This window comes from Pseudomonas sp. XP2, assembly GCF_053557975.1.
In genome coordinates this window covers 1-47,849 of the sequence record NZ_JBNRIK010000003.1, presented here as the reverse complement: position 1 = coordinate 47,849, position 47,849 = coordinate 1, and the positions used below count along the sequence as shown (strand labels likewise).

General features: G+C 60.3%; 42 protein-coding genes, 2 pseudogenes and 1 riboswitch. Of the genes and pseudogenes, 28 read left to right on the top strand and 16 right to left on the bottom strand.

Translation table 11 applies throughout. The features are described from left to right. The first annotated feature begins 139 nt into the window (after window positions 1–139). The 6 genes from ACK1VC_RS04870 (at window position 140) to ACK1VC_RS04845 (ending at window position 6,058) form a co-directional block, all read left to right on the top strand. Window positions 140–1,339: a benzoate/H(+) symporter BenE family transporter gene (locus ACK1VC_RS04870; protein ID WP_016487223.1), complete on the top strand. Its 1,200-nt coding sequence runs from the start codon at window positions 140–142 to the stop codon at window positions 1,337–1,339. A 54-nt stretch (window positions 1,340–1,393) separates the two neighbouring features. Next, entirely contained in the window at window positions 1,394–2,644 is a 1,251-nt protein-coding gene (locus tag ACK1VC_RS04865) for an OprD family porin (protein WP_191086610.1), read from the top strand. A gap of 212 nt (window positions 2,645–2,856) precedes the next feature. Next, window positions 2,857–3,933, top strand: coding sequence for a metal-dependent hydrolase (locus ACK1VC_RS04860; protein ID WP_016487221.1), 1,077 nt, complete (start codon window positions 2,857–2,859; stop codon window positions 3,931–3,933). A 3-nt stretch (window positions 3,934–3,936) separates the two neighbouring features. Continuing rightward, the gene (locus tag ACK1VC_RS04855) at window positions 3,937–4,629 is read left to right on the top strand and encodes a TraX family protein (RefSeq protein ID WP_023047414.1); all 693 of its coding nucleotides are present in this window, start codon (window positions 3,937–3,939) and stop codon (window positions 4,627–4,629) included. 135 nt (window positions 4,630–4,764) lie between these two features. After that, entirely contained in the window at window positions 4,765–5,676 is a 912-nt protein-coding gene (locus tag ACK1VC_RS04850) for a LysR family transcriptional regulator (protein ID WP_023047413.1), read from the top strand. A 169-nt stretch (window positions 5,677–5,845) separates the two neighbouring features. Beyond that, complete coding sequence (locus ACK1VC_RS04845) at window positions 5,846–6,058, top strand: cold-shock protein (RefSeq protein ID WP_023047412.1); 213 nt, start codon at window positions 5,846–5,848, stop codon at window positions 6,056–6,058. Window positions 6,059–6,135: 77 nt separating this feature from the next. On the opposite strand, the gene nemA is transcribed toward ACK1VC_RS04845, so the two are convergent. From nemA to ACK1VC_RS04825, 4 genes are all read right to left on the bottom strand, one after another. Beyond that, a complete protein-coding gene (gene nemA, locus ACK1VC_RS04840) occupies window positions 6,136–7,263 on the bottom strand; it encodes an alkene reductase (RefSeq protein WP_060517837.1) in 1,128 nt (375 codons plus the stop codon). 133 nt (window positions 7,264–7,396) lie between these two features. Further along, the gene (locus ACK1VC_RS04835) at window positions 7,397–8,407 is read right to left on the bottom strand and encodes an aldo/keto reductase (protein WP_016487217.1); all 1,011 of its coding nucleotides are present in this window, start codon (window positions 8,405–8,407) and stop codon (window positions 7,397–7,399) included. Window positions 8,408–8,479: 72 nt separating this feature from the next. Further along, entirely contained in the window at window positions 8,480–10,000 is a 1,521-nt protein-coding gene (locus ACK1VC_RS04830; RefSeq protein WP_095115358.1) for an FAD-dependent oxidoreductase, read from the bottom strand. Between the two features lie 189 nt (window positions 10,001–10,189). Next, window positions 10,190–11,518, bottom strand: coding sequence for an MFS transporter (locus ACK1VC_RS04825; RefSeq protein ID WP_060517828.1), 1,329 nt, complete (start codon window positions 11,516–11,518; stop codon window positions 10,190–10,192). A gap of 163 nt (window positions 11,519–11,681) precedes the next feature. Between ACK1VC_RS04825 and ACK1VC_RS04820 the strand changes: the two genes are divergently transcribed. Continuing rightward, window positions 11,682–12,779 carry a sugar diacid recognition domain-containing protein gene (locus ACK1VC_RS04820; RefSeq protein ID WP_016487215.1) on the top strand — a complete coding sequence of 366 codons (1,098 nt, stop codon included), beginning with the start codon at window positions 11,682–11,684 and terminating at the stop codon, window positions 12,777–12,779. A gap of 225 nt (window positions 12,780–13,004) precedes the next feature. Next, window positions 13,005–14,144 (top strand): glycerate kinase, encoded by a 1,140-nt coding sequence (locus ACK1VC_RS04815; RefSeq protein ID WP_191086608.1) that lies wholly within the window; start codon window positions 13,005–13,007, stop codon window positions 14,142–14,144. 41 nt (window positions 14,145–14,185) lie between these two features. Here the strand turns inward: ACK1VC_RS04815 and ACK1VC_RS04810 are convergent, their stop codons facing one another. Then, window positions 14,186–15,085 (bottom strand): LysR family transcriptional regulator, encoded by a 900-nt coding sequence (locus ACK1VC_RS04810; RefSeq protein ID WP_197884215.1) that lies wholly within the window; start codon window positions 15,083–15,085, stop codon window positions 14,186–14,188. A gap of 126 nt (window positions 15,086–15,211) precedes the next feature. Here ACK1VC_RS04810 and ACK1VC_RS04805 point away from each other — a divergent pair. Both ACK1VC_RS04805 and ACK1VC_RS04800 read left to right on the top strand, forming a co-directional pair. Then, a pseudogene (locus ACK1VC_RS04805) lies at window positions 15,212–15,781 on the top strand (SDR family NAD(P)-dependent oxidoreductase); the annotation flags it as partial. Window positions 15,782–15,826: 45 nt separating this feature from the next. Then, a complete protein-coding gene (locus ACK1VC_RS04800; RefSeq protein WP_224372564.1) occupies window positions 15,827–16,936 on the top strand; it encodes an SMP-30/gluconolactonase/LRE family protein in 1,110 nt (369 codons plus the stop codon). Here the strand turns inward: ACK1VC_RS04800 and ACK1VC_RS04795 are convergent. From ACK1VC_RS04795 to ACK1VC_RS04780, 4 genes are all read right to left on the bottom strand, one after another. Then, window positions 16,926–17,933 (bottom strand): site-specific integrase, encoded by a 1,008-nt coding sequence (locus ACK1VC_RS04795; RefSeq protein ID WP_080683618.1) that lies wholly within the window; start codon window positions 17,931–17,933, stop codon window positions 16,926–16,928. The genes ACK1VC_RS04800 and ACK1VC_RS04795 overlap by 11 nt on opposite strands. Before the next feature lie 97 nt (window positions 17,934–18,030). After that, the gene (locus ACK1VC_RS04790; RefSeq protein ID WP_096426087.1) at window positions 18,031–20,355 is read right to left on the bottom strand and encodes a putative bifunctional diguanylate cyclase/phosphodiesterase; all 2,325 of its coding nucleotides are present in this window, start codon (window positions 20,353–20,355) and stop codon (window positions 18,031–18,033) included. A gap of 81 nt (window positions 20,356–20,436) precedes the next feature. Then, complete coding sequence (locus tag ACK1VC_RS04785) at window positions 20,437–21,420, bottom strand: SCO family protein (RefSeq protein WP_191086606.1); 984 nt, start codon at window positions 21,418–21,420, stop codon at window positions 20,437–20,439. Window positions 21,421–21,475: 55 nt separating this feature from the next. Next, window positions 21,476–24,877: an Ig-like domain-containing protein gene (locus ACK1VC_RS04780; RefSeq protein WP_095115366.1), complete on the bottom strand. Its 3,402-nt coding sequence runs from the start codon at window positions 24,875–24,877 to the stop codon at window positions 21,476–21,478. 250 nt (window positions 24,878–25,127) lie between these two features. Next, a riboswitch (TPP riboswitch) is annotated at window positions 25,128–25,242 on the top strand. A gap of 78 nt (window positions 25,243–25,320) precedes the next feature. On the opposite strand from ACK1VC_RS04780, the gene ACK1VC_RS04775 reads away from it, so the two are divergent. The 5 genes from ACK1VC_RS04775 to codA all read left to right on the top strand — a co-directional run bounded on the left by ACK1VC_RS04775 (window position 25,321) and on the right by codA (window position 30,716). Then, entirely contained in the window at window positions 25,321–25,968 is a 648-nt protein-coding gene (locus ACK1VC_RS04775; RefSeq protein ID WP_016487207.1) for a TenA family protein, read from the top strand. After that, the gene (gene tenA, locus ACK1VC_RS04770; RefSeq protein ID WP_033734335.1) at window positions 25,965–26,630 is read left to right on the top strand and encodes a thiaminase II; all 666 of its coding nucleotides are present in this window, start codon (window positions 25,965–25,967) and stop codon (window positions 26,628–26,630) included. The genes ACK1VC_RS04775 and tenA overlap by 4 nt, the downstream gene beginning before the upstream one ends. A 360-nt stretch (window positions 26,631–26,990) precedes the next feature. Then, window positions 26,991–28,256: a cytosine permease gene (codB, locus tag ACK1VC_RS04765; RefSeq protein ID WP_023047406.1), complete on the top strand. Its 1,266-nt coding sequence runs from the start codon at window positions 26,991–26,993 to the stop codon at window positions 28,254–28,256. Then, complete coding sequence (locus ACK1VC_RS04760) at window positions 28,253–29,470, top strand: PucR family transcriptional regulator (protein WP_191086605.1); 1,218 nt, start codon at window positions 28,253–28,255, stop codon at window positions 29,468–29,470. The genes codB and ACK1VC_RS04760 overlap by 4 nt, the downstream gene beginning before the upstream one ends. Window positions 29,471–29,474: 4 nt before the next feature. After that, the gene (codA, locus tag ACK1VC_RS04755; protein ID WP_449117866.1) at window positions 29,475–30,716 is read left to right on the top strand and encodes a cytosine deaminase; all 1,242 of its coding nucleotides are present in this window, start codon (window positions 29,475–29,477) and stop codon (window positions 30,714–30,716) included. A 13-nt stretch (window positions 30,717–30,729) separates the two neighbouring features. Here codA and ACK1VC_RS04750 read toward each other — a convergent pair whose 3' ends face one another. From ACK1VC_RS04750 to ACK1VC_RS04735, 4 genes and pseudogenes are all read right to left on the bottom strand, one after another. Next, window positions 30,730–31,677, bottom strand: coding sequence for an ornithine cyclodeaminase family protein (locus tag ACK1VC_RS04750; protein WP_191086603.1), 948 nt, complete (start codon window positions 31,675–31,677; stop codon window positions 30,730–30,732). Beyond that, window positions 31,674–32,675, bottom strand: a complete 1,002-nt coding sequence (locus tag ACK1VC_RS04745) for a threonine/serine dehydratase (RefSeq protein ID WP_060517808.1) — start codon at window positions 32,673–32,675, stop codon at window positions 31,674–31,676. The genes ACK1VC_RS04750 and ACK1VC_RS04745 overlap by 4 nt, the downstream gene beginning before the upstream one ends. Window positions 32,676–32,779: 104 nt before the next feature. Then, complete coding sequence (locus tag ACK1VC_RS04740; protein WP_016487200.1) at window positions 32,780–33,385, bottom strand: helix-turn-helix transcriptional regulator; 606 nt, start codon at window positions 33,383–33,385, stop codon at window positions 32,780–32,782. A 450-nt stretch (window positions 33,386–33,835) separates the two neighbouring features. Then, window positions 33,836–34,366 (bottom strand): annotated as a pseudogene (locus ACK1VC_RS04735) (alpha/beta hydrolase family protein); the annotation flags it as partial. 25 nt (window positions 34,367–34,391) lie between these two features. On the opposite strand from ACK1VC_RS04735, the gene ACK1VC_RS04730 reads away from it, so the two are divergent. From ACK1VC_RS04730 to ACK1VC_RS04710, 5 genes are all read left to right on the top strand, one after another. Further along, window positions 34,392–34,577: a hypothetical protein gene (locus tag ACK1VC_RS04730; protein ID WP_016487198.1), complete on the top strand. Its 186-nt coding sequence runs from the start codon at window positions 34,392–34,394 to the stop codon at window positions 34,575–34,577. A 10-nt stretch (window positions 34,578–34,587) separates the two neighbouring features. After that, window positions 34,588–34,947, top strand: a complete 360-nt coding sequence (locus ACK1VC_RS04725; protein WP_016487197.1) for a hypothetical protein — start codon at window positions 34,588–34,590, stop codon at window positions 34,945–34,947. Window positions 34,948–35,090: 143 nt separating this feature from the next. After that, window positions 35,091–35,408, top strand: coding sequence for an alpha/beta fold hydrolase (locus ACK1VC_RS04720; RefSeq protein ID WP_197708363.1), 318 nt, complete (start codon window positions 35,091–35,093; stop codon window positions 35,406–35,408). Between the two features lie 19 nt (window positions 35,409–35,427). After that, on the top strand, window positions 35,428–35,787 hold the full coding sequence (locus tag ACK1VC_RS04715; protein WP_197884213.1) for an alpha/beta fold hydrolase: 360 nt from the start codon (window positions 35,428–35,430) through the stop codon (window positions 35,785–35,787). Between the two features lie 90 nt (window positions 35,788–35,877). After that, the gene (locus ACK1VC_RS04710; protein ID WP_016487196.1) at window positions 35,878–36,129 is read left to right on the top strand and encodes a hypothetical protein; all 252 of its coding nucleotides are present in this window, start codon (window positions 35,878–35,880) and stop codon (window positions 36,127–36,129) included. Between the two features lie 117 nt (window positions 36,130–36,246). Here the strand turns inward: ACK1VC_RS04710 and ACK1VC_RS04705 are convergent, their stop codons facing one another. After that, on the bottom strand, window positions 36,247–36,705 hold the full coding sequence (locus ACK1VC_RS04705) for a 2Fe-2S iron-sulfur cluster-binding protein (RefSeq protein WP_449117865.1): 459 nt from the start codon (window positions 36,703–36,705) through the stop codon (window positions 36,247–36,249). A gap of 577 nt (window positions 36,706–37,282) precedes the next feature. Between ACK1VC_RS04705 and ACK1VC_RS04700 the strand changes: the two genes are divergently transcribed. Genes ACK1VC_RS04700 through ACK1VC_RS04685 form a run of 4 tightly spaced genes read left to right on the top strand, consistent with a single transcriptional unit; the run spans window position 37,283 to window position 42,110 of the window. Continuing rightward, on the top strand, window positions 37,283–37,933 hold the full coding sequence (locus ACK1VC_RS04700) for a hypothetical protein (RefSeq protein ID WP_232858426.1): 651 nt from the start codon (window positions 37,283–37,285) through the stop codon (window positions 37,931–37,933). Continuing rightward, window positions 37,930–39,816 carry a Mu transposase C-terminal domain-containing protein gene (locus tag ACK1VC_RS04695; RefSeq protein ID WP_232896172.1) on the top strand — a complete coding sequence of 629 codons (1,887 nt, stop codon included), beginning with the start codon at window positions 37,930–37,932 and terminating at the stop codon, window positions 39,814–39,816. The genes ACK1VC_RS04700 and ACK1VC_RS04695 overlap by 4 nt, the downstream gene beginning before the upstream one ends. Continuing rightward, window positions 39,809–40,789 (top strand): AAA family ATPase, encoded by a 981-nt coding sequence (locus ACK1VC_RS04690; RefSeq protein ID WP_232858827.1) that lies wholly within the window; start codon window positions 39,809–39,811, stop codon window positions 40,787–40,789. Before ACK1VC_RS04695 ends, ACK1VC_RS04690 begins: the two co-directional genes overlap by 8 nt. Next, window positions 40,776–42,110 (top strand): hypothetical protein, encoded by a 1,335-nt coding sequence (locus tag ACK1VC_RS04685; protein ID WP_449117864.1) that lies wholly within the window; start codon window positions 40,776–40,778, stop codon window positions 42,108–42,110. Before ACK1VC_RS04690 ends, ACK1VC_RS04685 begins: the two co-directional genes overlap by 14 nt. A gap of 10 nt (window positions 42,111–42,120) precedes the next feature. Here ACK1VC_RS04685 and ACK1VC_RS04680 read toward each other — a convergent pair whose 3' ends face one another. Continuing rightward, the gene (locus ACK1VC_RS04680) at window positions 42,121–43,167 is read right to left on the bottom strand and encodes a hypothetical protein (RefSeq protein WP_232858831.1); all 1,047 of its coding nucleotides are present in this window, start codon (window positions 43,165–43,167) and stop codon (window positions 42,121–42,123) included. A gap of 154 nt (window positions 43,168–43,321) precedes the next feature. Continuing rightward, window positions 43,322–43,771 carry an antitoxin Xre/MbcA/ParS toxin-binding domain-containing protein gene (locus ACK1VC_RS04675; protein WP_449117863.1) on the bottom strand — a complete coding sequence of 150 codons (450 nt, stop codon included), beginning with the start codon at window positions 43,769–43,771 and terminating at the stop codon, window positions 43,322–43,324. A 370-nt stretch (window positions 43,772–44,141) separates the two neighbouring features. On the opposite strand from ACK1VC_RS04675, the gene ACK1VC_RS04670 reads away from it, so the two are divergent. The 4 genes from ACK1VC_RS04670 to ACK1VC_RS04655 form a co-directional block, all read left to right on the top strand. Beyond that, window positions 44,142–44,948, top strand: coding sequence for a hypothetical protein (locus tag ACK1VC_RS04670; RefSeq protein WP_232858835.1), 807 nt, complete (start codon window positions 44,142–44,144; stop codon window positions 44,946–44,948). A gap of 369 nt (window positions 44,949–45,317) precedes the next feature. Next, window positions 45,318–47,090 carry a hypothetical protein gene (locus ACK1VC_RS04665; RefSeq protein WP_449117862.1) on the top strand — a complete coding sequence of 591 codons (1,773 nt, stop codon included), beginning with the start codon at window positions 45,318–45,320 and terminating at the stop codon, window positions 47,088–47,090. Further along, complete coding sequence (locus tag ACK1VC_RS04660) at window positions 47,053–47,367, top strand: hypothetical protein (protein ID WP_449117861.1); 315 nt, start codon at window positions 47,053–47,055, stop codon at window positions 47,365–47,367. The genes ACK1VC_RS04665 and ACK1VC_RS04660 overlap by 38 nt, the downstream gene beginning before the upstream one ends. A gap of 310 nt (window positions 47,368–47,677) precedes the next feature. Further along, window positions 47,678–47,849: transposase (locus ACK1VC_RS04655; protein ID WP_449117878.1), on the top strand; the 172-nt coding region annotated here is incomplete at its 3' end.

Below are 47,849 nucleotides of genomic sequence, written 5' to 3'. Positions count from 1 at the left end.
CGGGCTTGCCCGCTCCCACAGGGGGCGCGGGAACCCGGGGCAGTGCGCTGAACCTGTGGGAGCGGGCAAGCCCGCGAAGAAGCCAACACCAGAACAAGAGCCAGCCACAAAGGCCGGCCACTGCCTTGCGAGATGCTTCATGAAAACCCTGATCAAGGACAGTTCGCTGTCCGCCATCGTCGCGGGCTGCATCGCCACGATGATCTCTTACGCCGGCCCGCTGGTGATCATTTTCCACGCCGCCGAAGCTGCCGGGCTGTCCCACAAGCAGTTGTCATCCTGGGTCTGGGCCGTGTCCATGGGCAGTGCTGTGCTCGGTGCGCTGCTCAGCCTGCGCTACCGCGTGCCGGTAGTGATCGCCTGGTCGATCCCGGGCTCAGCGCTGCTGGTCACCGCGTTGCCGCAACTCGGTCTGGAACAGGCCGTAGGTGCCTACCTGGTGGCCAACCTGGTGCTGCTGCTGATCGGCCTCAGCGGTACCTTCGATCGCATCATCGCGCGCCTGCCGGGGTCCATCGCGGCGGGTATGCAGGCCGGCATCCTGTTCAGTTTCGGTATCGAAGTGTTCCGCGCCTTGCCCGTGCAGCCGTTGCTGGTAATGGCGATGTTCGTCACTTATGTGCTGATGCGCCGGCTACAGCCCCGTTATGCGGTGGCTGCGGTGCTGTGCGTGGGCACCCTGGTGACGGTGGCCAGCGGTGCGTTTCGCAGCGAGGCGCTGGTGCTGGAGCTGGCTTCACCGCAGTGGATCACACCGCAGTTCAGCCTGCCGGCGGTGTTCAGCCTGGCGTTGCCGATGGTGCTGGTGGCGCTGACCGGGCAGTTCATGCCGGGCATGGCGGTGCTTCGCAATGCGGGTTACCCCACACCGGCCAGCCCGTTGATCAGTGCCAGTGCCCTGGCCGGTATCGTGCTGGCGCCATTCGGCTGCCACGGGCTGAACCTGGCGGCGGTTACCGCCAGCCTGTGCACAGGCCATGAAGCCCATGAAAACCCACGGCGGCGCTATGTGGCGGCTGTTGCTGGCAGCACCCTGTACCTGCTGCTGGGCATCGCCGGCGCCACGTTGATGTCGCTGTTCACAGCCTTTCCCTCGGCGCTGATCGCTGCGCTGGCCGGGCTGGCCCTGTATGGCGCCATCAGCGAAGCCCTGGCCCGCAGCCTGGCAGAGCCGGCCGAGCGGGATGCGGGATTGTTCACTTTCCTGGTCACGGCTTCGGGGGTGGCATTCCTTGGCCTGTCGGCGGCGTTCTGGGGGCTGCTGTTTGGCCTGCTGGCCCACGCGCTGCTCAGGCTGCGCCAGCCACGTGCACGGGAGGTGCTGCGCCGCACCCCATGAGCTGCCGTGTTCCCAACGCTTTATCCATAAAAACAAGATCAAGAGAGCTTCGGAATGAATCACACCCCTTGCGTTGCCTTGGGCCTGACTTTGCTCAGCCAACCATTGCTGGCTGCCGACGGCGGTTTCTTCGAAGATTCGAAGGCTACCCTGAGTGCCCGCAACTACTACTTCAGCCGCGATTTCTCCGATATTGTCGGGGCCAACAAGCAGTCCAAGGCCGAGGAGTGGGCCCAGGGCTTCATCCTCGACTTCAAAAGCGGCTACACACCGGGTACGGTCGGCTTTGGCGTCGATGCACTGGGCCTGCTGGGCATCAAGCTGGACAGCAGCCCGGACCGCGCCAATACCGGCCTGCTGCCGGTGCATGGCGACGGCCGTGCTGCCGACGAGTACAGCCGCCTGGCGCCCACCTTCAAGGCCCGCCTGTCGAAGACCGAGCTGCGCGTGGGCGAACTGCAACCCAACCTTCCGGTACTGACCTTCAGCGACATCCGCCTGCTGCCGCCGACCTATCAGGGCGCCAGCTTGAGTTCGTCGGACATCGACGGGCTGACCGTGCAGGCCGGGCACCTGAAAAGCACCCACCTGCGCAACGAAGGTGGCGACGGCAAGATGAACGCGATGCTTGGCCATGTGCCGATGCGTCAGGCCCAGAGCGATGCCTTCAACTATGTGGGCGGGGATTATGCGTTCAATGCCAACCAGAGCAGCGTCAGCCTGTGGTACGGGCAATTGGAGGACATCTACGAACAGGGATTTGTCGGCCTCAAGCACAGCAAGCCTGTGGGCGACTGGGTGCTCAGTGCCAATCTGGGCTACTTCACCGCGCGTGAGGATGGCGATGCCTTGCTGGGCAACATCGACAACCAGGCGTTCTTCTCGATGTTCACCGCCCGACATGGTGGGCACAGTTTCCATGCAGGCTACCAGGGCATCTATGGCGACAGCCCGTTCCCACGGGTGTTCGCCAACATTTCGCCGCTGGGTAACGAGGTGCCGACCTATGAATTCGCTTACACCGACGAGCGTTCGTACCAGGTGCGTTACGACTACAACTTCGTCGCCATGGGGGTGCCGGGGCTGACAGCGACCGTACGCTACATCACCGGTAACAATGTTGATACCGGGCTGGGCTATGAAGGCCGTGATCGTGAGCGCGATCTGGATATCGGTTATGCAGTGCAGAGCGGGATGCTGAAGGGGCTGGGGATTCGGGTGCGCAATGCCATGGCACGCTCCAACTACCGCAGTGATATCGATGAAAATCGTTTGACGCTGGTGTACACCTGGCAGCTGTTCTGACAGGCGTACACAAAATGTCGAGCATTTCGCAGATCGCTATAGGAGCGGCCTTGTGTCGCGATGGCTGCACAGCAGCCCCATATCCCTTGTGGTTCGAGACAGCCGGGGCTGCTGCGCAGCCCATCGCGACACAAGGCCGCCCCTACACGGGAATTGCGTATCGGCATAGGTTGAGGGTAGCTTTCAGAAACCACTTTTCAGGGATGCTACCCTTGGACTCCATCACCCAAGCTGTACTCGGCGCGGCGCTGCAAGGTACCCTCCTGGGGCGCATCCAGGGCCGTCGCTCGCTGCTGTATGGCGCAGCACTGGGTACGCTGCCGGACCTGGATGTGATCATCCGCTACGCCGACCCGGTGTCGCAGATGACTTACCATCGCGGCTTCTCGCACTCGTTGTTCGTGCTCACCGGGCTGGCCCTGCTGCTGGCCTGGTTAGTCAACAAATGCTGGCCCGGCAAGGGGTACACGTTACCCAGGCTGTTCCTCGCCTTCTGGCTGGTACTTGTCACCCACCCGTTGCTGGATGCCTTCACGGTATATGGCACGCAACTGTTCTGGCCACTGCAGCCTATCCCCCAAAGCTGGGCCGCCGTGTTCATCATCGATCCAGTCTATACCTTGCCGCTGCTGGCGGCGGTCATCTACGCAAGCTTCAAGGGCGTTACCGGCAGGGCTACACGCTTGCTGACCCTGTCACTGGTGTTCAGTACCGCCTACCTGGGCTTCGGCCTTGCCGGGCGCATGGCAGCCGAGCAACGCTTCCAGGCGGCACTGGACCAGCAAGGTATCGTCGTGAGCGAGGTACGCGCCGTGCCCATCGCATTCAACAGCCTGGTCTGGCGCGTAATGGCCAAGACCCAGGATGGCGATTACTACGAAGGCATCAGCAGCAGCTTCGACCGGCAAGCGCCAGAAATGCAGCGCTTGCCGCGCAACCTGGAACTGGCAAAAGCGCTGGCAGGCGACCCTTTGCATCAACGCTTGCGCTGGTTCACCGGCGACTGGCTGCGGTACGACCAGATAGGCAATGCGTTGGTGGTCACCGACCTGCGCATGGGCATCCCGGGCAACTACACCTTCCGTTTCAACATGGCCCACCGCGACAACCAGGGCAACTGGATTGCCGATGTGCCTTCGGTGTGGGAGGGTGCCGGGCCTGGGTCAATGTTCAACAGCCACGACCTGGCGCTGATCTGGCGTCGTATCGTCGACCAGCAGCCGCCTTTGCCGCTGGAGGCCTGGACCGACCGGTACCTGGGGGCAGGTGCGGTCGAACGCGGGCGCTGAGGCATGCGTTCGGCCGGGCTGGACCTGGTCAAATGGACAGCGATGCTGACCATGGTCACCGACCACCTGCGCTTCATATGGCCTGAGGCCGATGGCTTGTTCGTGATTGGCCGGCTGGCGTTTCCGCTGTTTTGCCTGGCCATTGCGGTGAATGTGGGGCGTGCCAGGGCAAAGGTGCTCCATACCCGCGCCAACCTACGCTACCTGTCGCTGATGCTGCTGTTCGCGGTGCTCTCGGAGCCCGCCTATCGCTGGCTGGACAGTGGTTCACAGACGTTCAGTGTAATGCCGACACTGGTACTGGGGTTGTTGGTTGCCTGGGGTGTCCAGCACCCACTGTGGCCGGCGCGCGTACTTGGCCTTGCGGGCCTGCTGGCAGGGTGGTTGTTCAGCGAGCAATTGATGTACGGGCTGCCGGGGGTGTTACTACCTGGCGCCTGGCTGATGGCACGCAGGCAGGGTGGGGTTGCCTGGTTGCTGCCTTGCCTGATGGCCATTGGCGGCAACCTGACCAACACCTGGTTGCGCGAGCATCTTCTGGCGCCCATTACCCTGCTGACGCTGGCTGCCGCTGCGCTGGCAGTTCCTGTCGGGTGGCTGTTGTTGCGTCATGATGCCTGGCGGATACCTGCCGTAGGGCGTTGGGGCTACCTGTTCTATCCCGTGCACCTGCTGGTGATCAAAAGCTTGTCTTGAGGCTTAGCGTTCCTGGCGGATAACACCTGCGCTGTACCTGGGGCGCGGCCGCTCGCCAAACGCTGCAGCGTCGCCGCTTGCAATTCCCAGATCCATACCCATCTAAACCGGCCGCACCACACTCAGGAACCTGTCATGGAACCCAACCGCTTCGGCGATATTGCCGCCTTCGTCAGCGCCGCGAAGGCCGGCAGCTTCACTGCCGCCGCTGCCAGCCTGGGCCTGACCCGGTCAGCGGTAGGCAAGAGCATTGCTCGCCTGGAGGCCCGCATGGCGGTGCGTTTGCTCAATCGCACCACGCGCAAGCTGAGCCTGACCGACGAGGGCCTGGTGGCATTCGAACGCTGGCGGCAGATACTGGATGACCTGGACGAGGTGGAAAGCGCCATGGCCCAGCGCCGCGGTAAGCCTACAGGCACCTTGCGCCTGACTGCGCCGCTGTCGCTCGGCCAGCGCCATGTGCTGCCGGTGCTGGACCAGTACCTCAAGCAATGGCCGGAACTGCGCGCAGACATCCGCTTCACAGACCGCTTCGTCGACCTGGTCGAGGAGGGCGTAGACGTTGCGGTGCGCATTGGCGCACCCAAGGAAGACTCGCAGCTGTTGACCCGCACGGTGGCCTGGCAGCAGTTCGTCACCTGCGCTTCGCCCGCGTACCTCGAAGCGCGAGGCGTTCCCTTGGTGCCTGCCGACCTTTATGGCCACGACAAGATCGCCTTCCTCGCGGGCGAGAAAGCCATGCCTTGGCGCTTTGACACTGAAGCAGGCCTGCACCTGTGCGAAGACCCTGGGCGGTTGAACATCGACAGCTCGGAGGCGATGCTCGACGGCGCCCGGGCCGGCTTCGGGCTGATTCACCTGCCCACCTACATCACCGGTGACGACCTGCGCGCCGGCACCCTGGTCGAAGTCCTGCACGCCTACCGGCCACCGGCGGACCCGATTCGTATCGTGTACCCGAGCAAGCGCCACCTGTCCCCTCGGGTACGCGGTTTCATTGACTTGTTGGTCGCCAGCTGGGAATCGGGCGGGCCCTGGGAGCACTGACCTGGTGTAGTGTGCGTGTGTTTTCAGCGACTATTTTTGCGTACTGATAAAAGTGTGAGTGGCCAGTTGGCTTCAGATCGCCCAAGATGGAGCGTGAAGATGCCAGTCGATCGACTGGCGGCTCAACCATCCCGGTAAACGCACCAGCCAGCATTCGAGGGTTTAGAGTATGTCTAACAGACAAAACGGAACGGTCAAGTGGTTCAACGATGAGAAGGGGTTTGGCTTCATCACTCCCGAGGGCGGTGGCGACGACCTTTTCGTCCACTTCAAAGCCATTGAATCGGAGGGCTTCAAGTCGCTGAAAGAGGGCCAGAAGGTGTCTTTTGTTGCCGAGAAGGGACAGAAGGGCATGCAGGCTGCGCAAGTGCGCGCCGAGTAAGTTGCCCGAGTGTCCGGTACGCCCAGGCGTGCCCGGCCGCAGGAAGACGGAGCCCGTGGAGGGCTCCGTTTTTCGTATTATCGGTAAGCGCAACCTTCGCCAGCGCCCATGGCCTGGTGCAGAAACGGATAATCTGTATAACCTTCGGGCCCATTGGCATAGTCGAACTGTGCCCGATGTTCGTTCAGAGGCGCTTGCGCCCGCAGCCGCTCTACCAGGTCCGGGTTGGCAATGTAGCTGCGCCCGAACGCTACGGCATCGATCAAACCACGCCCAATCAAGTCTTCGCCTTTCTCAGCAGTGTAGGCACCCGCAGCAATGATAACGCCCGGATAGGCAGCGCGGATCGCCTGGCGGAACTCGTCACGCAGCGGCTTGCCACCGGCCCAGTCCGGCTCGGAGAGGTGCAGGTAGGCGAGGTTGCGCTTGGCCAGTTCCCGGATCAGGTATAGCCCTGCGGCCTCTTGGTCTTCGCCATTGTCCACGCCATTGAACCCGCCCAGCGGGAACACGCGGATACCCACGCGCTCGGCGCTCCAGTTGGCAATCGCCGCGTCCACCGCTTCAAGCACGATGCGCGCCCTGTTTTCGATGCTACCGCCGTAGCGGTCCTCGCGCTGGTTGGCGCTCGGGGTAAGGAACTGGTGTAGCAAGTAGCCGTGGGCAGCGTGCAGTTCGATGAAGTCGAAGCCGGCTTCGCGGGCGTTGACCGCTGCCTGGCCGAAGTCGGCCACGATGCCAGCGATTTCGTTCTCGCTCAGTGCACGCGGTGCGGAGGTTTCAACGCGTACCAGGTTGCCTTGCTCGTCGCGCAGGGTGGTGCGGGCGTCGGCCGGTAGCGCCGAGGGTGCAACAGGCGCTTCGCCACCGGGTTGCAACGAGGTATGCGATACCCGGCCGGTGTGCCACACCTGCACGGCGCTGTGCCCGCCTTCGGCGTGAATGCCTGCGTTGATGTGCCTCCAGGCGGCGATCTGCTCGGCACTGTGAATGCCGGGCGAGCCGGAATAGCCTTTGGCCTGGAAGGAGATCTGGGTGGCTTCGGTGATGATCAGCCCGGCGCTGGCACGCTGGCGATAATACTCAGCCATCATGGTGGTTGGCACATCACCCGGCTCAAGGCTGCGCAAACGGGTGAGGGGTGCCATGAACACACGATTGGCCAAGGTGAGCGGGCCGACTTGCAGGGGTTGGAAGAGTCTCATTGCAGCTCCAGAGGTGAAAACCAATGGTGCGCACGATACCGGGATGATTGGGGAAAGGGGGGACCGGAAGCCCGGCGCAGGGCTCCCCAATGGTGTTGTCAGTACCGGCCTCTTCGCGGGTACAAGCGGGCGATCAGCTACGGGCCAGCCGCCCGCTTACATAGTGCGCCACATCATTGAACCCCGGCGTGGACGCATGCCCCGGCGTCACCAGCGAATCGATGAACGCTTCGTCCTCTGCCGTGATCTTCACCGCCAACGCACCACCATAGGTATCCCACTGCTCCTCGGTACGCGGCCCGACAATCGCCGAGCTCACCGATTGGTTGTTCAGCACCCAGGCGATGGCAAATTCGACAATCCCCACGCCCTTGGCCGCTACATAAGCCTGAAGCTGCCGAGCGATGGCCAGCGACTCCTGGCGCCACTCCACCTCCATGATGCGTTTGTCCTGGCGGCCGGCGCGGCTGCCGGCATCGGGCACAGCACCCGGTGCATACTTGCCACTGAGTACGCCCCGGGCCAAGGGGCTGAATGGCACCACGCCCAGCCCGTGTGCGGCGGCTGCAGCCAGCTGCTCTGGCTCGGCCTGGCGGTTGACGATGTTGTACAGCGGCTGGCTTACCACGGGCTTCGGCACACCCAGTCGCTCGGCAATGTGGCAGACCTCGGCAATGCGCCAGCCACGGAAGTTGGACACTCCCCAGTAGCGGATCTTGCCTTGGCGCAGCAGGTCGCCCATCGCCTGTACGGTCTCTTCCAGTGGCACCTTGTGGTCTTCGCGGTGCAGGTAGTAGATGTCCAGATAGTCCATGCCCATGCGCGTCAGCGTGGCTTCCAGCGCGTTGAAGATGTGCTTGCGTGACAGGCCGCTGCGGTTTGGCAGGCCCTCGGCCGGGCCGAAACCGACCTTGCTGGCGACGATCCAGTCATGGCGATGGCGCGCCACTGCTTCACCGACGATCTCTTCCGAACGCCCGGCGTTGTACACGTCGGCGGTGTCGATGAAGTTGATGCCCTGGCCCCAGGCCTTGTCGATGATGCGCAGGGCGTCTTCGGTGCTGGTTTGCTCGCCGAACATCATGCTGCCCAGGGTAAGGGCGGAAACCTGCAGGCCACTGTGGCCGAGGGGGCGGTAGATCATGCGCGTGAGTCCTTTTGCAGTCGGCTGATCCCGCTGTTTTACACACATCCGCCAGGCATTGAAAGGCAGCATTCAGCCGATCAGCGCTAACGCCTCCTGCAGGCTCAACGGGCGCTTCAGGCGCTGCGAAAGCGTCGCCATGGCATCGGAATACCCTTGGGCGATAACCGCCTCGACCCTGTCATCCACACACTGCAAGGCAATGAAATCGCCTTGTTCCGGCCCACCGACGAACTCGATCCGGTTCCACTCCCGCGCATGGCCGAGCACTTCATAGGTACGACCGTGCTGGTAGGTCCAGAAGAAGGGTACATCGGCGTAGCGGCGCTGCTCGCCGAGCATGTTGGCGGCGGCGATCACCCCGTGTTGCTGGGCCAGGCGCCAGTGTTCGATGCGCACCGGGCGCCCCGAGAGCGGGAACGTGGCGATGTCACCGGCGGCCCACAAACCGTCGGCGGCGCGCAGTTCGGCATCGACCCGCAACGACTTGTCCTCGCTCAGCGGCACGCCCTGAAGGAAGGCGGTGGCCGGTTGCACGCCGGTGCCAAGCAATACCACTGGCGTTTGCAAGCGTTCACCGTTGGCCAACAGCACCGCCTCGATTTTGTCCCGGCCTTCGAACCGCTGGACCTGCGTGGGGCCATGGAAGGTGACGCCTCTGCGCTCATGCAGTTCGCGGATGCTGCGCCCGATGCGATCGCCTAGCTGCTTGGCAAGCGGGACCTCGTGGCGAGTCACTACATGCACCTGCACGCCGTACTCGTGCAGGGCCGAGGCCGCCTCCAGGCCGATGAAGCCATCCCCTACGATCACCGCCGGCTGGCCGGGCTCAGCTGCATCGAGCACCTGTGCGGCATCCTCCCGCGAGCGCAAGGTAAACACGCCCGGCAAGTCGACGCCGGGGATGTCGGGGCGCAGTGCCTTGCCGCCGCTGGCCAGCAGGCAGGCGTCGTAAGTGATTTGCTGGCCGTCGGCCATCATCAGTTGGCGTTTCTGGCTGTTCAAGCTGCGCACCTTACCGTGCTTACGCTCCAGCTGGCCCTTGCGCAGGGCGTCAGCTTCGAGCAACGCTGGCACTTCATCGGGCGCCATCTGCCCGGCGATCACGAATTTGCTCAGCGCGGTACGGTCGTAGGCCGGCTGGCGTTCCTGATCGATCCACAGCAACCGGCCAGCGAAGCCATGGGCCAGCAGAGTGGCAACTGCGGCGCTGCCGGCGGCACCGGCACCTATCACAACGAAGCAGCGGGCGTCGCTGTGCCTGGGTGGGTCGATGATGGGCAGCGGTTGGTCATCGACCCAGACTGCATCGTCCTTCACCCAAGCCTTGTAGCGGCGCAGGTCAGCCAGCGCAGGGGGTTCGCAGACCACCCCGTCATCGACGGCGAATGCAGCCTTGTGCCAAGGGCAGACCAGCAGGCCGCCGCAGACCACGCCTTCGTCCAGCGGGGCACCTGCGTGGGGGCAGTTGCCCTGGTAGGCATGAACCTGATTGCCCTGGCGGATGAGGATGAGCTCTTCATTGCCGGCCTGGACGCGCAGGGGGCGGTGTTCGTCGAGTTGGGCCAGGCTGGCCACGGCGTGCTGGGTCATGGAGTTCTCCAAAGGGGCCTTTGGAACCATTTGACGCTTGGGTTGGGGAGGGGATGCGTTGATCTGACGACCGGCAGAGCCGGGCTTGGGGCGCTACGCGCCCCATCGCCGGCAAGGCCAGCTTCCACAAGAAGACAGTTGCTCCCACAAGTTGACGCCAAATCACTACGTTGTTCTATGAGAGCAGGTTCAACTGGCCCGTGCAGAACTCAGCGCACCTGCCCGTGTGACACGCAGGGCCACCAGGCTACCCAGCACGATCAGCGCTGCCAGCGAGTACAGTGCGGCGTCGGTGGAGCCGGTCTGATCCTTGATAAACCCCACCAGGTACGGGCTGAGGAAGCCTGCCATCTGGCCCACGGAGTTGATGATCGCCAGGCCAGCGACTGCTGTGCCGGCGCTGAGCAGCGTGGTAGGCATGGGCCAGAACATCGGCAGGCCGGTCAGCGCGCCCATGGTGGCGATGGACAGGCCTAGAATGGCAACGGCCGGGTTGCCGGCGAAGTTCACCGCAATCAGCAGGCCAACGGCACCCATCAGCATCGGCACCACCAGGTGCCAGCGGCGCTCGTTGCGCAGGTCCGCCGAGCGGCCGCAAAGGATCATGAACACACCGGCCAACAGGTACGGGATCGCGCTGAGCCAGCCGATCAGCAGCGGGTTGTCGAAGCCCATGCTCTTGATGATCGACGGCAGCCAGAAGTTGATCGCGTAGACACCACTCTGGATACAGAAGTAGATAAAACCAAAGGTCCAGATCAGTGGGTGGGTCAGCACCGCGAGCACACCCTCGCCGGTGGTGGCGGGCTTGCTTGCTGCGTCGGCCTCCAGGTCGGTGGCGATCATCTGGCGTTCGGCCGGGCTTAGCCAGGCAGCTTTCTGGTAGCTATCGCTGAGCAGGAACACGGCCAGCACCCCGAGGGCAACAGTGGGCAGGCCCTGGATCAGGAACATCCATTGCCAGCCGGCCAAGCCATGCTGGCCGGCGGCGAAGTGCTGGAGGATCCAGCCGGAAAACGGCCCGCCGAGCAGGCCCGACACCGGGATCGCCGACATGAACAGGGCCATGATGCGTCCGCGACGGGCGGCCGGGAACCAGCGCGAAAGGTACAGCACCACGCCCGGGAAGAAGCCTGCTTCGGCAGCGCCGGTCAGTAGCCGCAGGGCGTAGAATTCGGTCGGGGTAGTGACGAACAGCAGGCAGGTAGACAGGCTGCCCCAGGCAATCATCATCAGCGCAATCCAGCGCCGCGGGCCAAAGCGGTTGAGTGCCAGGTTGCTTGGCAGGCCGCAGAGCACATAACCAATGAAGAAGATGCCGGCGCCAAGGCCGTACACTGTTTCGCTGAATTTCAGGGCGTCGAGCATTTGCAGCTTGGCAAAGCCGACGTTGACGCGGTCCAGGTAGTTGAACAGGTAGCAGATGAAAATGAACGGAATCAGCCGCAGGGTGATGCGCCGGTACAGCGCGTTGCGGGTGATGTCCGTGCCTTGGTCAGGGGCTGGGCTGTGTGCCATGATCGGGTTCTCTGTTGTTATGGTTTTTGCCGCGTCGCCTGTTCCGGCGCTCGCTCTGACGAGTCTCGGGGACTGCGGCTAGCCTGTCTTTGTGCTTTTGCACAGTGCCTGGTTCAGGCTGCTGTGCCCGAGCCCAAAAGCCTAACCCCTAAAGGACCACGCAATGTTCGAACTCGACCATGACCTGGCGCAGGATATCGTTGACCGGGCGATGGCCATCTTGCCGTGCAACGTCAATGTCATGGACAGCCAGGGCTTGATCCTGGGCAGCGGCGAACCGGAGCGCATCAACACCCGCCACGAAGGGGCGCAACTGGTTTTGGCGAACGGCCGAATTGTCGAGCTGGATACCGACGCTGCCAAATGCCTGAAGGGCGTGCAGCCCGGGGTGAACTTGCCACTGATGCTCGATGGCCGGCTGATGGGCGTACTGGGCCTGACCGGTGACCCGCAGCAGGTGCGCACCTATGGGGAGCTGGTACGCATGACCGCCGAGATGCTGTTGGCCCAGCGCCACTTACAGGCTGACCAGCAATGGCGACGGCAGCGCTGCGATGATCTGCTGGCGTTGTTGCTGGGTGGTAGCGGTGATTCACCTCGGCTGCTCGACGAAGCCCGGCAGTTGGGCCTGAAGCCTCAACTGCCACGGGTGCCGGGCCTGTTCGAGCTGGCCTCGGGGCCCCCTGCCGAGGCGTTGTCGGCGTGGTTGATGAGCCGGTACCCGGACAGCTGGTGTGTCAGCCCGGCCCGCCAGTCATTGCTATGGTGCCGGCCAGCCGGTGTGGCACTGGATGAGTCGCGCCTGCTGGAGCGCCTGCAACGCCATGGCTGGGACGTGGAGCGGCTGGCCTTGGGCAGTGCCGCGCAAAGCCTGGAGCAGCTGCGCCGGGGCTACCGCCGGGTACGTGACTTGCTGGCCTATGGCCGCGAGGTGTTGCCCACCGAGCGCTTGCTCAGCCTGCAGCGCTACAGGCTGCCGGCGCTGTTGTGGCGCCACCGCAACGATGACGCGCTGGATGAGCTGCTGGAGCCGCTGCAGCGCATTCGCGCCAGGGACAACAGCGGGCAGTTGCTCACCACCCTGCGTGCCTGGTGTGCCCACGACGGTCAGAGCCAGGCCTGTGCCGATGCCCTGGGTATCCATCGCAACAGCCTGCGCTACCGCCTGGAGCGGATTGCCGAGCTGGGCGAGGTCGACCCGCTACGCATGGAAGGGATGCTTAGTTTGTATCTGGGGTTGCAGCTGTTGCCAGCAGATTGACGCGATTCCCGTAGGCGCAGCCTTGTGCTGCGAAAGGGCGGCTCAGGGCGAAAAACCCGCTCCGACCATGCGGGCCTCTTCGCAGCACAAGGCTGCTCCTACAAGGCCGGAAAGCAGTTACGAAGGCATCCGCCCAAACAACCCGTCCGGCGTTTTGTGCATTTGACCGAGGCCCCCTTGCCGAACAGCTGTCAGCATGCCGCTCATCAGGATAGGAGAATCCCCATGAAGATCGTCATCGCCCCCGACTCGTTCAAGGACAGCCTCGACGCTGCCGGTGTCGCCCGCGCCATCGCCGCAGGCCTGCGTGCAGCATGGCCGGGCGCTGAACTGGTTGAGTGCCCGATGGCCGACGGCGGCGAGGGCACCATGGAGGCAATCCTGGCCGCCAGCCACGGCGAACTGCGCCGCCAGGCCGTGCGCGGGCCACTGGGGCAAACCGTGGAGGCCGGCTGGGGATGGTTGCCAGAAAGCCGCACGGCAATCATTGAAATGGCCCAGGCCAGTGGCCTGCAACTGGTACCAACCGGCCAGCGCGATGCTTGCCGCAGCAGCACCTGGGGCACCGGCGAGCTGATTGCCGCAGCCCTTGCCGCCGGTGCGCAACGGGTAGTGCTGGCCATCGGCGGCAGTGCCACCAACGATGCCGGCAGCGGTATGTTGCGTGCACTCGGCCTGCGCCTGCTGGACGCGGATGGGCAAGCGCTGGAAGAGGGCGGCCTGGCCCTGGCCAAGCTGGCCCGCATCGACGCCAGCGACCTCGACCCACGGCTCGCCGAAGTGCAATTTGAAGTGGCGGCCGACGTCGACAACCCGCTGTGCGGCGTCAACGGCGCTTCGGCGATCTTCGGCCCGCAGAAGGGGGCCAACCCGCAGCAGGTGCAGGCGCTGGACCAGGCGCTGGGCCATTTTGCCGACCATTGCGCACAGCTACTGGGTGAGGACGTGCGCGATTACCCAGGGTGTGGCGCCGCCGGTGGCATGGGCTTCGCGGCGCGGGCCTTCATGGGCGCACAGTTCCGCCCTGGGGTGGAGGTAGTGGCCGAGCTGGCCGGCCTCGATGCATTGGTGCAGGGGGCAGATCTGGTGGTGACTGGTGAAGGCCGTTTCGATGCCCAGACACTGCGAGGCAAGACGCCGATGGGGGTGGCCCGGGTAGCCAAGCGTCATGGCGTGCCGGTGGTGGTGCTGGCCGGGACTTTGGGTGAGGGTTATCAGCAGTTGTATGACCATGGGGTCGATGCTGCATTTGCGTTGGCCAGCGGGCCGATGAGCCTGGAGCAGGCGTGTGCCGATGCTGCGCAGCTGCTGCAGGCGCGGGCTTGTGACATTGGTCGGCTGTGGCACGTTGCAAAGCGAACATGAACATCGTGTAGGAGCGACACTAGGCCGCTCCTGCAAAAGCTTCACTCCTGCGTCTCGAACATGGCAATGAAGTTGGCCAGTGCTGGCGAAGCGTTCTGGGCGTTCCATTTCATGTACAGGCCGATCCCGGGGGCGGGTTGCTCATCGATAGGGCGGATCGGGCAAAACTGCACGCGTTCGCGCGGGGTTGAGCCAACGAACGAGGCCGGTACAAGGGCCACGCCAAAACCGCATGCCACCAGGCCCAGCAGTGTATGGATCTGCGCCGCCTCCTGCACGACCTTGGGATGAAAACCCGCCGCCTCGCACAGCGCGATCAACTGCGCGTGATAGCCACCGCCCAAGGCTGGCGGGGTGAATACGAAATCCTCATCGGCAAACTCGCGCAGGTCGACTTCCCGCTGTTGCGCCTTGGCGTGGCTGGCGGGCATGGCCATGACGATCTGCTCATCAAGCAACAACCGTGCTTCAAGGGTGCCAGCCGGCAGCGGCAGCCTGCGCATGAAGCCGATATCCGCCTCACCGGCCAGCAAAGCCTTGGCCTGCGACGCGGATGGCATCTCGCGAATGGTCAACTGCACGTTCGGGTAAGTCTCGCGAAAACGGCGCAAGCTGCCAAGTAGCGAGTCGTAATAGGCGATGGAAATGGCCGTGATGGTCAGCTTGCCGCTGACCCCTGCAGATACATTACGGGCGTACTCGATCCCCTTTTCCAGCTCAGCCAGCGTGCGGTAAGACGCGTCGAGAAACGCTGCACCCGCGGCGGTCAGGCGCACCCCGCGCTTGTTACGCAGCAGCAGGCTGAAACCCAGTTTTTCTTCAAGGCGGTTGATGGCCTGGCTCAGCGGCGGTTGCGCCATGTGCAGGCGCTCGGCGGCCTTGTGAAAGTGCAATTCTTCGGCCACAGCGATGAACTGCCTGAGCAAACGTGTTTCGATCATTCAGCATTCCTGCAGCATGGCCAGTTGGCGGTGATATCCAGGAGATATCAAACGTGCATGCTTTTAATATTAAGTCATAGATTTGATTGTTGATATCGTAAAAAGGAGAATTGAAGGTAGTCTGAAATGCCCGTCACAAAGCCTTTCCATAACAAAGTTGCGGTCATCACCGGTGCCGCACAAGGCCTTGGCCTTGCCTATGCCATGGCGTTGGCCGAGCGCGGCGCGCGTGTAGTCATCAGCGATTTGGGCACCGACAGATCCGGGCAAGGCCAGGACGCCTCGGCGCTCGAACATGCACTGACGGCCATGCGAGGCAAAGGTTTTGCTGTGGTTGGACACGCCGGCCAACTGGAGAACGAGGGCACCTGCAAGCAACTGATCGCGCTGGCTATCGAGCATTTCGGTGCGCTGGATATCCTCATTCACAATGCCGGCTGGGTCGACTACCAGCGTATCGAGGATCAGGAAGCCGCCTTTCTGCAACGAGCGCTGGGCATCAATGTGCAGGCGCCCGTGTGGCTGGCCAAGCATGCCTGGCCGCACCTCAAGCGCTCCGCAGCGCCGCGGGTAGTGCTGACGACCTCGGACCGGGCCATGTACCAGCGCTATGCGCAGCCTGGCCTGGTGGCCTATGCCGCCGGCAAGATGGCCCAGGTCGGCATCATGAACGCCCTGAGCATGGAGGGCCAGGAGCACGGCATCCTGGTCAATGCCATTTCACCGGTCGCGAAAACCCGCATGTGGGGCATCAGCCAACCGCCAGAAGAACTGAAACCCGAGTGGGTCACGCCCGGCGTGCTGTACCTGGCCAGTGCGCTGTGCCATGACACCGGCTACATCTTGCGCGCCAGCAACGGCCAGTTCACCGCCACCCGCTTCAACGAAAACAGCGGCGTCAGCTACCCCCGGGACCTGGGCCGTGTGCAGGCCGCTGACCTCGCGCAAGTGGCCGAACGCTGGAACCGCATCAAGGAATGCAACTACGTGCCGGTCAAAGTCGCCAACACGTGCGCGGACCTGGGCGAAAGCCTGGTCTGGGATGAGCGCACCGGCGCGTTGTACTTCGTCGATATTTCTGGCGGGCGCATCAACTGCCTGACAGCCGATGGCGACGTCCACACCCTTTACGCGTCAGCCGCGCGCATTGGCGCGCTGGCGTTGACCGACCGGGGTAACCTGATTTTTACCGAAGACGCCAGTGTGGCTATCTTCGACGTGCCGGCGCGCAAGGTGAGCCAGCATTCGGCATCAGTCCATCCGCGCTCGACCTACCGTTTCAACGACGGTGCTTGCGACCCGCAAGGCCGCTTCGTAACTGGCCTGATGGACGAAGTACCCAGCGGCAATACCGGGGCACTGTTCCGCTTCGACGGGCAGTTGAGCGACCAGGTGATCCATGACGACATGGCGTTGCCCACTGGCCTGGCCTGGTCGCAGGACGGCCATACGGTGTACTTCGTCGATTCGGCGGCGCGTGCCATCTACCGCGCCGAGTACCTCGTCGAAGGCCGGCTTGGCGCGGTCACGCTGTTTGCCGAAACCCCGGCCGAACTGGGGCGGCCGGATGGTCTGGCCCTGGACCGCGAAGGCGGGCTGTGGGTGTGCCAGTACCATGGCAGCTGCCTGCTGCGTTATGACCGCCACGGCCACCTGACCGACCAGGTGTTGATGCCGGTGCCATGCCCCACCAGTTGCTGCTTTGGCGGGCCCGGTTTGAACACCTTGTACATCAGTACCGCGCGATTCGACATGAACCCCGAAGAACTGCACCATTATCCCGATGCGGGCGACCTGTATGCCATTCGCCCGGAAACTGGCGGCGTTGCCCGGCACAGCTTCAAGGAATAAGCCGTGGCGTCTGGCTGGCCGGTAAAACGGCCAATTCGCCAAAGCGCTGGGCCGAGTCGATATAGCGCAAGGCCGACTTGGCGTCTTTCCAACCCACATAGCTCATCAGCGACTTCAGTTCCCAGCCATTGGCGGTTGCCCAGGTGGCGAAGCCACGCCGTAACGAGTGGCCGGTATACAACGCCGCCGGAACCCCGGCACGCTCCAGCATGCGCCGCAGCAGGCCGACCAGGCTGTTGCTGTTGAGCGCGCTGTCACCGAGGTTGCCCCAGCGGTCGAGCTTGCGGAACACCGGCCCATGGGCAATGCCGGCGACCTCCAGCCATTGCAGGTAGGCCGTGACCGGGCACAAGGCTTTCAGGGCAGGGGTGCGATGTTGCACGCCCAGGGCTTCTCGGTCGCCCTTGCTGCGCGGCAGGAACAACGTGATACCGACACCGGCTTCAGCCTGGATATGCTCGATGCGCAGGCGCGCCAGTTCATCACCGCGAAAGCCACGCCAGAAACCCAGCAACAGCAGCGCACTGTCACGGCGGGCCCGGCGCAGGGCGGCCAGGTCGTGATGTTCACGTGCCTGGCGGGCCTCCTCTTCGAAACAGGTCACCGCAGTTTGCAGGTGCTGCAACAACAGCGGGGCTGCCTGCTTGGGCGGCGTCGGGTGCAGGGTGCGGATACCGCGGAGCACCTGGCGCACCAGCGGCGCCTTGGTCGGGTCGGGGAAGCCTTGGGCGACGTGCCATTGGCTGAGCGCAGCCAGGCGCTGGCGCAGGGTGCTGACAGCATGCTGGTCGGCGTGGTCGACCAGGTAGCGGGCAATACTCTCGGCGGTGGCCGGCAGAAAACCGCCCCAGTGGGATTCAAAGTGTTCGATGGCAGCCTGGTAGCTGCGCCGGGTGTTGTCACGGGTGGCGGCGCGAAGGTAGCGCTCGATATCGGTCATGGTGCGGGTGTCGGTGGGTGATGGGTACACGATAAACCGAATCAAGGGATATTGCATGCCAGCGCGGTTTCTGTAGGCGCAACGCGTCAGCTGGGGTCAGTGGGGCAACCATAGTCGGCCTGGCCAGCACCGCGGGTCAGCGCCGGTGTGCGCATTACACGCATGCTTTCTCCTCGACGCCATTGAAAGGCGGATATTCGTGCAACTGCGCCGGCGACAGTGGCCGACTGAAGTGGTAACCCTGGGCGATATCACAACCGGCGAGCTTGAGGCACACCACCTGTTCGCGGGTTTCTACGCCTTCGGCGACCACTTCCAGGCCCAGGCGCTTGGCCAGGATGATGGTGGAGGACACGATCGGGCTGTCATCAGGGCTGTTGGACAGTGGCGCGATCAGCGATCGATCGATCTTCAGCTTGCTCAATGGCAGCGAATGCAGATGGGCGAAGCCGGCGTAGCCGCGGCCGAAGTCATCCAGGCTGATGCCCAGGCCCGCGCCGCGCAGTCTGTGAAGGTGCGCCACGGCCGTACCTTCGGGGTCGAGGATGGTGGTTTCGGTAATTTCCAGCTCCAGCCGCTGCGGGGCAATGGCATACCGTTGCAGTTCGCTCAGCAGCCGCGAAGCGAAATCGCCTTGGCGCAGTTGCAGGGCAGATACATTGACGGCCAGTCGTGTTCCCCGGCCTTGGGCGTCCCAGCCCGCCAAAGCCTCACAGGCCAGGCGCAACACCTCCCAGCCCAGCTCGACAATAAAGCCGCTGCGCTCTGCCAGGTCGATGAAGCGGTCCGGGTACAGCAGGCCAAATTCGGGGTGGTCCCAACGCACCAGCGCTTCATAGCCCAGTACCTGTTGGGTGTCGAGGCGGATTTGCGGCTGGTAGTGCAGCACGAATCGGCGCTCGGCCAAGGCGCTGCCGAACGCCTGTTCGAGGGTGAAGGCCTGGATGTCGGCCAGGTTCAGCGAGGCGTCGAAGAAGCGGTACTGGGCCCGACCGGCCTGTTTGGCTGAATACATCGCGGCGTCGGCACTGCGGATCAAGCTGTCGATGTCCTGGCCATCGCGCGGGCAGATGCTCACGCCCACGCTTGGGCTGGTGTTGACCTCCTGGCCGTCAAGGGCATAGGTGGCCGACAACCGCTGGACCAGCTCACGGACCCAGGCATTGATCTGGTCTTCGCTGCGTTCGCCCGCCAGCAACACCACAAATTCGTCGCCGCCAAAGCGCGAAGCCTCGTCGCCGGGCTCCAGCAATCGCTGGATGCGCCCGGCCACGGCCTGTAGCAGGAGGTCGCCGATCTTGTGCCCGAGCGAATCGTTGATCGACTTGAAGCGGTCCATGTCGATGAACAGGATCGCCATCAACTGGCGCTTGCCACGCTGGCGGGTCAGCGCCTGGCCGGCCACCTCGACGAACTGGCGGCGGTTGTGCAGCCCGCTGAGGTGGTCGGTGGCGGCGGCATGGCTGCTGCGCCGGTGTTCGTCCTCAAGACGGCCGATAAGTTGCTGGTTTACCTGCTGGGCATGCTCCAGTGCGCTGAAGGCCTCCTGGCGCTTGCGCAAAAGACGCAAGGTCCATAGCAGGCTGGCGATGATCATCAGCGTCATGCTCAGGTTCAACCAGAATTGTCGGGAATAGGCCAGGGCCGAAGGTGCGAGGATGTCCTCCTGGCGCTGGCTGACCACTACGCTGAACCCGCGCTCTGGCACATGTCGGTAGAGGCTCTGGTACGCACCGCCGGCCGCGTATTGGGTGAGCAGGCCAGTGTTGCTACCGGTATCTGGCAGTTCTGGCAGCAACACATCGCCGGCGCCCACCACGCCGCTGGTGTCTATGCGCAGCCGCTCCAGGCCGTCATCCTGCAGCAGGCGCACCAGCCCGCTGCTACCCAGATCGATATGCTGAAACAGCACCGCCAGGTAGCCGATGTCCAGTTGGACAACCAGGATGTTTTCGATTTCGCGGCCGGGCAGGTCGGTCAACGGCAGCAGAAAGGGCAGCCGCCAGTCGGGCAGGCCGGCCTGCTGGCCCGGCGGCTGCACGTTGGGTAGAAAGGGCTTGAATCCATAACGGGCTACGTGCCTTTGCAGCTGGCGTAACCAATCCTCGGGCAGCGCGGTGGCTTCGTCGGTATGGCTGGCTGACAACAGCCGGCCTTGCCGGTCGTAAAGGCTCATGCGCTTGAACACCGGGTCTTCGGCCAGTATCCGCGCCAGGCTGAAATTGCCCTGGCGCAGCACTTTCATGTCGTCCTGGGTGACCCGGCCAACGGCCTGGGCGCGGTCGACCAACTGGCGCAGGCTTTCGCCCACGATACTGGCCAGGTTCAAGTGCTCGGCGGCCTTGGCCGACAACGCGTCCTGGCGGGCAGCGGCTTTCTGCGTCATGTGCAGCCCCCACAGAAAGGCGAGGGTGGCGGCACACAGCATCAAGATCAGCAGTCGCAGGAGGCTGGCGGAGGAAAGCGAACGGCGTATCACTGCTGATAGTTCCCGACCCTGGGTGATGCTCCAAAAATACGACAAGGAGGTGACAGGTTGATGACTAATGGCTAATTGCCTTTAAGGGTTTCCTGTATGTGCCAGGGGCGCCTGCAGGCGTGCGGTTTCTTCCTCGATGTAGCTCATCAGTGCGCTGATTTCGGCATCGCCCAGGCGCATGTTGGGCATGGGCAGCCGGTTGTACTGCTCGTACAGCAGCATGGCCAAGGGGTCTTTCTCTGCGAGCATCTGGTCGGGCGCCTTCAACCAGCGGGTCAGCCAGCTGGCGTCACGCTGTCGGGTCACCCCCAGCAGGTCCGGGCCAATACCGGGCTGCCCTGGCTCGGTGTTACCCAGGGTGTGGCAGGAGGAGCAGCGGGTGCGGAAGATTTGCTCACCACTGCTGGGTGGCCGTATCTCGGGGGCCTGGGCGTAGTCATTGCTCATGGCGCTGGCCTGCTTCCAGTTGTGCAGGCTGTTGCCCAGCCGGTCCGCGAGAATGTACGGGCTTTCGAAGGGCGAGGCTTTCATCCAGCGGCCGGTGGCCTGGTTGCCGATGATAAGGCTCAGGTTGTGGTCTCTGGAACGGCCGTTTTCCAGGCCTTCAATCCACAGCCCCAGGCTACGGCGCAATTGCTCGATGTCGTCGGGCTCGCCGGTGAGCAGCGTCCAGCCAGGGCCGATGCCGAATTTTTCGGCGTAGCGCTTGAGGGTAGCTGGGGTGTCGTTGTACGGGTCGATGCTGATGGAATAGAAGTAAATGTCCTTGCCGACCCGGTCACCCAGAACCTTCTGCACCTGGCGCAAGCGCGCGGTTTCCACCGGGCAGGAGTCGGAGCAGCCGGTGAAGATGAAGTTGATGGCGACTACCTTGTCCTTGATCAGGTCGTCGAAGAAATGCACCTTCTCGCCGTCCTGGGTAAGCAGCGGGATATTCGGGAAGTAGCCGGCGCCCCAGGGGCTTGCGGTTTCTTCGGCCAACGGTTGTTGCGGCTGCAGTGGCCATAACGGAATGCTGGCGGCAAATACCGCGAGCACCAGCAGGAAACGCCATGAGCCGGGCATGATGCGATCCTCGTTGTTGGGTAAAAGGGGCCGCACAGCGACCCCTGCATTGCACTCACTGGTATTTGACTGGCGCTGTCACCGTTTGCCCCAGCGTCGATTTCACGGTAACTGTCGCGGGTGTGGCCGGGCCAAAGCCGGTAGTGGTCACAGACACCCGCCAGCGGGCGCCCGTAGTCGCGGCCGTCAGCGTGGCGTTGCCCAGGCTTACCGGGCCGCCGGTGGTTGCCGCAGTCACACTGATGCTGTTGCCCGTGGCGACCGTGGTCGTCCCCTGCACATCCCAGGTGAAGCGGTTGCCACTGCGCACCTGCACCGTGGCACTGCTGACCTGGATCTGGTCGACCGCCGCCGCCGCAGTCACAGCGATGCTGACTGTGGCCGGGGTCAACGACTCGGCCCCCTTGGCATCGCGCGCCGTGTAGTTGAAGCTGGCAGTGAACGGTGTGGCGAACGTGGCAGGTGGGGTGTAATTCACCAGGGTGCCGTCGGTGCTGACGGTACCCTGACCGGAGTCCGGCTGGGTGAGACCGGTCACGGTCAGCGGTACGTTGCCGTCCGGGTCGGAGTCGTTGGCGAGCACGTTCAGGGTGATAGGTTTGCCAGCGGTAGTCGCTGCACTGTCATTGGCTGCGACGGGGGGCTTGTTGGCCGGGTCATCGGTGTCGTCATGGCCTTTGGTACGGAAGGTGGGCAGGCCGACCGAAGCCATGTATTGCACGCCATCCCAGCCTGGCAGCGGGGTTGGCATCACCTGGAACTGCCCCGGGTGCTCAATGTCCCAGCGCAGCAGCATGGACGAGTCCTCATGCTGGGTGTTGTGGCAGTGCTCCATGTAGGTGCCGGCGAACTCGCGGAAGCGGATGGCCATTTCCACCTCTCCCGAAGAATCGGCTTCTGGCCCGATCCGGTACACGTCTTTGCGCGCCCATTTTTCCCATTCCGGTGGCGCCTTGCCGTCGCGGCTAAGAATCACGCCTTCCTCGAAATGCACGTGCACCGGGTGGCTCCAGCCATTGCCGCCGTTGACGATTTTCCACACCTCCAGGGTGCCGTCGCCGCTGAACCCACCGTCGGTGGACTGGTTGGCCAGTTGCGGTGCCGCACTGATGCGTCGTGGGTCCATGCTGTAACCAAAGCCGCCATCGGTCTTGATGGTCCACGGGCTGGTGTCGGTACCGTCGGAGCGGCCAAAGATGAACGCGCGGTGGCGGGCATCCTTGAGTCTGGCCTGGTCGGTCGCGGCGTTGCGGTCAATGGGCAGTGGCAGCATTTTCAGGCCTGCGGCCTTGCCTGGCTTGGCGGGCTCGTAGGCCACCGGGTCCATGCTCAGGTCCTGGCCGGTGTAGGGCTGCACCAGCAGTTGCAGAAACTTGCCGACTGCTGGGTCGCCTTTGTCCCACTGCGGGCCTTTGTTGGTCTGCTTGATCACGGCTTTGTACTTTTCCGACAGCACGTCGGCCAGCGAAATCGTACCTTCCGGGCCCTTGCCGGTGCGATGCTCTTCCAGGTTGACGAAGTACAGCTTGTCGCCTGCCTTGATGCCATTCTTGGCAAAGTTGATGATGATGTCGTAGCGCTCGGCGATGCCTTGCAGCGGCAGGATGCCATGGTTGTCCTGCAGGTTGCCGTCGCCGTTCAGGTCCATGGTCCCGTCGAAGGGCACGGCGTGTTCCATGATGTTGCCGTCGTTGGCGATCATGTGGAACGGCACCCGGGCATACGACAGGTTGGAGCCGGAGGGGCCTTTGAACTCCCCACTGGTACCGGCAATTTCCCGCACCACGGCAAACTTGAAATAGCGCGACACCGAGCCGTTGAGGATGCGGAAGCGGTAGCTGCGCGCCCGCACCTTGAGCCTGGGCTGGTACTGCCAGTTGACCAGAATCTGGTCACCGAGGAAGCCATCGGTGTTGAACGGGTTGAACCACAGCTGGCCGTTGGCATCCCAGGCCTTGTCGGCAATCACCAGGTTGACGTCGTAGTCACGGTTACCCCATGGCATGCCGGAGCCACTGGGGAAGCGCAGGTTGACGCCATCCTGCAGCGCCTCGTTACCGCGGTCCAGGGCGCTGTAGTAGTTCATCATCACGGCGTTGCCCTTGTAGACGTTCTGTGCCGTGAAATCCATCATGTGGTCGTGGAACCAGTGGGTGCTCATGGTTTCACGCCAGTCGCCGCGAATCTTGATGCTGCCGTTCTGGCAGGCTTTCAGGCCCGGCGTGCCGTCGTTGACGAACAGGGTTTCGCCCGGTGAGCAGGGGAAGGCTGCCCGCGGATCCTGGGCACGGGTGTTGATGGTGTCGTAGCCGGCCAGTTGCACTGGCCAGCGGTAGTCGTAGTACTGCCCCGGGAAGAAGTAGGCGTTGGCGAAGCCATCGCTCTCTGCCGGGGAGTGGCCATTGTGCTCGTGCGTCGAGATGGTGTGCAGGCCAAAGCCACCGTTGGCCGAGGGGTCGATGGGCAAGGCGTTGTAATGGCGCATCAGGATCGGCTGGCCGTAACGCACCATCAGCAGTTTGGGCGGGAAGGTGCCGTCGAATGTCCACAGTGATTTGTGGTTCTGCAAGGGCATATTCGGGTGAAAGCGCGTGTCAATGCCCTTGGTGGTGCCCAGCGTAGTGGGGATGTCGGAGGTCTGGTAGTACAGGCCGCCGGGTGCAAACTCGCCAGACGCATAGTTATGCAGCTGTTTGCGATCACGCAGACCGAGGTTGATACGCGCCCCGGCCTGGGCGGTCTTGAACGCCGCCTGCGGGTAGAACTCGTTCCAACGCTGGTGCGACCAGGCTTTTCCTGGTGGCCGGCCTTCAGCAGGCGAGCCGACCGGCTGGCGGTTGAGGAACATTTCGATCTGCGCCTTCCAGGGGTTGCGGTCCAGCACATTGGCGTACTGGCTCGGGTACGGATACAGGCCGGGCTGCTTGAGGAACGCTTCCAGGGCCGTACCACTTGGCCCGCTGCGCGCGACGACGTTGGGGTCCTGCGCCGGGGCCGCGCCGAGGGTGGGGACGGGAAAGGTAAGCTCCGGCGCCGGCGCCGGCGTGGTCGGGTCGAGCTTCTCTGGCCCGAATTCTTCGAACAGCAACAATTGCTGGGTGAAGGGTTGGGCTCCGAACAGTGGGCTGGGTTTGCCGTTGGTGGGGTACCTGTCCGAGGTTTGCAGTGCAGGCGGCAGCACGTTGTCTATCCGCACTGTATCGCGGTCGCCGTGCGCGCCATCGACCAGCTCCAGCGCGCCTTCGTTGGCTTCGGGCAAGGTACTGAGGTTGAGCAAGGCCGGAGTCGGGTCAGCCGGTTGCTCGGTGTAGGCCGATGGATCGGTCGGCGGCGGCTGACTGTTGTCGTCAAGGGGCGAGGCCATGACCGTGATCAGCCCGAGGCTGACCATCAGCGCAGTGACTGAAGAAAGCTGGAATGCGTACCTAACAGGGTGGATCACGGCATGTGTTTTCATTGCCTTGTGCCTCGCTCGCGGCTGCATGGCTCTAAGCCATCAATGGCGTTTTGCCCGATAAAAGGCCCTGAGCAACGGCTGTGCCAACAACTGTTTCAGTAATGCTTTGTTAAACAAATCCTTGTGGCACCTGAGGTGCGCTAAATGACGGGGCGTCAAGAATGGGTATAAGTCCCCACTGGCGGGGACCCAATGCCCACTGGATGGGTGGATTGGGGCGTGACACACCCGGCGCGCTGCGGTATATGTGTGGGCTACCAAGGGGAGCCCGGCAAAGGGCTGAGAAACCGCTGAACGCTGCAGCGCGGTGACCCTTCGAACCTGATCCGGATCATGCCGGCGAAGGGATGGGGCTTGTAACCTGCCTTTTTGCCGGCCTCACTGCGAGGCCCGTCCATGTCAACTGCCAAGGTCTCGCTGTCACCTTCATCAAGGACAGCATCATGACCGAACGTTTCAGCCAGTCCCTGCGCCGCCAGAGCGAGCCAACCTGGTCGGCGGCCGTTGGCCACCGTTTCGTGACCCAATTGTGCGACGGCAGCCTGCCGGACCCGATCATGGTCGACTATCTGGTGCAGGACCATCGCTTTCTCGACAGCTTCCTGACCCTGCTGGGCGCAGCCATCGCCACCGCCGATACATTCGAGGCGCGCCTGCGCTTCGGCCGCTTTGCCGGGATGATTTCCAGCGATGAAAACACCTACTTCCTGCGGGCCTTCGAGGCGCTGGATGTAAGCCCGGCGCAACGTAGTGAGCCGGCCGATACGGCGCCGACTGCAGGGTTCAAGGCCATCATGCGCGAAGCGGCAGCCACCCGCTCCTATGCAGCAGCGCTGGCGGTACTCAACGTTGCCGAAGGCCTGTACCTGGACTGGGCGCTGAAAGCGCCGAAACCCATGCCGCAGAACTTCGTCCATGCCGAATGGATCACCCTGCACGACAACCCGGCATTCCAGGCCTTCGTTGCCTTCCTGCAGGCCGAACTGGACCGTGTCGGCCCGCAGCACGCCGCACTGGCCAGTGACTTCTACCAGCGCACGGTTGCGTTGGAACTGGCCTTCTTCGATGCCATCTACCCGCAGAGCAAATGAGCATGGATATCTTCGATCGCCTCAAGGCCGCAGCCACGCAACAGTGGCGCTGTTACGTAGACCATGATTTCGTGCGGCAGATGGGAGAGGGCACGCTGAGCGAGGCCGCGTTCCGGACGTACCTGGTGCAGGATTACCTGTTCCTGATCCAGTTCGCCCGCGCCTGGGCACTGGCGGCCTACAAGAGCCGCCGGCCGGACGACATCCGCGCCGCGCAGGCCGGGTTGGCGGCAATTCTGGATGAAACCGAACTGCACGTGCGCCTGTGCGCCCGCTGGGGGCTGACCCAAGCCGACATTGAGGCCGCGCCAGAACACCAGGCCACGGTGGCATACACCCGCTACGTGCTGGACTGCGGCGCTGCCGGCGACCTGCTGGAGCTGCACGTGGCACTGGCACCTTGCGTGATTGGCTATGCCGAAATAGGCCGGACCCTGGCCGAGCAGATTGGTGATTTGAGCAACCACCCGTACCGCGAGTGGATTGGCGAGTATGCCGGGGAAGGCTACCAGGGGGTGGCGGCGGCAGCGCGCAAACACCTGGATGAGCTGGCGGCGCGGAGCATGACCGAGCAGCGGTTTGCCGAGTTGGTGGGAATTTTTGGCCAGGCGTCCAGCCTGGAGGCGGACTTCTGGCAGATGGGGCTGGACGGGGTGGCGTAGCCCCCCGGGGCCGCTTTGCGCCCCATCGCCGGCAAGCCGGGCTCCCACAAAGACCGCGCAATGCTCGAAGGGTTGTACCGTACCTGTGGAAGCCTGGCTTGCCGGCGATGGGCTGCGCAGCAGCCCAAAAGTGCTTGGTCGACTGGGTGAATCCTACCCAGCCCAAGCCCGCTTTGGTGCATGAATGCCTCAAAATAAGTCGTCCGGCACACTTTCACAGCGCATAAAAGCGACTTTACTGTTCACAGTGCACATTGATGTCTGGGCTGCTTGCCCGATTTGATCACGGGTATCGGGGCTCGAAAAAGCGGCCCGCATATTGCTCTTCCAGCTCCCAACTACTACCCGGAGCCCCGTGCAATGAGCTCACCCAGCGAATTCCCCCTCAGCGAAGCCCCGCAGTCTGCCCGCAAAGGCCTGCTGCCGATTGCCATGGTCCTGTTCAGCTTTACCTTTTTCACCGGCACGATGTTCGCCGGCGGCAAGCTGGGCATGGCCTTCAATTTTGTCGACATGTTGTGGGTAGCCGCCCTCGGCAACAGCCTGCTGGCCTTGTATGCCGCTGCGTTGGCATTCATCGCCTCGCGCAGCGGGCTGAACACCGTGTTGATGGGGCGTTTCTGTTTTGGCGAAGCTGGCAGTCGGCTTTCGGACTTTCTGCTGGGTTTCGCTGAACTTGGCTGGTACGCCTGGGGCACAGCCACCGTGGCCATCGTGCTGGTCAAACTGTTGGGGCTGGCGGAAGGTTTCAGCGTACCGTTGATGGTGCTGTTTGGCCTGGGCTTCAGCATTACTGCCATCATCGGCTTCAAGGGGCTGGACGTGCTGTCGCGAGTATCGGTGCCATTGATGTTCGTGCTGCTGCTGGTGTCGATGTACATTGCCACCCGCGATGTTGGCGGCTTTGCCGGCCTGGCCGCAGTGGTACCGCACGAAACCATGACCTTTTCGGCAGCGGTGACCATGGTCTTCGGCACCTTCGCCAGTGGTGCCACCCAGGCCACCAACTGGACACGGCTGTCGCGCAGCGGCCGGGTGGCGGTGACCGCCAGCGTGGTGGCATTTCTCCTTGGCAACGGCCTGATGGTGGTGGCCGGTGCCTGGTGCGCGATGGTTTACCAACAGGCCGATATCGTCGAGGTAATGATGCTGCAGGGTTTGTCGTTTGCAGCGGTGGTGATGCTATGCCTGAACCTGTGGACCATCCAGGGGCCGACCATCTACAACGTGTCCGCGGCCGCCTGCCATTTGTTGCGCAGCGAGCGCCGGCGCACGGCAACGCTGGTGGCGGCGGGGGTTGGCATTGTGCTGGCGATGGGTGGCATGTACGAAATGCTGATCCCGTTCCTGGTGCTGCTGGGCTCGATCATTCCACCGGTGGGCGGGGTGATCATGGCTGATTTCTGGTATCGCCACCGCGGCAAGTACCCGGCACTGGGCATGGCAAGCCTGCCACGTTACAACCTCACCGGGCTGTTTGCCTATGCCGTGGGCGCGGTACTGGCGTACGCCTCGCCGTGGGTCGCTCCACTGGTGGGTATCGGCGCCTCGGCCCTGTGCTACATCGTCATCCTCGAACTTGGCGCACGCCGCCGGGCTCCGGGTCAGGCGGGTGTCGAGCCGTGAGCCTGGCGCTGGACGAGATTCTGCATTTGCCCGGCCTGCACGATATGCGCGTGCTGGCCGGGGCGCGCAACCTGCAACGGCGGGTACGCTGGCCCTATGTGGCGGAAAACGAAGGTATCGCCGAATGGGTAATGGGCGGTGAGCTGGTGTTCGTCACTGGCATCAACCACCCGCGCGGCGAGGCCAACCTCCTCAGCCTGGTGGAAGATGGTGCCGCAGTGGGCATCGCCGGCATGGTCATCCTCACTGGCGGCAGCTTTATCCAGTGCGTCCCTGCGGCTGTCATCGCGCGTGCCGAACAACTTGGCCTGCCGCTGATCGAGCAGCCCTATGCGCTGAAGATGGTCGTGGTCACCCACCTGATCGGCACGGCCTTGGTGCAGATGAGCCAGGTACGTCGCTCGCGTCACGATATCCTCGGCCAGCTGCTGACTGGCGACTACCCGAGCCTGGCCATTGCCCGGCAACGGGCAACGCATCTGCAACTGACACTGGATGAGCCGCGGCGCTTGCTGGCTTTGCGCCTGGCGGGCGTGGATGGTTTGTTCGAGCGCCACGGGCTGAGCCGCGGCGAGCGGACCTGGCAAGCTACCCGCCAGGCATTGGAAGATCAGCTGCAAGCCTGGTGCCGCCAACGGGCAGGGAGCGTGATGGCACAGCTGCCGGGTGATCTGTTCGTGGTACTGCTGGCCGATGCGCACGACTTGCCCGAGACCTTGGCTGGGCTTTATCGGCAGTTGCAGGCAGTGACGGGTGAACTGAGCCTGCACATGGGCTTGTCGAGCCTCGCCGACGACTGTGCGCACTACCGTCAGGCCCTCAATGAGGCGCGCCAGGCCTTGGACGTAGCGCAGCACTTGCGCCCGGCCAACGGCTATTGCAACTTCAGCGAACTGGGGGTGCTGCGCCTGCTGCAAGGCATCGTCGACCGCTCGCTGATCGACGACTTCGTCAGCCGTACGCTCGGCCCGTTGATCGCCCCTGGGCGCAAGCAGGCCAACGCCCTGGTGCACACCCTCGACGCCTTGCTCATGGAGAACGGCAACGGGCTCAAGGCCGCGCAGCGCCTGGGGCTGCACCGCAACACCATTAATCAGCGCATCCAGCGCATCGAACAACTGAGCGGGCAGTCCATCGACGACCCGCTTTTTCGCATGAATGCTTCGGTCGCCATGCTGGTATGGCGCATGAGCGAAGCCCACGGCAAGGAGTAACAGCATGAACATCCTCAACGCACGCCTGCGCGGCAAGCCTGGCCTGTTCCGCATCGAACTGAACGGCGAGCGCATTGCCGCCATCACGCCCCAGGGCGGGGTGCAAGCACCTGGCGCTGGCGATGACCTGGACGCTGGGCAAAATCTGGTGGTGGCGCCTTTTGTCGAGCCGCACATCCACCTGGACGCGACCCTAACGGCCGGCGAACCCAGGTGGAACATGAGCGGCACCCTGTTCGAAGGCATCGAGTGCTGGGCCGAGCGCAAGGAGCTCACCACCCACGATGACATCAAGACCCGTGCGAAAAAAACCATCGGCATGCTGGTGGACCACGGTATCCAGCATGTGCGCACCCATGTCGATGTCACCGACCCGCAACTTACCGCACTCAAGGCCATGGTCGAGGTGCGTGACGAAGTACGCGAGCTGGTCGACTTGCAGATTGTCGCCTTCCCGCAGGAAGGCATCGAGTCCTACGCCAACGGCCGGGCGCTGATGACCGAAGCAGTGGCGATTGGCGCCGATGTGGTCGGCGGCATTCCCCATTTCGAGAACACCCGCGACCAGGGCGTGACGTCGGTGAAGTTTTTGATGGACCTGGCCGAGCGCACCGGTTGCCTGGTGGACGTGCACTGCGATGAGACCGACGATCCGCAGTCACGCTTCCTCGAAGTGCTGGCCGAAGAGGCCCGGGTGCGCGGCATAGGGGCCCGGGTGACGGCCAGCCATACCGTGGCCATGGGCTCGTATGACAATGCCTACTGCTACAAGCTGTTCCGCCTGCTCAAGTTGTCGGGTATCAACTTCGTGTCGTGCCCGACCGAAAGCATTCACCTGCAGGGACGCTTTGACAACTACCCCAAGCGCCGGGGTGTCACCCGTGTTGCCGAACTTGACCGTGCCGGCATGAACGTGTCCTTTGGCCAGGACTCCATCGTCGACCCGTGGTACCCGCTGGGCAACGGCAACATCCTGCGCATTCTTGAGGCCGGCCTGCACATCTGCCACATGCTTGGTTACGAAGACCTTCAGCGTTGCCTTGACCTGATCACCGATAACAGCGCCCGCACCTTGAACCTGGGCGAGCGCTACGGCATCGAAGTGGGGCGGCCGGCGAACCTGTTGCTGCTGTCGGCGCCTGACGACTACGAAATGGTGCGCACCCAGGGACATGCCCTGGTGTCGGTACGCAATGGCAAGGTGCTGATGCAGCGTACGCCGGCCCAGGTGCAGCGTCTGCTCTGACTTCGCTGTTGCTTCAGGTGCCCAATGCAGCGAGGGCGCAGCTTGCGACTTGCGTGTCCTGCACTGCCACGCCGGTCAGGTCTGCCAGGGTGATCTGGCCGTCATGCTCGCGCCCCTTGGCACGCCCGGCCAGCAGTGCCCCCAGTTCGATCAGCTGGTTCGCCTTTATCCGGCCACTGTCGAGCGCGTGGGCCACTTCGCCGTACTGGCTACACTGGGCGACCGAGTCGACGATGATACGGTCCGCCTTGGCCACCAGTGCCGGGTCCAGTTCCTGCTTGCCAGGTGCATCGGCGCCGACGGCAGTGATATGCGTGCCCGGCTGGACCCACTCGCTGTGTAACAGCGGCTGGCGGGAAGGGGTGGTGCAGACAATCAGGTTTGCAGCGCCCGCAACTTCTGCCGCATCCTGCGTGCTGCGAACCTCGAAGCCCAGTTCACGGGCAAATGTCGCACAGGCCGCAAGCCCGCTTTCATGACGGCCCCAGACAACGACCTGGCGGCAATCGGTAACGGCGCGCAGCTGTTCAAGCTGCATCTGCGCCTGCATGCCGGTACCGAGGATGCCAATGGCCTTGACCTGGTCCGGCGCCAGCAGCCTGGCAGCAATACGCCCGGCCAGGGCGGTGCGCATGCCGGTCAGCCAGCCTTGGTCCTGCAGCAGCGCCAGCGGTTGCCCAGTGAGCGCAGACAGCACCAGCATCAGGCCATCGTTGCTCGGCAGGCCTTTGGCAGGGTTGTCATAAAAACCGGTTGAAAGCTTGACCGTGAAGGTCGGGCTGCCCTCGATATAGGCCGATTTCACACAGCAGTCACCGTTCGCCCCCTTAAATGCAAAGGCCTGCACGGGCGGCACCTGTACCGTGCCTTCGGAGTAGGCGATAAAGCCTTCCTCCAGCCTGCTTACCGCCAGCTCCGGGTTGAAGCTGGCGACGATCTGCGCCTTGCTGAAAACCTTCATCGAACGGCCTCCAGGAACTTTTCCAGCAGGATGTTACGGCCGCACAGGATCACGGCGACACGCTTGCCCTGGTAGCGCTCGGCGAGCTTTTGCATGCCGGCAACCGCGACGGCTGCAGCACCTTCGATGATCCAGCGTTCACTGCTGGCGATATCGCGCATGGCGGCGCGGATTTCGTCCTCGCTGACCAGCACGGTATCGGTGACCAGCGCCTGGCACAGCGGCAAGGTGATGGCGCCCGGCTCGACGCCGCCAGCAGTGCCGTCCGACAGCGTTTCCAGGGCGTCGACCTCGACAATTTCACCGGCCTTGATGGACTGCGCCAGGGCAGGGTCATTGGCCGGCCAGCAGCCAATGATCTCGGTGCCTGGGTTGAGCCTGCGCAGGGCGGCACCGATGCCGGCAATCATCCCGCCACCGCCTACGGCGACGAACACTGCGTCCAGGTCTGGTGCCTGCTCGAACAATTCCATGCCGATGGTGCCTTGACCGGCAATGACTTGCAGGTCGTTGTAGGGCGACACGAACGGTACACCCTGAGCCTCGGCTTGCCTGGCGGCTTCCAGCTCTGCACCCAGTGGGTCCGTAGGCAGGCAAAGCACTTCGGCGCCCAGGGTGCGCATCGCCTCGATTTTGTATGGCGAAGCCGAAGTGGCGGTGTACACAGTCACTGGCACACCTGCCGTTTTGCCGGCTAGTGCGAGCGCCTGCCCATGGTTGCCGGACGAGGCAGCGATAACCCCATGCTTGCGCACATCAACCGGCAGCAGGCGGATCTTGTTGCTGGCGCCGCGGAACTTGAACGAGCCGGTGTGTTGCAGGTGCTCGCATTTGAGCAGGACTTCGCAGCCGGTCAGTGCCGACAACCGCGCGCTGTGACTGAGGGGTGTGATGCTGACGGCGGGGCGCAGTGCGCTGTGGGCTTCCTCAATGGACGTGTACAGTGCATCGAGGTCAACGGCATTGGCGGCAGTCGGTGAAGCAGTAGAGGCTGGCATGCTGCGCTCCTTATGGAATATCTGTCCACGGTAGAATAATTATCCACGATAGACAAGTCCCTGAGCGCAGCCACTTGCAGCTTCTTGCCGGTGGCAGCGCGCCGCTAGGTCTTGAGTTCTTTCAGGTACTTGTAAACGGTGGCCCGGCCCATGCTCAGCACGTTGGCCACATAGTCAGCCCCACTTCGCCCCTCGAATGCGCCTTCGGCATGCAGCGCCTGCACCAGGCTGCGCTTGTCTTTCATCTGCAGTGTCTGTAGCGAAAGGTTGCGCGCTTGTAGCCACGCATGCAGGAAGGTGTTGATACGTTCCTGCCAGTCGTTGCGGAACAACGCGTCAGGTTGCGGTACCAGCCGGCTCATCTGGAAGAACGCATCGAGCGCCACGCGGGCTTGCTCCAATACCGACACGTTCAGATTGATGCACATCAGGTGCTCGGCTTCGCCTTGTGCGTTGCGTAGCACGGTGCTGATGGAGCGGACCTTCTGGCCGTTCCAGTTCAGCTTCTCGTAGGGGCCCAGGTTGGCGCCCTCAAGCAAATCGCCCAGTTCGTGATCAATCGCCGAATCATCGCCCAGCTTGCGTTGGGAGAAGTTGTTGGCGATGTGCACGACGGTCTGGCTGCGCAGCTCATGGACGATGACTTCAGCGTGCGGATACAGCAGCAGGGCGATGCTGTCGGCGATTGCTTTGTAGTTTTCCAGGGTCATTTTTTGTCGGTGATCAGTGCTGGACGCCCATGGTGGCGGCAAAGCGTAACCGGCACAAGGTGGCGCTCCTGCAGCGTGCGTACGGTGACAAAGCCCTCGAAACTGAAAGTCTGAAAGCAGTTGGCATAAACTTTCAATAAAAACAACAGCTTGGAATTTTGGCGCTTAACGTTTCAAAGATTCAGTTTTCATCCAGAAGGGGGGGTAGGCCGCCAGGAAGGTCTCAGACACTAAATTTCTGAAGTTGCGCCTTGATAGTGCATAGCGGTGATGCAATTTTTCCATATGCTCTCTGCGACTGGGAATGCGAGAAGGGAGCTTGGAGCAGTGACTGGCATAGCAACGATGCTGCGTTTGATTGGGTGGCAAGCGGGAGTAACTGAATGCTGTATTGAAAACGGCAGGCTGACGTGCCTGCCGTTGGCGTGATCGACCTCGTTACCGAGACATTCAGGCTACTCGGCCGCCGAGGGTCTCAGCGACCCAGTCTGCAATGTATTGGCCGGCATTCATGCTGTTGTCGAAGCTCGCGTGCTGCACGCCGCCTTCGCGCTCCGTGAAGATTTTCAGCTCACGCTTGGGACTGTTTACCAGTTGCTCATAAGTACGGTGCGCCCACTTGAGCGGAATCTGTGAGTCCTTCTCGCCGTGGGTGACCAGGAAAGGCACCTTGATTCGGTCCAGCACGCCATCTAGATGGACATTCTCGGCGATGGTCATGAATTCGTCCATGTCCTTGGCGCCCCAGACCCAGCGCACATGCGCCCAATAGTGCGGTACCGGGAAGTCGCCCTCTTTTTCCAGGCGACGCTTCTGCACGTCGCGCCAGTCGTGGTTGGCGCCCCACGACACACCACAGGCGAAACGTGGCTCGAAGGCGACGGCGCGCGGGCAGTAGTACCCGCCCAACGAAACGCCTTCCATGCCGATACGATTGGCATCGACATCCGCGCGGGTTTCCAGCCAGTCCACCACGCTTGAGCACGATCCGCAGGTTCTGACACGTATGACGCATGCCGAATATGTGCGACTGGGTGGGGCCGAAAGCGTTGAACAGATCATGTGGCTGGCGATGCGAGGTGCCGCTGAGGGGCCCCTTCGTAAAGTGCATCAGAACTACTATCTCGCAACGACCACGGCCATGACCGCGGTGCTCTATGAAACGCTGGAACCTTCAGCTAAAGACAACTAGGAGCTATCACATGAATCCACAGGTCGTTGGCATGGAAGAGATTGGTGGCACCTATGTGTTTGATCTTCGGGTCAGCAACAAGGCGTTCAAGTTGAATCGCTTCTTTTGGAAAATGATCGGCACAGAGTGGCGAGCGCGTTATCTGCAGGACGCCGAGAGCCTGATGACTGAGGCCGGTCTCGACGCGTGTGAGAAAGACTTGGTACGCCGTCGTGACTGGCTGGGGTTGGTCCCGTATGGTGCAAACTTTTTCGTCGTCGAAAAGTTCGCCCGGGTTGCCAAGATGAGCAATATGCAGGTTTACGCGATCATGCGTGGCGAGTCCTATGAGGACTTTCTCAACACCCGTCGCGTTCCCGATATGCGCTGATCCCGGTATCGGACTGACCGCGAAACAGGAAAGCGAACACTCCGCTGATTATTGAGATGCCCGCGGCTTCGAAAGGCGAAGACGCACCATGGGCGCTGCCTGGCAAATGAGATGCTTATTGCCCTCTGATTGGGAAACCGAAAATGAAGCAAAGTCTGTATTTGTTATCCGGGCTGTTGTGTGACGAGGTTGTCTGGCGTGCCCAGATCGACGCGCTGCAAGAGCGGGCGGATGTACATGCCCTCGACTTCAAGGGTTACCACAGTATTACGGCGATGGCGCAGCGGGTACTGAATGACGCGCCGGACAGGTTCGCGCTGGCTGGCCATTCCATGGGCGCGCGGGTAGCGCTGGAGGTCCATCGGTTGGCGCCGCATCGGGTCGACCGCCTGGCGTTGCTCGATACGGGGACTCACCCGGCCCGCGAGGGGGGAAGCGAAGTCACGGCAGGTGCTGATTGACCTGGCTCGCGAGCATGGCATGGCGGCAGTGGCGCAACGCTGGCTCGCGCCGATGCTGCACCCGGCGCATGTCGATGACCCGGGCATCATGAGCCCATTGCTGGCGATGGTCGAACGCATGAGTTTCGATACGCTGTCAGGCCAGATCAAGGCGTTGCTGGAGCCACCGGATGCTGGCGAGCATTTGCGCACGATTCAATGTCCAGTGTTGATCGGGGTGGGTCGAGAGGATGCCTGGAGTTCGCTTGCGCAGCATCAGGTGATGGCCCAGCAAGTACCTCATGCGCGGTTGGTGATTTTTGAACGCTGCGGCCACATGGCCCCTTTTGAGGCACCGGAGGCTGTCAATGCGGCCTTGCGGGTTTGGCTACAAGACTAGCTTCAAGACTAGCTTCGAAGTGCTTCGGGGCAGGTTACTGTCCGAACGAACGATATTGTTTAGGGCGATATCGCCCTTGAGAGAGTTGGGATGAACGAAGCCGAATTGATGAATGAGATGCGGATTGAGCATGCCTGCACTCGCCTGATCAAACGTTTTGCATTACTTAACGATGCGGGGGACTACGAGAACCTGGCTTATGCATCGGCAGCGCAAGGGGAGGCCCCAATGGCATCCCCGCCCCATCTGATTGGCACCTTCAGGGATAAACTGCGTCTGGTCAAAGGCCATTGGCTGTTCAGTGAGCGCCTCGGTCAGGTAGACCTGGAGATCGCCGGGTAGCTGTGTAAACCCATCACGTATTTCCCATTTGGAGCGCACTACCGGTTTTCCTGACAAGCCTTCACAAAGGCGCCCCCTGCTAAGCCGGTGTAGGCTCATGGCAGAGGGCGCTATTGGTCAACGGTCGAGCACCAGGCAGGCGCTGCGCGAGCGAGAGCAGCAGGGCGTGAACTGATCGTTGCGTGCACGCTCTTGTGCAGTCAGGAAACTCTCAAGGTGTTCCGGCTCGCCATCTATCTCGCCGGTAAAACAGGTGCCGCAGATACCCTGTTCACAGGCAAGGGGCACGCACACTCCGGCGTCCTCCAGCACTTCAGAGACGCTGCGATCAGCTGGCACCTGCAGAGTCATGCCGCTGTGGGCCAAACGTACTGCGGCGCGTTGTGCATCAATTGTTCTTGCGAGCGGGCGCAATTGTCGGTTGTGCGTTCTGCCTCGAGCAGCCGGTCGATGACGCGCCGCGACTGCACGCAACATTTGGTTGAGGGCCCGCAATGATGTAATTCTTGGAGAATTCAATTCTTGGATTTTCCTATTTCCGCGCTTAATCCTCGCTTCGCTATCAGGTCTACTCATAAAGATTCATTTAACTATAATTAAAATGCATATTATTGCATTTTTTCCATTTTATGGAAAACACTATTTTTTGGAGAAAAAGTCGTTTGCTACCAAAATCTGGAGAAAAGGTCGTCGACCTGAATCTTGGGGATTTCCCGCGAATTTCTTTAAGTAACTGTTTTTTCTGAATTTTCCCAAAATCAAGTTGCAGAGTAAAAAGGCGTTTATAACAAATCGCCGCAAGCAAACATTTTTTAAAGCTAATAGCTATTTCCTTCATCGCCTAGATCATCTAGCCTGTGATCGTTGCTTGTGAGGCGGCCCCCGCTAAGAGGAATAGGACGACCTTACTTTCCATAGAGCTCATTTTGGAGAGTAGGTATGTTGTTGTCCGAATTGTTAGTTTCTTATGCTGTGACCGTAGTCGTTCTCACAATGGCGACGAAGGTTACTGTCCGAAAGCAGATGGATCGGGTGCTGGCATTGGGCCTCGCCTACTGGTGCCGCCGGTTTAGACGTCATCAGTCTTCCATCGACCACTTCCTTCTGGGCTCTACGATGTGGCTCGACAGTGATCAGCAGTCGGGTGACTGCAATGTCTGACGTGCCCATTTCATCGTTTCCATATCCCGCGCTCCGCGGAGCAGAACGTCCGAAGGGCGGCCATCTGTACCGCGTATTTAGCATAACGAATAATGCTCCGATGAAACTTTTTCACCGTGAGCAATTATTGGCCTGGACAATGCTTGAGTTTGATCCAGCTGTTGTAAGTTTTGAAGCCATCAACCGCTGGTTCGACCATGATAGCGGGGCGATATACATCGGATACTACGTGAGATATGTAGAGCACGATTGCTTTATGTATATTCCTAATCCAGCCCGCATCGAATCACTGAAAGCACTCGAGAAATACGCAAAGTCTTTCAATGTAAGGCTCTCTCCGATAGTGTCGGAGAAGTCCCCGCAAAATGATACCCTCTTCTGGAATAGGATGAGCATGTTATCGGTGCTGGTGAGCGCGCGCGATAAGCTTTTATCTAGAAATCTCAAGCAGTTTGCTCGCTCGATTGAGGGTTGTGAAGTGACTGTTGGCGACTTGGATCAGGATCCGAATTATGTAGATCAAGAGGCCCTTGCATATGCTTTTGAGTTGGTGCGCAAGGGTTACTTTACCATAAGTGGTCTTAATGATGAGCTAATACAAAAATCTTCTGTGCTCCGAATGGCGAAGTCGGTGAAAAGATGAGTGATGCCAAGAAAAGATTTTCCAAGTTTGAGTTAATGAAGGAAAGTATCGATGTTAGTCAGTGGCCAGCCCTTAATGTAGAAGCGTTGGCGGAGGCAAAACGGAATCGTGTTGAGCCGCGACTGAAGGCTTTACAGGCCTATCTTTTGGATGGCGCTACGGTGAGTGAGGTAGTAGAGAAATACAAGGTGTCTTCATCATCTCTATTTGCGATGATAAGTCGAGCGATTTTAATCGATTCGGATGGTGAGCTGGTAGGCTATAGGGCTGCACTAATAAACTATCGTTTAGAGGGTTATAGTAGAACAGCCGTGGTTGATGGCGCGTCACCTGATCCAGCAACAAGCGGAGATGCAGGGGTGTTTCGCCAGTTGCTCATGAAACACCCTAAATTGATAATCAAGATTAAGCCTTGGGTTAAGCAATATAAGTCGCGCGCCGCAGGAGGTGAGAAGCGTTTATCTTCGTACCATGAGCTCTTCTTAAAAGCATGCAGTGAACAGGGTGTTCTCACCTCCGAGTATCCATTTAACCGGCGCGGCAAAGCCAAGCGCGCTTTGGCCGAATACATCAAGCAATGTGCTCGCGAAGAGAAAAGCGTGCAACGGGCAAACTTGGCTAAGCAGCTGGAAGACCGAATATATATACGGGCGAATGCTCCGCTCCAGGAGGTACAGATTGACGGTCATCAATTAGATCTGCGCCTAACTGTTCAGGAGCAGGATCAATATGGTCTGAGCTTCTGTTATGAAATCCACTGCATTTGGATTATCCTGGTGATAGATGCACATACGCGCTGTGTTTTGGGCTACAGCCTTGCTCTGGGTCGCAACTATGACCAAACTGACTTGCTTAAGGCGGTATACCGTTCGGTAGCACCGCATGAGCAGCCTGCGCCGGTCATTCCGGGCGTAATGTACAAAGTGGAAGGTGGTTTTCCTGCAGAGAAAATGCCGGAGCTGGCGTGGGCGACCGGACTGATATACAAAGTTGACAATGCGTTGTCTCATCATGCGACCGATGTTTGGAGAAAAATGGAGAGCTTGCTCGGTTCGGTCGTGGACTATGGTCCGCCTAATCAACCGAACGAAAGGCCAATAGTAGAAAGCTTTTTCAGATTTCTTATTGATAATTTCTCGCATTGCTTGGTAGGAAGTAAAGGTTCCCACTCCAGAGATGAAATAATCAAGAGACTCGCTCCGAAGGGAGGTGACTTGTCACTCCTGCTGACTCTGGAGGAGATGCATCACGCGCTGGATATCGTGATCTCAGATTATAATGGCCGACCGCATACTAGCATCGCCCCGCATTCACCGCTGGACCTTTTTGTGCGAACCGCCCGCGAGCGAGCGCTCTTTTTCACACGGTTAGCGAAACGATTCCATGATATGCATGCGTTCACTGACAAGACTCAACTTGTTAAGGTGCGAAGTGATGGAGGCTTAAGTGCCTATATAAACTTTAAGCACGTGCGCTACCGCAATCTTCCAGCTTTGAAAAATTCTGTTGGCGAGGAAGTTATTATCCAGTGGGACCCCTACAATGTGAGTTATTTGAAAGTGTACACGCGTAATGGCGATTACCTAGGTGAGGTTTATCCGCCAAGGCCTTGGGCAACACCTCATAGCGAGAAGTTGCGAAGTCGATTGATGAGCGCCGTGAAACACGGTCAAATTGACTATAGCGTAAATTCGTTAGCTGACATGCTGCTAGCGCTTCAGAAAGCCAATAACTGGGCGCAACGTGATATTGCCACTTACAATCTTAAACATACCGGCATGGCTGTATTGCCTGCTAGTGCGTCGCCTCCGCCTGCACCTCCTCATCCCCCCAAAGAACGCTTGCGGCGGAGCTATATAACCAAGGACGGCGGCCATGAATAACTATGATCCCACACTAATTCGGCCTTATCCTGTTGAAAGGCATCCTGTGGTTAAAGGGGAATATCTCTTATCGAGTGATCCGATCTCTCATGCTTGGGAGCATCTGTACAGGGCTATTAGGCGTCGTAGTGGCGGTCTTGTTTTCTGGGGGATGTACCGCGCTGGAAAAAGTAAAATGATTGAGTATTTGGCGTTAGAAGCCAAATCAAGATATCGTGATCTCCCAACGGCCAAAATGGATGCTGAACAGAACGATTATGTGTCCATCAAAGAATTTTATGTTGGCCTGTGCAATGCGGTCGGCGCTTCCGCTACTGGCACTGCGGGTGAGTGTAAGCGTCAGGCGATTCGACGTATGGTGCAGCAGGGCAAGCGCAATTCACCCCAAGTTTACCTGTTGTTTGTCGATGAGCCTCAAAAGTGGACCGATCTCCAACTAACCTGGCTTTGTGAGGTTTACAACTTACTAGAAGAAAGCAATGTGCGACTAATTTCAGTATTGGTTGGGCAGCGCGAATTGGTGACCTTCCGCAAACAATACCTTGAGCGGGGTAACGGAGTGGTGGTTACGCGGCTGATGAATACTATCGTCGAATTTATGGGCCTGCGCAGCATCGACGAGGTCGCCTATGTTTTGCAGGGGTATGACACTTTAATCGAAAGCGATAGCGACTGGCCCGCGACTCGTTTTTTCTTTCCACGGGCTTACTCAAAGGGGTTCAGACTTGAGAGCTGCGCCACTGTCATTTGGCAAGCGTTTAGCACTGCCACCGAAAGTCAAGGTAGGTTCACTGAATGCCGAATACCGATGAAACATCTGACGGGTATCGTGGAAATCCTGTTATCTGAATATTACGAATCCGACGATGACAACTTTGAACTTTCGAAAACACTTGTAGAGCAATTGCTGTCCGAGGTGTTTTTCTACGATTATCTAACAATGGCCGACGTGACCCTTTATGGCCAACATTGAAGCGAATGGTGGTAACAATGACAAGATCCCGCTCTGGGGTGGCGGAGCTTGTACCAGTGTTAAGTGTTGGCCCCATGAGTCGTTTTACACCGTGCTATCACGGTTCGCGCTGGCGATCGGAGTGCCGGGAGATGCGATTGAGCGTGCATTCAAGTCTAGGCACCGCCGCAATTCTCGCCAAGGCAGGATCGTGGGGCTCGAAACCCTCAGTTTGGTGAATTTGCGGTTCGCAACCGAAAGATTGGGCATCAGTTGGAAGGTACTTGAGAGTATGTTCCTACGGGCTGCGCCTATTAATCAGGGTGAAGGGTTCGCTCCGTATTTACGGTTTTGTCCAGTCTGCATGGGTGCTCGTCGCCACTTTATATTTTTTCAGCGAGAACAACTGCTGCACTGCCCGTTTCACCGAGCAGTGCTGCTCAGCCGATGTTCTGCATGCGGTCATCATGCGGAATACGCTTGGGGCGCGGGACTGTTTCTGCAGCCGTTTTGCTGCCCTGCTTGCAAAGTCCCCTGGGCAGGAGCAGGGGTGCGGCAAAGCTTTTTTGATCTGCTCACTCCGAACCGTCAGTCAGTGCTTCAGCAATACGCTCATAATCAAGCAACAACCGAAGGCTCTTTCGCTCGAAACATCGACTGTCCCGGATTTTTGCTGACGCATCCGAAAGCGACATGGCATGACTACCTATGGCAAGAACAACCGCCACTACTGGAGCGGTGTGCTAGCGAGGTCAATTGGTCTTTGGAAAATGGCTTCGTCCAGGTGCGAACGCTGCGGGGGAGCAAAGATGAGCGGCAGGAGGTCGGCGAGTATGAGGTGCGTGAACTGGTACAATGCCTTAAATCTATCCTTCGGCACGTGCGTAAAAGCTGGCATCTTCGCTTACGCTTTGATGACTTAGTTGTTCCCCGGCAAAACGCAGAAAAAAAGCGTATCTATCAGTTGTTCTATGAAAGCTTGGTAATTTCTGAAGATGCCCATACACCAGCACAGGCGCCTGATCGTCTAGAAGGAGCAGTGACTGCTTGGCTCTTACGTCACGCTGAGGCCGAGGATGCACGGCGCTGGCCGCGATCAGCACGCGCATGGTATACCGCACATAGCTTTGCCTCACATGTGCTGGACAGACTAAGTCGTTGCGGGGAAACCGCAAAATGGTCATCCGATGTGGAGCACGCCTATATTTTGAAATATGTCATGGCAAAAGATCGACCGATATGGCCACTCGAGTTGATTTATGAAAACGACCGGCGCTCTTACAGACTGCTGCGCCAACAGCGTTTTCTGAATGAACTGCTCTACGATGAGTGCCCCCGGTAGCTTGGTGCTCTCATGAGGTTGGGTCACCGTCGTGAGGCTGATCATCGTTAGTTTGAGGGTGCTCCAAAGGTGGCTGCTCGCGTGGATCGATTGCAGGTGCCAAGTGACGCAAGCCCCGCTCGCATACTCCATCGCGGCAGTTGCAGAGTCTCCAGAATCCGCACCAAGGCTTCGTCTCTGGTGGGTCGGCAGGAAAAGTATATCCGGAATCGATCTTCTCAATCGCACTACTACCAGGTTGGCGCGTGCGTCTTCGAGGTTTCTTCTGCGTGAGAGCAAACAATCGCTGACGGCATGTTTCGAGGTCGACCTGAGTTCCTGCTGAAATATATTCTTGAGCGCGCAATTTCAGCTTGAGATCCTCACACTCTTCCAGTAGTGCCGTATGCGTTTGTTTATCACTATACTCACGCTCCAATGACTCCTCATACTGCCTGACACGATGCAACGCGGTGACCACTACCGGGTGCTCGATGTTCGGGTTTTCGGGGGTTAGCGGATAACGCTCGGGCCACAAGAGAACGGTCGGTCGAATTCTTAGCCCTTCATACGCCAATCTTTTGCCAACAAGATCAGCCAAGACTGCTCTTAGAAGATAAAGCTCCCGGCGTTGAGCCTCGTTGATAGACGCCGTTTCCTGCAAACGTTGGTAGTTAGCCTCCAAGGCCTCGAATTCAGATTGCTGTATGCGAATAATCATCTCTGCGTAATACAGATCATCGTGGCAATCCGCGAGGCGCTCTCGCAGTTTCTCGTTCTCCCTGTGTTCGCTGTTAAACGCTTCCTTTAAGCGATACAACGCAAACTCCACCAAGCGTAGTCGCTCGATCAGATTCTCTTCGCTCACGTCTGCACGGCGTACCGGTACTGGGGGAGGGGATGGCCTCGCAACTGGCTGACTCGCTTCCTTAGCCAATGCTGTTAAGCGGGCCTGGATGGAAGCAACAGAATATTTGCCGCCTAAGTAGTCGGAGATAGATGTTGGGGTTGGCACCCGGCCTTGGGCGGATAACGCCTCCATAGCCTGACGAACTTGCCCTCGAGTCACGAGTGTCATGCTGGCATCCTTGAGAGACCTTTCAGTTGAGAGGAGCTCGCGATTTAAAACCTGCTTGTGCAGATGAACCCATTCTGCCGCGTTAAATACCTAGGATAACGCAAGCGGCATTCTGAACAGGGAAGATCAGCCTGGCCAGTGCTTGAACTCAGAGCTATTGATAGATGCCGAACTCGATCCGTTGCAAATACGCTTCAACAAGCCGAAACGTACACGGGTTGTCCACCACATAGAGTGGCACATCTCCATCAAGAGCGCGGCAGGGTTGCCCTAGCCATTGTTCCGCCAAATGGTGCGAGCCAAACGCAATGAAGGCTAGCTCGAATACCCTGGCGTACATGAAGGCCACTGCACTCTGCTGAGCCGTCAGGCGTTCAGGTTGGCGGCCTAAGCGCAGTCTCGCAGTGACAGATTTCCCTAGTATGAATCGTAATACTGAACCGGCGGAGTGAGGTGCGATCTCCGTTAACATCGTCTGTACGTCGAACAAGGTGAAGCCGGCGTTGATCTGACGGTAGAGGAGAACCGGACTGAGTTGATCGATGTCTGCATGGATCAAGTACTCCGTTGCCCTGTGTATACCGCTCGTGCGAGACACGATCATACTGGGTTCTCCGTTGGCACTTGAGCGAGCATCTTACGCTGTCGGTCTGGCCCACTCCTAAGCTAAATCCGGGATGTTGTTAACCACCCACCAAGACCTCCTGAGGTCTCTGAAGGCGAACCTCGCATCGCCGCTACGCATCAGCTTCCTTGGATTACCACTGAACTGGCGTTCGTGTCACTGTACAACGATCGGTCTGGGAGCATAGTGGTTGCGTAGCTCGGTTGGAGTTGTCCTGGGCACACGAGTGGTGCGCCACTGGCGAAGCCAGTCAGCTAGTATGGACAGGCCACTGTTAATCATTCAAGGAGCTGTCATGGCGTATACAGCGTCCCCCGAGCTTAGCCCAAACACAAGAATTTACCGCTACATGGACCTAGCCAAATTTCTCTCGTTGATTCATCAACAATACCTGTTTTTTGCCAAGGCCAGTTCCTATGAGGATCTGCTCGAAGGTATGCCCACGGACATGGATAGCTTCATGGGTGGTGGTATGGCTGAGATGCTTGAGCACGTGGTTAATGAATTGTGGCCGGCAGCGGTGGTGGGATCGGACCAGTCGCCCCTAGATAAGAAAGCTGCGGCTGAGCGCGCCCGCACCCGATTTAATAAGCGGATGGTAAACACTGTCTTGGGACCGGTGCGGGCAGCGGATTTTACAAGCCATTCGGCTATCTTCGAGGCGGTTTCGCATTGGGTGGATGTCAGCTGTTGGCTCACGGATGCTGGCGACGCGGAGAGTATGGCCATGTGGAAAATTTACGGCGCGGGCACGGCAGCGGTGTGTGTGCAGTCGACGCTAGGAGCTGTCGTCAGCGCCATGCGTTACCCTGATTCTATGGACCTTCATGCAGGCGTCGTCAGCTACCTTGACTACCAGAACGATTATGTTGGCAGCGATGACCCTAAGCAGGTGTTTTTTCAGAAAAGCCGCTACTACGAGTTTGAAAAGGAACTGCGGATTATCATGTACCCATCCCGCACTGTGGATCCCCGCACCTCACGCGCCGAGGCGGGTAGTAAGGTCGCGGTTAATGCCAAGCAGATGATCCAATCGGTATTGATCTCTCCTGCTGCCAGTCCTTGGTTTCGGGACTTGATTGAGCTGGTCTTGCGCGAAGCAGGATTTACGGTCGCTGTGGCAGAATCGAAGATACCTTTCCGGAGAAACTGGTAGCTTTGCTAGAGCAGGGAGCCGACGGCGTACCCGTTGTAACGTTTGGGTCTTCAGATAAATGCGCTACCCCGCGCGGAGCATCCGCAGGTTAAAAGTGCTCCTAGGACGGCACCAACACAAGGTCGAGCGAGCGCCCTCCGCTCATTGGAAGTCGGCTTTAGAAAAGGAAAAAAAGTAATGCGTGATATGCCGGGATTGCCTGGTGGGGAGTGGACCGTTCACCCCTATAGCTCAATGGATCCTGAAGCCTTGCGTGCGAAATTGATCGCTTAAGGCCGTGAGAGCCAACGAATACTGCCAATCCTGTGCGATCGAGTACATGCAATACTGCAATGCTGTTATCCCCCACACCTACTAGCGGTTCTCGTTATGAACGGTTTGCAGGCACCGGTTGACGATCACGGTGTAAGTTCCGGAGGCTTGCTGAAAGGCATCACACAACCTCATGTTGAACTCTTGCAGGCGCTGATCTTGACCTTACCTCTTGATCAATGGGGGCGCCGACCTGCCGAGTCTCGCGAGATCGAGCAACTGATTGACGACCTGAGTGCACTGTCAGACGCCTTCTACCATGCGCGGAACACCACGCTGACTCAAGAGAGTACGGTTGGAGAGCGCGCGTTACTGTTGCTGCAGGAGCGCGTGCGCGGACACACCCAGTTTGTTCGGAACTGGGGGTACCATGGGGCGGTTCTGCAGATATCGCGCGAGCTCTACGGTGCACTCGATAGTGAGATGAGGGCGACTTACGGCTTTGGACCGACTGACCTGATCGACATTGCGAAAGCCGCACTGGTAGATGTCGAGCAGCGCAGCTCTGCACGTTTCCAGCGCCTTTTCGCTGTATTCCGTTGCGAAACCCTGGACGATATGGTGCACGCGTTTTATCGCAAGGACGATTTTGCGGAGGGCGATCCAGAGGAGTTTTTGCAGCATTTACCCGACTCTGTCAGTCGCGAACAAGTGGCCACGGATTTGTGGTCACACGCTGATCGGCAACTGGTCCGGCTGTTGGTGGCTGACCCAGAGCGTATCGCGCTGGTTTCAGGGCGTGATAAAGACATGGTGCTGCGGGTATTGGACCAGCTGTCACTTACGCCTGGAAGCTTAAGTGCCGGCAACATCCCGCACTTTTTTATGGGCAACCCCATCTGGTCGGCACCGTGCATCAATACCGGGAAAGAGTATTTGCTGCCCATGCCGCATCTCGTATTCAGCCACATTCACGGGGTCATGCGTGCACTGCTGGATGATCAGGCGCCGACGGTAAAAAAGAAAATGGCTCGGACTTGTGCCGAATATCTGGAAGCGCAAGTCTGCGCACTGCTGCGCAACGCGTTTCCTACTGCCCGGCTGCAAGCTGGGGTCAAATGGGCTATCGGCGCAGATCGTTATGAGACGGATGTCTTGCTGGTGCTTGACCGTACCGTTCTGATTGTCGAAGCGAAATCTGCTGCGCTGAGCGCACAGGGTTTGCGCGGGGCACCAGAACGCGTCAAACGCCATGTTCAGGAATTGCTGGTTGAGCCCGCTGTGCAATCTGAGCGTCTGGCGCAGGTGATCGTCGCGGCGCGTGAAGGCGATGCGGTGAGCCAATCCATCCTCAACCCACTGGAGATCGACGCAAAGGCCATCGATCATGTGATCCGGCTGTCGGCGACTCTGGACGACTTTTCTATTCTCGCAAGTTGCGAGGCGGAAGTGGAGAACGCTGGATGGTTGCCGGCATCGCTAACCTTGGCTCCGACCTTGAACCTCACCGACCTGGGCTGTGTGATCGATATTTTGGAGGAGCCGGCGTACATCCTCCACTATCTGGCAAATCGCGGCCCTATTCAACGATCCGCTGAGTTGTTGGGTGACGAACTGGATTACCTTGGCTTCTACTTGCAAACTGCTTTTGGGGCGGGGGCTGTCAGCCGTCCGGGCACCGCGTTTGCAATTTCCGGCATGTCTAGGCCCATCGACCGTTATTACACTAGTCAAGATGCCGGGGTGAGTCTTCCCAAACCAGCACTGCAGTTACCCGAGTCAGTGCGTCGGGTAGTGCAGCAGGCACAGCACCGGGGGGGGGGGGCAAGGGTGGACCACGGTCTGCCTGGCATTGCTCGATATTGCCTATCATGCCGGGGAGAACTTTGACGACGAGCTCTTTTCGTTGGCTCAGGCGGTGGCGAACAACCCCGATGATCCAGAGCAGCCACGTGGACTCGCGATCCTGTCTGCGCCCTACAGCGATAATGTGGTGGGCTTCTATATTTACCCGAAAGCTCGCAGCAGTAGTTGCCGTGAAGACGCGCAGGCCTTCGCTCAAGAAGCCTTGGCCGCATCGGGGAAGGCACGCTGTGTGGTTGTTGGGCGTATGCTGGAGTCCTGGCAGACGCCCTACGCATTTACCGCGATGGTGTTGGAGGGTTGACGCCCACGAACTCCAGCCAGTAGGACCTGCACCTGCTTTTAATCCCCCCGAACGATGGACTGCCAGCTCGTTTCAAGGCAAGCATTGACGGTTTTCGCCAGCAGATAAGCGGAATCGGGCAGAGCACATAAAGCCGTGCCGACCAGTGTCAGCAGAGCAGCGATGATGATGGCTCCGGCCTGACCTGCAAGCGCGCGGGGCAGGGTAATTGTAAGCGTCCGGCGAACTCACCTTCCGAACTCCAGCATTAAGGGCGATGGTGTCCGCGTATTTTTAAGCGGACGCGATCACCCTTATCGCCAGGATTTCCATGCGCCAACGAAGCTCTTATCCGAAACCATTCAAAGCCCAGGTTGTTCAGGAATGCCTGCAACCTGGCGCAACCGTGTCCAGTGTCGCCATCAGTCACGGCATCAACGCCAACGTCATCCGCAAATGGCTGCCGCTCTATCGAGACCCGCCCGCAGCAACCTCTTTGCCAG

Excerpts from the sequence above, each read along its gene's own strand:
- ACK1VC_RS04870 (WP_016487223.1), top strand. The coding sequence starts at position 140 with ATGAAAACCCTGATCAAGGACAGTTCGCTGTCCGCCATCGTCGCGGGC.
- ACK1VC_RS04865 (WP_191086610.1), top strand. The coding sequence starts at position 1,394 with ATGAATCACACCCCTTGCGTTGCCTTGGGCCTGACTTTGCTCAGCCAA.
- ACK1VC_RS04855 (WP_023047414.1), top strand. The coding sequence starts at position 3,937 with ATGCGTTCGGCCGGGCTGGACCTGGTCAAATGGACAGCGATGCTGACC.
- ACK1VC_RS04850 (WP_023047413.1), top strand. The coding sequence starts at position 4,765 with ATGGAACCCAACCGCTTCGGCGATATTGCCGCCTTCGTCAGCGCCGCG.
- ACK1VC_RS04845 (WP_023047412.1), top strand. The coding sequence starts at position 5,846 with ATGTCTAACAGACAAAACGGAACGGTCAAGTGGTTCAACGATGAGAAG.
- nemA (WP_060517837.1), bottom strand. The coding sequence starts at position 7,263 with ATGAGACTCTTCCAACCCCTGCAAGTCGGCCCGCTCACCTTGGCCAAT.
- ACK1VC_RS04835 (WP_016487217.1), bottom strand. The coding sequence starts at position 8,407 with ATGATCTACCGCCCCCTCGGCCACAGTGGCCTGCAGGTTTCCGCCCTT.
- ACK1VC_RS04830 (WP_095115358.1), bottom strand. The coding sequence starts at position 10,000 with ATGACCCAGCACGCCGTGGCCAGCCTGGCCCAACTCGACGAACACCGC.
- ACK1VC_RS04825 (WP_060517828.1), bottom strand. The coding sequence starts at position 11,518 with ATGGCACACAGCCCAGCCCCTGACCAAGGCACGGACATCACCCGCAAC.
- ACK1VC_RS04820 (WP_016487215.1), top strand. The coding sequence starts at position 11,682 with ATGTTCGAACTCGACCATGACCTGGCGCAGGATATCGTTGACCGGGCG.
- ACK1VC_RS04815 (WP_191086608.1), top strand. The coding sequence starts at position 13,005 with ATGAAGATCGTCATCGCCCCCGACTCGTTCAAGGACAGCCTCGACGCT.
- ACK1VC_RS04810 (WP_197884215.1), bottom strand. The coding sequence starts at position 15,085 with ATGATCGAAACACGTTTGCTCAGGCAGTTCATCGCTGTGGCCGAAGAA.
- ACK1VC_RS04800 (WP_224372564.1), top strand. The coding sequence starts at position 15,827 with ATGTGGGGCATCAGCCAACCGCCAGAAGAACTGAAACCCGAGTGGGTC.
- ACK1VC_RS04795 (WP_080683618.1), bottom strand. The coding sequence starts at position 17,933 with ATGCAATATCCCTTGATTCGGTTTATCGTGTACCCATCACCCACCGAC.
- ACK1VC_RS04785 (WP_191086606.1), bottom strand. The coding sequence starts at position 21,420 with ATGCCCGGCTCATGGCGTTTCCTGCTGGTGCTCGCGGTATTTGCCGCC.
- ACK1VC_RS04780 (WP_095115366.1), bottom strand. The coding sequence starts at position 24,877 with ATGAAAACACATGCCGTGATCCACCCTGTTAGGTACGCATTCCAGCTT.
- ACK1VC_RS04775 (WP_016487207.1), top strand. The coding sequence starts at position 25,321 with ATGACCGAACGTTTCAGCCAGTCCCTGCGCCGCCAGAGCGAGCCAACC.
- tenA (WP_033734335.1), top strand. The coding sequence starts at position 25,965 with ATGAGCATGGATATCTTCGATCGCCTCAAGGCCGCAGCCACGCAACAG.
- codB (WP_023047406.1), top strand. The coding sequence starts at position 26,991 with ATGAGCTCACCCAGCGAATTCCCCCTCAGCGAAGCCCCGCAGTCTGCC.
- codA (WP_449117866.1), top strand. The coding sequence starts at position 29,475 with ATGAACATCCTCAACGCACGCCTGCGCGGCAAGCCTGGCCTGTTCCGC.
- ACK1VC_RS04750 (WP_191086603.1), bottom strand. The coding sequence starts at position 31,677 with ATGAAGGTTTTCAGCAAGGCGCAGATCGTCGCCAGCTTCAACCCGGAG.
- ACK1VC_RS04745 (WP_060517808.1), bottom strand. The coding sequence starts at position 32,675 with ATGCCAGCCTCTACTGCTTCACCGACTGCCGCCAATGCCGTTGACCTC.
- ACK1VC_RS04740 (WP_016487200.1), bottom strand. The coding sequence starts at position 33,385 with ATGACCCTGGAAAACTACAAAGCAATCGCCGACAGCATCGCCCTGCTG.
- ACK1VC_RS04730 (WP_016487198.1), top strand. The coding sequence starts at position 34,392 with ATGACGCATGCCGAATATGTGCGACTGGGTGGGGCCGAAAGCGTTGAA.
- ACK1VC_RS04725 (WP_016487197.1), top strand. The coding sequence starts at position 34,588 with ATGAATCCACAGGTCGTTGGCATGGAAGAGATTGGTGGCACCTATGTG.
- ACK1VC_RS04720 (WP_197708363.1), top strand. The coding sequence starts at position 35,091 with ATGAAGCAAAGTCTGTATTTGTTATCCGGGCTGTTGTGTGACGAGGTT.
- ACK1VC_RS04715 (WP_197884213.1), top strand. The coding sequence starts at position 35,428 with ATGGCGGCAGTGGCGCAACGCTGGCTCGCGCCGATGCTGCACCCGGCG.
- ACK1VC_RS04710 (WP_016487196.1), top strand. The coding sequence starts at position 35,878 with ATGAACGAAGCCGAATTGATGAATGAGATGCGGATTGAGCATGCCTGC.
- ACK1VC_RS04705 (WP_449117865.1), bottom strand. The coding sequence starts at position 36,705 with ATGAGTAGACCTGATAGCGAAGCGAGGATTAAGCGCGGAAATAGGAAA.
- ACK1VC_RS04700 (WP_232858426.1), top strand. The coding sequence starts at position 37,283 with ATGTCTGACGTGCCCATTTCATCGTTTCCATATCCCGCGCTCCGCGGA.
- ACK1VC_RS04695 (WP_232896172.1), top strand. The coding sequence starts at position 37,930 with ATGAGTGATGCCAAGAAAAGATTTTCCAAGTTTGAGTTAATGAAGGAA.
- ACK1VC_RS04690 (WP_232858827.1), top strand. The coding sequence starts at position 39,809 with ATGAATAACTATGATCCCACACTAATTCGGCCTTATCCTGTTGAAAGG.
- ACK1VC_RS04685 (WP_449117864.1), top strand. The coding sequence starts at position 40,776 with ATGGCCAACATTGAAGCGAATGGTGGTAACAATGACAAGATCCCGCTC.
- ACK1VC_RS04680 (WP_232858831.1), bottom strand. The coding sequence starts at position 43,167 with ATGACACTCGTGACTCGAGGGCAAGTTCGTCAGGCTATGGAGGCGTTA.
- ACK1VC_RS04675 (WP_449117863.1), bottom strand. The coding sequence starts at position 43,771 with ATGATCGTGTCTCGCACGAGCGGTATACACAGGGCAACGGAGTACTTG.
- ACK1VC_RS04670 (WP_232858835.1), top strand. The coding sequence starts at position 44,142 with ATGGACCTAGCCAAATTTCTCTCGTTGATTCATCAACAATACCTGTTT.
- ACK1VC_RS04665 (WP_449117862.1), top strand. The coding sequence starts at position 45,318 with ATGAACGGTTTGCAGGCACCGGTTGACGATCACGGTGTAAGTTCCGGA.